Raw genomic sequence first — 57,671 nt, 5'->3', positions numbered from 1 at the left:
AAAAATATCCGGTGATATTACCTATAACGGACTGTGCCTGAATAGCATGCCCGCTAAACAGTTGCGTCAGATGCGCCAGGAAATCCAGGTGGTATTCCAGGACCCGAACTCTTCTCTGAACCCGCGTATGTCTGTGAAGCAGTTATTGGAAGAAGGACTGATAGTGAATGGGCTATACACAGATCCGGCAGAGCGACGTATCAAACTTGAGAAGACTCTATTGGATGCAGGATTGCCGGCCAATATCCTTAATCGTTATCCTCATGAGTTCTCTGGTGGCCAACGTCAGCGAATTGCGATAGCCCGTGCGCTGGTGCTGGATCCAAAAGTGATTTTACTGGATGAGCCAACTTCTGCACTGGATCTGACGATACAAAAACAGATCGTGCTGTTACTTAAGCAGTTGCAGAAAAAGCGCGGCATTTCCTATCTGTTTATCAGTCACGATTTACGGGTGGTCAAATCACTTTGTCAGCGCGTAATGGTGATGAGACATGGTGAATTAGTCGAAGAGGGGACTACTGTCGATATTCTTGAAAATTCAAGCGCCACATATACGCAGAAATTAATTAAAGCGGCATTTGAGATTGCGGCTTGATGATCGTTAAAGAAATAAGCTCAATAAATGGGTTATTTACAAACAAGTGAGAAAAAGATGAACGATTGGATACAACTTAATGGAACAAACAGCAGTCTAGTGATTGGCTGTCCTGATGGCGGCGTGCCACAAATTGGCTACTGGGGAGCGCGACTTGCAGATGATTGTAATTTGCCGCAACTGGCATTATTAGTGAGTAAACCCGGGCCTTGTGGCTTTCTTGATAAAATTCCTCCGTTGAGTTTAGTGCCTGAACTGGGGCGCGGTTTTCATGGCGAAGCCGGCTTACTGGGACATAGCGAAGGGCTGCGCTGGGGAGGGCAATTTCAATGTGTGGAAGTTGAGCATATCAGTAAACAACAAATCCGTTTTGATTGCAGTGATGCTCTCGGCGGTTTGACTTTGCAACTGTTTGTCTCTTTAGATGCGAATACGGATGTCATCGGGCTGCAGGCAAAAATAGTCAACCAGTCCAGTGAGACCTTTAACCTCGATCATTTGGGGCTTTCCATACCGCTACCGGCACAGGCAGATGAGTTGCTCAGTTTTCATGGCCGCTGGATCCAGGAGTTTTTAACGAAACGCTTTACCTGGCCGATGCATAAAGTGGTGCGCGAAAACCACAGAGGTAAAACCTCCCACGACAGCTTTCCGGCTTTTATTGCCGGGCAGCCGGGATTTAATGAAAACCAGGGTAATGTTTGGGGGTTGCATTTAGCCTACAGCGGCAACCATAAACTGGTCGCTGAAAAAATGCTGGATGGCGCGCGCCATGTTCAGATGGCGGAGTGGCTGTATCCTGGAGAAATGATATTAGCGAAAGGAGAGTCTTACCAAACGCCGCAAATTTATGGTACCTGGTCTGGCCAAGGGCTTAATGGCTTATCACATAATTTCCACCGTTATTTAAGAAATAATATTCTGGATTTGAATGTCATTGAAAAACCGCGACCTGTACATCTTAATACCTGGGAAGCTTTTTATTTTGACCATCAACCGGAAAAACTACTGGAGTTGGTAAAAAATGCAGCGGAAGTGGGCGTTGAGCGTTTTATTCTAGATGACGGTTGGTTTGGTAAACGCGATGATGACCATGCCGGTCTGGGAGACTGGTTTGTTGATGAGTCTAAACACCCCGGTGGTCTTGGTTATTTAATCGATGCCGTGAAGGCAGAGGGGATGGAATTCGGGTTATGGTTTGAGCCGGAAATGGTAAATCCTGACTCGGATCTGTTCCGCAGTCATCCCGATTGGATCCTGCAGGTTGAAGGTTATCAGCAGCAGCTGGGACGTTTTCAATATGTGTTAAATCTAAGTAACCCAGCTGTGTTTGACTATCTGTTTGAACGTATCGATTGGTTCCTGAGTCATTATGATATTGCTTACATTAAATGGGATATGAATCGTGACTTAACACAACCAGGCAGTATGGGGATTGCCAGTGTGCACCAGCAAACTCAAGCTTTTTATCGTCTGCTGGCTAAACTGCGCAAGGCACATCCGCAGGTAGAAATTGAAACTTGCTCCTCCGGTGGTGGTCGTATCGATTTTGAGGTGCTACGTCATACGCAACGTATCTGGACTTCCGATTGTATTGATGCGCGTGAGCGTCAACGCATTCAAAATGGTTACTCTTTGTTATTACCACCGGAGATCATGGGATCACATATCAGTGATAATCCGAGCCATACGACAGGGCGCAGTCATCAGTTAGGTTATCGTTTGATCACCGCTATGTTTGGGCATATGGGCTTGGAGATGAATGTTTCTAAGTTTACTGATGCTGAAAAACAAGAGGTTGCCAGTGCTGTGAAGCTTTATAAAAAACATCGTCAGTTACTGCATACGGGTGATGGCTATCGACTTGATAGTGATAATGAGGCGCTACATGGCTATGGTGTGGTATCCGCTGATAAGTGCCAGGCGTTATTTAGTGCCACCACTTTAAAATTACAGGAGCAGATGTTCTTACCGCCACTGTGCCTTGCCGGATTGGATCCTGAGAAAAATTATAGCTTAACTTTCTGGATCCCTAAGGGTGCGCTAGGACCTCATGTTAAAGCATCCTCTTTGATTGAGAATAATGGAGGCGTATTTAGCGGGCAAGTATTGCAGCAAGTCGGCGTGCAGTTACCGGTTATGAATCCGGACAGCGCTATTTTATTAATATTGACAGCAGTAGAAGAGTAACTGCTGCTTTGGATCTCACGATTCAAAATAAGATTGTCACGTTGCTTAAGCAAATGCAGCAGGAACGTGGCATTTACTACTTCTTATTAGTCACGATATACAAGTTGTAAAACCTCTGTTTCATGCGTGCTGGTAATGAGACATGGTGAGGCCATCGAAGAGGGGCCAGCCAGTAAATGCTTGAGAATTCAACCTCTCAATATATCCAAAAACTAATTTAAGCGACATTTAAAATTGCTGCTTAAACCTCAAGGAATCTAATTATGAAACAACCTAAAATCTGTATCATCGGTGCTGGCAGCACGGTCTTTGCTAAAAATATCCTCGGTGATGTTTTGCATCTTCCTGCATTCAAATCGTGCTCGATTTCTCTATTTGATATTAACCAAACACGTCTAGATGAATCGAATTTAGTGGTAAATAAACTTGCACAAAGCTTGGGGGCTACGCCTTCGATTACGGCAACAACCGATCGTCGTAGCGCACTTAAGGATTCTGACTTTGTCGTGACTATGTTCCAAGTGGGAGGCTATGAGCCATCAACTGTGATTGATTTCGAAATTCCAAAATCTTACGGGTTACGGCAAACCATTGCTGACACTCTTGGTATTGGCGGTATTATGCGCGGATTGCGTTCTATCCCGGTGTTCTTAGATATTGCCGCGGACATGCGAGAAGTCTGTCCTGATGCAACCATGCTGAACTATGTTAATCCGATGGCAATGATTAGCCGGGCAATGACTCGTTTGTGTCCTGATATCAAATATGTCGGCCTGTGTCACTCAGTGCAGGGCACCGTACATGAGCTAGCCCATGATCTGGACATAGATCCTGAGAGCGTGCGCTATAAAGCAGCCGGTATCAACCACATGACGTTCTACCTATCATTAGAAGTCAAAGATGAAAACGGCGATTACCAATCACTTTATCCAACTTTGATGGCTGGGTATGCTGATGGCCGCTTTCCTAAACCCAACCCGGAAAACCCACGCTGTTTGAATAAGGTTCGTTATGAAATGATGAAACGCTTGGGTTACTTTGTTACGGAGTCTTCCGAGCATTTCGCTGAATACACACCTTGGTTTATTAAAGAGGGACGTGAGGATCTGCTTGAGAAGTTTTCAATTCCACTTGATGAGTACCCGATTCGCTGTGTAGAGCAGATGGCTAACTGGAAGAACGAAGCGCAAGCGTATCGTGATGCTCAGGTCATTGAAGTCAAACAGTCCAAGGAGTATGCCAGCAAGATTATGAACTCAATGTGGACAGGCGAACTTTCGGTGATTTACGGTAACGTGGAGAATTCGGGACTGATTGATAACCTACCGAGTCAATGTGCTGTGGAAGTACCCTGTCTGGTCGACAATACTGGGATTAATCCAGTTAAAATTGGCGAGTTACCGGCTCACCTTGCCGCGCTAATGCGCACCAATGTCAACGTGCAGGAGTTGGTGGTAGAAGCATTTGCCAAGCAAGAACGAGAGCACGTTTACCATGCCGCTATGCTCGACCCCCACACTGCTGCAGAGTTAGATCTTGACCAGATTTGGGCTATGTGTGATGAACTAATTGCCGCGCACGGTAATTTTATGCCTGAATTCTTACAAGCCAAGTAAACCCACCTACTGCTTGTTTTGGGTCGAATTTCGTTTCGACCCTTGAACTGTTATTAAGCAAACAGCTAAAAGGCTTCAATATCAGTTGCTTATTATTAATTGAGAATTTTAATTAAGTAGAAATCAATTTCTATACAGGAAATTTTATGAAAAACCAAGTGCAGTTAATCACTTACGCAGACAGGCTGACAGCTGGAGGGCTTGATGACCTTGCCTTCACGTTGCAACGTCCACTATCGGGGTTGTTTTCAGGCGTACATATTTTACCTTTCTTTTCGCCAATCGACGGTAGCGACGCGGGGTTTGATCCCATTGATCATGCCGAAGTCGATCCCAGACTTGGACAGTGGAAAAATTTAAAGTCCTTGGGTAAACAGGTTGAGATAATGGCGGATCTGATCGTTAATCATGCATCTGCGCAGTCGCCTGAATTTTTGGATGTATTGGAAAAGGGGCAGGACTCAGAATACTGGTCGATGTTTTTAAAAGAGCAGGATATTTTTCCAGACGGCATAACTGCAGAGCAGGCAAAGCAGATTTATCGTCCAAGACCGGGTAGTTGTTTCAGCCCCAAAAAACTGAAATCAGGAGAGCAAGTTAACTTCTGGACAACTTTTACCGACAACCAGATCGATATCAACGTTGAGTCACCGGCAGGGGAAGCCTATCTTGAAAAAGTGTTAACCTTGTTTGCCGAAAACGGTGTCAAAATTATTCGCCTGGATGCGGCCGGTTATGCGATAAAACGTGCGGGAACAAGCTGTTTTATGACTGATGAAGCTTTTGCCTTTATCGACAAGTTATCGAAACGTGCCAATGAGCTCGGAATGGAGACTATCGCAGAGATACACAGCTACTACAAAACACAAGTAGATGTAGCTAAGAAGGTAAACCGTGTCTATGACTTCGCATTACCGCCACTTATTCTGCACAGCTTGTTTAAGCAGAATGTAGATGCCTTGGCAGCATGGCTTGAAATTGCGCCAAGAAACTGTCTGACGGTGCTTGATACCCACGATGGTATCGGCATTATCGATGCCGGACCACAAGGTGATAAACCCGGGCTGCTTAATGCTCAGGAGATAGACGAGCTGGTTGAGAAAATCCATGATAACAGCCAGGGAGAAAGCCGAAAAGCAACCGGCGCAGCAGCAAGTAATGTTGATTTATATCAGGTTAACTGTACATATTATGATGCGTTAGCCGGTGATGATCTTCAATATATCTTTGCCCGGGCCATACAGTTTTTCAGTCCGGGTGTACCGCAGGTATATTACGGCGGTCTACTTGCCATGCATAACGATATGGAGCTGCTCGAGCGCACTTATGTGGGAAGAGATATCAACCGTCCTTATTTGTCGCCTGAAGTTGTTGAGACTCAGCTGCAGAAGCCGGTTGTAAAAGGGCTGTGTAAACTCATTGAGCTGCGTAATAGTTCATCTGCTTTTGATGGTGGTTTTTCGGTTGAGGGAGCTGTTGGCAAGCTTACATTAAGCTGGAAAAACGCCTCATCCGAGGCGCATCTTGAGTTGGACCTAGCTGCACAACTGGGCGCGATTACCCTGATGGAGCGTGATGGAACAGAGCTCTATGATCTGCTCTCTTTGGCACGAGGTGAGATTTAAACAATAGTGGGTACGCGAGTTTATTTAATCAATGCGAAGTTGCTGGCGTCTTTACTTATTTAATGAATCGGCGGTCACAAATCATGGGAAGTTCATTTTCCTACGATTTGTGAATTTAGCCATGGATAACTCAATATAAGGAGAAGCGGGAATATGCTGCGACAGCTCCTCGGCTTGTAAGCTCTGGGTTTCCCGTTCAACATCAGATGAAGATTAATGATTTGGCACCATTCGATTTATATACAGCAAAGTCCAATAGGTACGACACAATGCCTTATCGCAGATGTGGAGATAGTGGTGTTTTACTTCCCGCATTTTCGCTTGGTCTGTGGCATAACTTTGGGCAGTTCGATAGTTTCGGGAATGCTAGGAACATTTTGAGAACGGCATTTGATCTGGGAATAACGCATTTTGATCTGGCTAATAACTATGGACCACCTTACGGTTCTGCTGAAGAGGCTTTGGGACGTATTCTTAGTTTAGATTTACAGTCGTATCGTGATGAAATATTTGTTTCCACAAAAGCAGGCTATGACATGTGGCCGGGACCCTATGGCGTAGGAGGATCGCGCAAGTACCTTGTTTCTAGCCTGGAACAATCTTTGAAGCGTATGAACTTGGAATATGTCGATCTCTATTACCACCATTGTCCAGATCTTGACACCCCCATTGAGGAAACTATTTCAACTCTGGATATGCTGGTGAGACAGGGAAAGGCCTTGTATGTCGGTATTTCTAACTATAACGCAGAGCAAACCCGTGAGGCCCTCTCTATCTTCAAAGAGCTGGGTACTCCCTGCTTAATCAATCAATCCAGATACTCAATGTTTGATCGCACAGTGGAAGGTGGATTACTCGATTTACTTGATCACAATGGGGTGGGGATGATCGCATTTTCACCTTTGGCGCAGGGATTGCTCACTGAAAAATATGTGAACGGCATACCTGATAACTCCAGAGCTGGAAATAAAAAGTCTTACCTTAATAAAGAACAGGTTTTTGATTATTTACCAAAAATAAAAAAATTGGAGAGTATTGCAAAGCAAAGAGGGCAAACATTGGCTCAAATGTCTTTAGCCTGGCTTTTAAATGATCCAAGGGTTACCTCAGTTCTCATTGGGTCCAGTTCACCTAAACAACTTATGGAAAACGTATCATCAATAAAAAATCTACATTTTTCAGGCGAGGAGCTTTCCCTGATTAAAAATATCATCGAATAATGGTTGGGTTTATGAAACAGATGGCGACAGCTAGGCTAGATCGGCGCGTGCTGCACTCTGGCGTTGAGCGTCTGTGGAACGTCATGTTCTCGCTGTTGTAAAGTGGCGTACTGATGAAAGTCCAAGCCAAAACTTTTGACACTCCTGGCCCTGTATGCCGTTAACAGCAATTACATTCAAGTGTTAGCTAACACTTGAATGTAATATTACCAAAAAATATTTATATTTAAATGAAGGAATCTACAATGACAAGACGTACTAAAATCGTAACCACATTAGGTCCGGCTACCGACAGAGACAATAATTTAGAAAAAATCATCGCAGCCGGCGCCGATATGGTGCGTATGAACTTTTCCCATGGCGAACCTGCTGATCATATAAAACGTGCCAACGACGTACGGGAAATTGCCGCCCGCTTAGGTAAAGAAGTGGCTATTATGGGTGATCTGCAGGGCCCTAAAATTCGTGTGTCTACCTTTAAAGATGGCAAAATCCAATTAGCAGTCGGCGACAAATTTATATTAGACAGTGATATTGAAAAGGGTCAGGGCGATCAGCAAGCCGTCGGTCTTGATTACAAAACCCTGCCGCAGGAAGTCAAGTCAGGTGATGTGTTATTACTTGATGATGGCCGTGTGCAGTTGGTCGTTGAAAAAGTTATCGGCAACCAGGTACACACCACGGTATCCATTGGCGGTGCTTTATCTAATAACAAAGGCATTAACAAAAAAGGCGGTGGTTTATCAGCTGCAGCCTTAACCCCGAAAGATAAAAAAGATATTGTCACCGCTGCTGAAATCGGTTGTGATTATCTGGCTGTGTCATTCCCGCGTAATGGTGAAGATATCCACTATGCACGTCGTCTGGCAAAAGAAGCGGGTTGTAATGCTAAAATCGTCGCTAAAGTAGAGCGCGCTGAAGCCGTGCAAACTCAGGAAGCATTGGAAGATATTATTCTTGCTTCTGATGTGGTAATGGTTGCCCGAGGTGACTTGGGTGTGGAAATTGGTGATGCACGTTTGGTTGGTGTACAAAAGAACATGATTCGTACAGCGCGGCGTTTAAACCGTGTGGTTATTACGGCAACACAGATGATGGAATCTATGGTCAGCGCGCCGATGCCGACACGTGCGGAAGTGATGGATGTGGCCAATGCGGTATTAGACGGCACCGATGCGGTGATGCTCTCGGGTGAAACCGCCGCGGGGGCTTATCCTGTGGAAACCGTCAAGGCGATGAGTGAAGTGTGCCTGGGCGCGGAAAAACACCCGAGCATTAATATTTCTAAAAACCGTATGGGTAATATGTTTGCCGATCCTACTGAAGCGCTAGCAATGACCGCAATGTTTGCCGCTAACCATACCATTGGTATTAAAGCGATTATTGCCATGACTGCTTCCGGTACCACGCCGTTATTAATGTCACGTTTAAGCTCAGGTTTACCTATTTTTGCACTTTCCAGCAATAAGCAAACCTTAAACTACTGTGCCTTATACCGCGGTGTAACACCGATTAATTTTAATTCAACTACCACCAATAATGCTGTCTTTACCCGCAATGCCATTGCTGTATTAAAAGATGCTGGTTATCTAAAAGAAGGCGATCTGGTGTTAATCACTCACGGTGAAGATCATTATGCAGGCTCAACCAATACCTGCAAAATCATTAATATTTAATTTTTTAGGAGAGAAAAATGTTATTTGCTTTTGGTCGTGGTGGTACAAATATCCGGCTGGCTGTTTGGGAGTTAGTGGAAAAGCAAACCCAGAAATTTTTGCTGGAGATAAAAGTTATTTATCTGCTCGTTTTTAGGTCAGTTAACAGGACAGTTAACATGAATTAGGTATGGCCAAGAAAAATATTGACTTTATCTGGTCGGTTAAGTCGTAAGATATTAGCCCATTCACTGGATATGTTTGCTATTACCTTATTTAAAAATAAACCATTGAAACTTGAGCATGTTATTAATGTTTAAAAGTTGCGCATGGTATTAACATAATGCCATTTTGAGGAGATAAATATGTTAAATGTTGATTTGTTAGGATATATCGCAGCGCTTTGCACTACATTGTCATTCATCCCGCAAGTTCTCTATATTCTTAAAACAAAAGATACTAGTTCTATATCTTTGGGCATGTATTTCTCTTTTGTTTTTGGTGTATTTTGCTGGCTTGCTTATGGAGTAATGAATAATGATATTCCACTACTACTTGCAAACCTTGTTACTTTTATTCTGTCGGGAATGATTTTAATATTGAAATTGAAATCCTAAGCAGAACAGTAAATATTACCCGGTGCCGGTAGCTGACTTTAGTTTTTTTGTTTATTCGAATCCTCAAGCTCTGCAGGTGCCTGTCGGTGGTGCTGATGTTTTTTTTGCCATTGATGCAAAACTTTATTAGAGCATTCCACCATATACAAAGGAATATAACAGTAGTGGAATGGTAGCAAGAGATCACTGTTAGTTCTTTTAAGCAGTTCCTCATATCTTATAAAATCAGCCCTAGGGCGTGTTGATCTTTGCTGTACAAATAATATTTAAGCATACATTGGTAACCACATAATAATGAAACTCAGGGCAACCATGCTGGAATAATTTTGTGCTAATTTGTCATATCTTGTTGATATTTATTTGTAATCTTTAATTCGACCAAAGGCGTTCTCAACAAGGTGCCCATATTTGTAGAGGCATCAATCCATACCTTTGCTACTTCTTTTACTTGTTTTTCTATAGGGGTGCCCCTTACTCTGGATACTTTCTCTGAGTTTCTGACTATCATAGGCCTTGTCAGCCACGACAAATTCTGTGTTAGTAGAATTATCAACCAGGCTCTCTGCATGGACAATGTCATTGACCTGCCCAGCAGAAATTTCAAAATGAACTGGTAACCCATAATCATTTACTGCAAGATGAATTTTAGTTGAGTTACCGCCTCGGCTTTTACCAATGCATTCATCGGAGTCAGAAACAGTTCCTGCTCCGTGTTGATGAGCTTTAACTATACTGCCATCAATGAATAGCCAATCTGAATTTTAGATTTTAGCTAACTCATTGAAAATAATATGCAATATTCCTTTTCTTGACCATAAAAGGAAACGTTTGAATACCGTGTTCCAGTCACCAAATTCAGACGGAAGATCACGCCAAGGGATACCGGTTCTCATTCGGTACAGTATCCCTTCGACAGTGTTTCGATGCTCAGGTTTATCATAAACTCGACCTGTTTGAAGCATGATTCGTAATAGCGTTTTCCAGCGTTTATCTGTTAACATTGTTCTTAGCATGGTGGTGTTCTTGTATGTTGATTTTTGGCGAAACCATTATACATGGCCACCATGCTGTACAAAAATCATACCTGAAAAATCAACACGCCCTAGCAATAGGTGTCGCCTATCCGACCCTTCTGACCCTACCGTTGGCCAGTGACGCCCTTGCCATTCGGACTATCTTCCCCCTCAGTCGGGGTGATCTCACTTTTTTGCAAGTGAGCGGGTTTGCCAGCTTTGCTGGGCAAACAAAAACGGAGCCCGTAAGGCTCCGAAAATAAAGTGATAATTCTTATATTGAATACTTTAGAAAAAGTACTTCAAGCGCATACGCAGCCCCTTATCGTCTTCACCGTCCACATTGTACTGACCTACTCCCATCGTTACGTTTTTCTCTTTAGCCGTAGACTGATATCCGCCGACATATATTGAAAAGTCTTCCACATCGAACACATTGCTGAACTTATAAGAAGCATAAATACTGCTAACTTCTACATCTCCAACAAAGGTTCCGCCAGTTTCAATAGCAGAAATTTCATTTTCAGCTGCAATATAACCAAGACCGAATCCGGCATAACCAGCACTGATACCATAAGTGACGTTCTCTTCATCAACCGCATCCATTGCTGAATAACTCAAATTAACATAGAAGTCACCATCAGAATAGTTACCTGTCACGCCATAGCCGGTGCGGTCAAGAATATCGACCTGCTTACCATTAACGGTTATCACTGCGGAATCACTCACAAGGTTTTTCTCGAGTCCTGCAGCAACCTTAAAGTTACCAGCCTGGTAGGCAACAACCGGACGCACAATAAAGACATCATTTCCTGATTGCACATTTTTACCATGATATTGTCCGTCGTCGAAAATATCTGTACCATCACCGATTTTTACTGCAACTTCCACATACAAGTTATCAAACGAGTGACTGTACATCAGCTGTCCGTTATCACCGCGGCCCCGAGCCTCCTTCGCTCTATACATGTACGGCTGGGAATCTGAAACCACACCGTCTCCGGAATCTGCATAGTGATCAAGGAAAGTATCCTGACCCGCCGGGAAAAGATCGTAGGCTTCAAAGTGACCGATTTTAAACTCACCACCTTCATTACTTGCAATAGCAAACCAGACATCGTCGACAAACAGGCCACCATCAGCACCATAACCGGGTGATACCTTTGACTTAAAGGTGTAACCATTAATCGTCCGTTCCCCCTTAAAGTCAAACAGGATTCGGCCTGTTTGATCAAGTTGGAAATCATTCTCGGCATCAGCAATGTCATCTGATTTATGATTTTGATAGTTAATGTCGAATTCCACATCACCATCAATCGAAAATTTACCACGTTCACCGTCAATAGAAACGATACCTGCGTTTGCAGATATTGCTGACGAAACAAGTAGTGCTGTTAGGCTTAATTTACCAATACCATTAAATTTCATATATACTCCATTGTATTTTTTTAGATGCAAATTCCCTTTGCTGCCATATTATGAACAGGCAATATTTTTACCTTTTACTTAAAGATATGACAAGGACAGGTTCAAGTTAACCAACTCTGAAATAGTAATCAAACCGAGTTCAAACCACAGATCACCAAACCTTACCTTTTAACTGTAAATTGTTTGTGTTTTTTCATTCCCAGCCACCATTTTTCATTAATAAAACACGTAAAATTCTTGTAAGAAGCTAAGATTAAAAATATTATTGATTTAAAAGCACCGTTTCGGCAGTAGCTGATTACAAAACCAAGATCACGAAATCTTACTTTTCAGTACATAAATAAGAGGTGATAGATGAATGACGAACCAACTCTCAAGTCGGAAAACAACAACCTGACGACTAATGATCACAATGGACCCCCGCTAGATGGTGAAACTGAATTAAGCTTTGAATCGCGTAAGCCCTTTTACATGAACAAATATCATTGGCACCAGCAAATAGAAGTTAATGTGATCTATAAAGGGACTGTCGAATACATATTTAATAATGGCAACATTCAAATAAAAGCTGGAGAGATGGTGTTGTTTTGGGCGGTGGCCCCCCACCGGGTCAACAAAGTAAGTGAAGATGCGCTTATGGAAATCATTAATATACCTTTAAACATGTTCTTAAGCAGGGTCTTACCAGAGAGGTTTGTACAACAGGTCATGCATGGAGGCGTCATTCAGTCCGGCACCGAAGGTATTGTCAGTATTGACGAAAGTAATCGCTGGTTAAAGTGTTACCAAGAAAATGATGAAACCCGAATCGGCATCGTGCAGGATGAAATATTTTTAATGTTGCGACGTCTATGTTTCTATGATTATCAAGTTGAAATGTTTAGCTTTTTACGTGATGTTACTTTACATAAGGCCAATTATACTGGTTATAAAAATGTCCAGTTAATGCTTGATTATATTGCTAATAATCACAACACGGATATTAAAGTTGACGATATTGCTGCTTATGTAAAACTTCACCCTAAATACGCTATGAGTTTATTCAAAAATATGCTTAGTGTTTCGATAAAACAGTATTTGATTATTATGCGTATCAACCACGCTAAAGTGTTGCTGGGCAATACCCGAAACCCTATCAAGAATATAGCCACAAATAGCGGTTTTAAACATCCAAGCTCATTTTTTGCAGCTTTTAAAAAACATACAGATATTACTCCACAGGAGTTTAGAGAGCAAAGCCAGAACAATCATATATGACGGTATCATATCAATAACTATCGTTTTTCTTATTGATATTCTTTCAATATGTTACAGCTGACTAAATTTAGGATGGTAAACCGGAGGATGTAGATTCATCGGTTTCATTGGTTACATGATGGTGCGGTATTAACATGATGCCGAACGGTACTGTCAACTTAACAACACCTATATCAATTGTGCGATAATCTGCTGATGAAAAATTCAAATCTCTATGCAGGTTATCGTTATCCTGCCCAAATCATCAGCCATGCCGTTTGGCTTTATCATCGTTTCACATTGAGTTTTCGTGACATTGAAGAATTACTCGCAGCTAGAGGTATCATTGTCAGTTATGAAACGATCCGCCAGTGGTGCAAGAAATACGGAAATATCTATTGTAACCAGATCAAAAAGAAGCGTGGCCAACTTGGTGATACTTGGTATATAGATGAGGTTTTTATTAAAATAAATGGGGTATTACATTATCTGTGGCGAGCGGTAGATCAAGACGGTGATGAAATAGATGTTTTAGTACAAAAGCGCAAAGATAAAGGCGCTGCCATGCGTTTCTTTAAGCGGTTATTAAAAGGGCAGGGAGTGATGCCGTTGAAGATTGTGACGGATAAATTAGCAAGTTACTCCGCTGCAAAAAAAGAATTAATACCAAGTACTGAGCACTCAACAGTGCAGTATGAAAACAATGGATGTGAGTTATCACATCAGCCTACTCGGCAACAGGAAAGGCAAATGCGGAGGTTTAAATCCCATGGACAAGCACAACGTTTTTTGAGTTGCCATGGAGTAGTAAACAACTTGTTTCGACTTGTAAAACAGAAGTATTGGTATTTTATTTTCATCTCGTTATTTAAGTTATATTTTTTAGGCTTTGGAAAGTGGATTTAACATCATTATTCCCATCATATGAATTAACAAACTGAGGCTGTTTGATGAGTATTTTTTTATTGGTTTTGGAATATTTACTTTCTTTATCGCTAAGGTATCTAATGCTATTTCTTGTTCATACTCTTTTAGTTTTTTAACTCGGTTTTCTTTATGAATTGTTTTAATTGATGCCTCATCAGGATGAATAAGCTCTAAACGTACGTGACCTCTGCCCGTTGCTCCCGTCTTCGTTGCTCGCTTCCCTTTCTTAGTTTTAATATTTCTATAAACCACTTCCCATTCATCAAGAATTGCACTTTGCTCGATGGTATAAGTGATCGCTCGCCAGTAACTCTTAGGGATGATATTTTCAAACGCGTTTAAAAAGTACTCTAAGTCTTCAGGCCAATTGAAACTAATGCCAGACTGATTTCTACATTGGTTTCGTAATGCGTACTCTAGCATATTGATAATGCGCTCTTTATTTTTGTTTTCTTTATTATTTTCTTTAAATTTAGTACGCATGTTGATGATTATCTTATCTAGAAAAGCGAGTTCTTTACTGCTCGGTGGTTTTCCTTGAAGCAATGATGAAGGACTGGAGTGCCGGGGTGCGGGGTTATTTCTTTTCGTTTTTATAGTTTGAATATGCTTAGCGTTGGCTATCCAGCGATTAATCATCTTAATGTTGATATTAAATTCAATTGCTAAGAGTTCAGGTGCATAACCTTGTTCTATTTTTTTGAGAATATCGTAACAGAGCATAATGCTTATTTGCTTGTTTTGAGCCTCATCTTGTTGTTTCGCCTTAAATTTTGTTGCTTCAAGTAACTTAGGCTCCAACTTATCTATCTTTAGTTTTACATTCAATTCATCATAGCAATGATCTATTCGTACTGAATTTGAGTGAGTATCTTGTAGACTGGAGAAGTGCCTACGGCTTGTTAAACTAAAAGCTCGATTCTCTTGTGGTGTGATGCTATACGTTGTTTTAGATAGCTTGTAGGCAACTATCCAATCACAAAAGTGAAAGTAATTACTAAAGCAGGTAACAGGAGTTGCATGACCATCAAAGCTTGCAATGCCGTAGTACTTATTACGTAATGATTGACCGCAGATAAGTTGTGTAATTGCTTGGCTTTGCTCTTTTGAGTAAGGCACGGCATTTGGGAGTAGGGCATATGCATCATCAACTTCAACCATTAGCTGTATACGGCTGATGCAGCTATGTCTTAGATGATGGAATACCAAGAAATCTAGTTGTGATAGGTGGCGCAAGATCCCGGAGATGGTGCTTGAAACATAGAGTTCATCAAAAGGCGTGTAAATATCAGAGCCTAATGTAAAAGCAAGATTATTATCCGCCATTGATAATATGCGCTTGCGTGCAATACAGTCACGAACAAGTTTATTTTCACTCTCTGTCAGCAATGGGTACAGTGGCACCTTTCTTAAGGAGGCTGGTTTCTTATTGTTACCAATTTTATTACTGCGAATTTGCATCCAGCCAATCTCTGACTTTTCAATGAAATTGAGAGTTAATTTTCTTATTTCACCAATGCGTAGGTTGCAACGGAAGCTGAGAATGGCAATGCATTTTAATGTGTCTTTATTGTCATTACTTAAGTTGTTCAAGTTATCTATTTCTTGCAAGGTAGCCTTGAAAAGCACCTCGTCAACAAATCCTGCGCGGGTATGGTTAGATTGGTCTGAATTATTGTTAATAGGTTCAAGTAAAGCTGGAAATCCAAATTGTGATACGCAAAATCCATGCAAGTCGCTAATACGCTTTGTGAGGCTTTGCTTAATTTTTTCTCTAGGCGTCTTTTCAATTATTTCAGTATATATCTGAGCTATTTGGCAGTGGGTCATGACCTCGACATTTTCGCCTTCAAATGCAAACAGCCAGCGACGCGTTAATAGTGAGTGATAGTTTGCAATTGTTTTAGGCCCACATGTTGTACTTAGCTTATGTATATACCAATTTAATATTGCTTTTTGTGCTATTGGAAGGGATAACTCTGTAATACTTAATAGTGCTTTTTTGAGTGTTTTCTTGGAACGTTTTTGTTTTGATGATGCTTTTTTTAAGGCAACTTTTAGTCGATGAAATAGGTCGCTATTTGTGCTTTGATTATGATGAATAGTAGTAGATACCTCGACTGGTGTGTCACTTGTATTGGCGCTTGGCTCAAATATTCCTTGAGCAACTAAATTGGTGTCAATTCTTGCTAGGTTTTCTAATGGTAAAGAATAGGACTTAGTACGCCCTGATATATACTCTGATAGTGCCTGATTAATGTTAACACCCTCAGTTCGCTCAACAATATAGCTTGCCACTTTACTTAGTTTTTTCAGTGTGTCAGGGAAATATTCTAAATCCTTATCCATACCTAATATGAGTTGATTATAAAGGGCCCAGTGAAATGTAGGAGGCTTCCAGCTTTGTATGTCTAATGATTGCCATTGTTTGATTAGTCCTAACGTGAAAGGCGACAGATAACACTGGCTTTGTGTTGTGCTATTCCCGGCCTCATCGTAAACATTTGTATTAAAACCAGGTGCTTTATAGCTTAATGTAACTAATGGCAGACCACCTGCATTAACGATGGTTAAAGGTAATATGAGTTGTTTTGAAAATGCAATAATCAGTGGATAACTACAATGACCAGAGTGGCACATGAAAGAAAGTACTAATGCTTGAAAATGCTGTTCAACGGTTTTTTCTGCTTCTGGCTGCGTGATAAAATTCTCATACCAACCACGGTATTCTTGTTCAAATACCCAGGCTGTGCGTACCCAGTTTATATTTTTTGTTTGCTTCTCAGGTTTAGCGGTAAATAAATAAGCGGGGGCGCTTACTTGCCAATTATGTTTTTTCCGATATTTCTCAACAGTATTAACAGCGCGATTAAATGCGAGTTTAAAGTCACGCGCCTCACCAAATGTTTTACGAAGCATGTCTTCCATTTTTTCCCATTGAGGCAGGAATTCAACTTGTCGAAGTGGGCGCTCGACAGGCAGGAAGTCATCAACGATTTTACTGGCTTTTGCTAATACACGACGTATCTCATCATTTCTGTTTTTCTTTCTCGCTTTAACGCCAATCTCTTTAGACATATGCTACCTCCTGAACTCCAATTCGAAGCAGTAGGTCTTCAATAAAGAGGGATATTTCTCTTAAGTCTTCAATGCCAATGCTGCTAAATTGTGAGAAAGCAGTTTGGCTAATACTTGTGTGACCCATCCATGCATCCATTAAATCAGGTGCAACTTTGCTCTTATGTAAAAGCGTTCTTAATTGATGACGATGCCAGTTAGGCGGTAGTGGGAAGTAATCAAATTGTAGAATAATCGTTTCTGGCGTTGATTCTTCGAATAATTTTTCACTGGCTTGGGTATTGCGGTAGAAAAATAGATGCTCTCGGCTGTTTAAGATTTTTTGGTAGCGTTTACTTAATTGAGGGTTTGTATTCTTAAAATAGCGTGCGGCCTGTGATACGAATGTTAAATATTGTTCAACTATTTTTACTGTCAGTGGCGGAATAATAACAATACGGCCTGATCCTATCGCTAACGAATCCTTATCTGCAATGTAATATTCACCAGAAAAAAGGTTTAAATCAGATTTCTTACCTAGCCATCCTGTTACTGGCCGATAACCAGAAGATAACCCCATAACCATCTGTGTATATGATGTGATCAAATCATGGTGGTCAGCTGTAAACCAGTAGCTCTTGTTTGATGTACTTTTATTGATACGTGTAATTAACTTATTCATTAAGCTAGAAAGGATATCTTCAGACACATCTAGAGCAGAGCCGAGTTGCCTATTATCTCTCACTCCTTTTATCTTTGGCAACTTTTTCATTGAGATAGTGGGACGAGAAATAGAAAGTGTAGGTGATATTTTATAAAGATATTCAACAAAATTATTAAAGGCGTTACTCAGGGCTTCAATATCGATATGGGTATATGAAAGGGCTGGTAATTTTTGTACATCAGGATCTGATATTAGTTGTGTTAATACGGGATCAACGCCTACCTGTTTTTGGTGATGGCTTAAAAATCCGCTAATTTTATTTAATGTTAAGTGCGTGTGGTGTTGCTTATTAATAAGAGACAAGACAGCTGAAAGGTCTTCCTTGCTGACTTGCTTTAAAAGCTTTGTATCTTTTAGATAGCGTGGAAATGTAATGTCGAAATACTTACTGACATCAGGTAAATAAAGCGCAACTTCAGGGCGTTGCTTTTGAGATGGAATGGCATGCTTTCGGGTAAGCGTACTATTTCCGTTTTTGAGGGTAAATTTTGTGTCAATAATTTGCTGGTGGCTATTGCCTAAACACAGCATCAGTATGAGGCATTTCACAACTGGTTTTTGCTCTTCAGCTGAAGAGTAATAGTGATTTTCACAATAAGTTAATAGTTGGTGTATCTCAAACTCTGTTGCTTGATTGATATTGCAGGAGGAGGATATTTTGTTCTGGATGATATGATCTGAAATTGCCTTTGCTTGTACAGCCTGAGCACCATAATGAGAGGGTGAGTGATGAGTCGCTGGCTCTTTTACAGTGACGACAACCAGCTTTTTATCGATACCTAGGTTTTCTTCTTTTTCCCATTTTTCAGTCACCTTTTTCTGACTTGAAAATACTTTAACCTCGATGTTGTTTTCGCCCTCTAATTCAGCATCTTCATACGTCATTTCAAGCATTGCATGTCGGCTGGTGAATTCTCGAGGTTTTCCGTTTTTTTCTATACCCTGCTTATCTTCAGAACAATTGCTTAAAGGGGTATGGTAATGAGCCAATTGTGCATCGATTGCTTTAGTGAGTTTTTCCGATAAGTCACTGTTAGGTAAACTTCCTCGTGCCGCTTCAAAATCAATAATCAGATCTGGTAGATAACGATTACCCACTTTGTTAAGTCTAGGCAAGTGTGGGGCAAGGTTTTCTCTGCTCCCGCGAGCATATAGCCTTATTTCATCGCAAGCTCGCTTAATTAGCCCCTGGGTACTTCCCATAAAAATTAGCTTAATCGCGACAGAAAGCATTAGGGCTTTGTATTGATCAAATTGTTCTATGTTATAAGACGCTCTGACAGGCTCAGAAGCTAACATTGCCGGTAAATAATGAGTCTCCAGCCATCCTTTACATCGACTTAATAATTCTTTTTTTGTGCAAGGTGTACATGACGAATATTCCCTTAGCTTTTCTTGCAGTAGAATATCTTCATCAAAACTAATTTTTAAAGCAGGAGATAGAAGCTGAGTTAGTCGTATAACTTCATATGAAATACAAGATAAGGCATCTTTTTCGAATGAAGCAGGAAATAGCGTCATAAAGAATATTTCAATATTCTCTTTTTCAAACCGTGCTTTAACATCATCTTCTGTCATTGATAATCCTCATTCTTATGGTATCTTTTTAGTTAGAAGTGTTAATATTGTTGAAAACGTAATTTGGATAAAAAATGATTAAGCGTAAAAAAGAAAATATCGAGTTAAAAAATCAAATATATCGTACCGTTGCTAGTTCTACAGCAATTGAAACGGGCGAGTCTATTCGAGTACTCGAGAAAAAATTGAAAAATAAAGAAAGTAAGTTTAACTGGGTGACTTTGGCTTAAGCACATCACCTATTAATCTTTCCATATGTTGGTAATCTCCTGCAACACCCGCTTGGATAGCTTTAAAATAAAACATTTTATTTTCATCCCAAAGGTCGTAATTTAAAAGTGAAAAGCCAGCCTTGTCTGCAATCACATCCAGTAACAATCGTGCAATTCGACCATTACCTTCTCGAAACGGATGGATCAAAATAAACTCCACATGTGTTTTTGCTAAAAATTGAATAATGGATTCTTCACTCATATTCGGCAAATCATTGAACTTCTTGAGTAGTGATTTTTCAAAGTTATCTAATAGGCTAGGAATTTGCCTAGCGCCCGCAAAATCAAAGTTTCCTTTTCTCATATTTACCGTTCTTACTGTACCTGCCCACTCATAGATATTACCCAACCATTTTCGATGCCATTCAGTAATATCTGCAATCATTAAAGAGTTTAATTGAGACTTTGAGTCATCAAACAAATACTGGTATAGCTGAACAAGTAGAAGGCTCTCAACTTCGTTTATTTCAGTTTCAGTATTGATACCGAGTAAATTTTTAAGAACCCTAGAGTTAGATCCGACTTGGAACTCACCTTCTGATGAATTCACTTCATATTTTCTAGTCATCTATGGTACCTAGTGAAGGGGTCGTTAATCTAAGCCGAGTAAATTCGGTCAAACATACCTGAACCTAAATTTTGAATACAACTAACCTATCCAATTATGCGAAGAAACGATCGCGAAAAGTTCTGTCATCTTGAAATACCTATTCTCTACTTAATTGTGTAAGTCAATTATGAACAGGCTTTGTAATTCGTTATTTTTTTCATTCCTTACTGGTCCAAATTACAATTATTCAGTGGGATGTAATAATGAGTTAATTGAGTACCAATTGTTTTAGCGATCTTTGCGGATAAATTACTATCATGTAAATTATCTCGTGTAGCTTCAAAGTCGTTAATCAGGCATGTTAAATTGCGATTATCCATTTTGTTAAGTCTAGGCAAGTGTGGGGCAAGGTTTTCTCTTCGTCCTTCTGCATACAGTCTTATTTCATCGCAAGCTCGCTTAATTAATCCCTGAGAACTCCCCATAAAAATTAATTTAATCGCGACAGACAACATTAATGCTTTGTATTGATCAAACTGCTCTAGGTTATATGAAGCCCTGACTGGGGTAGCAGCTAGCATCGCAGGTAAATAGTTAATCTCTAAGCTACCTTTGCATCGCGCGAATAAAGTTTCTTTTGTACAGGGCTTAAACTGTGAATATTCTATTAACTTTTCTTGGAGTAAAAGATCTTCATCAAAACTTACTTTTAAAGCAGGAGATAGAAGATGAGTTAACCGCATTACTTCTTGTGAAATACAAGATAAAGCGTCCTTTTCAAATGAATTAGGAAACAGAGTCATAATAAGTATTTCAATGTTCTCTTTTTCAAGCCTTGGTTTAATGTCATGTTCTGTCATTGTTAATCCTCATTTTTTCGAGAGACACTTTAAGTTAGAAGTGCGAATATAGTTGAAAGTTTAATTTGGTAAAACAAATCCATTTTCGAATGAATTTTCCTGATTTTTTGGACCATATACGATCCCTTTTCGAACTATTTATGGGGCTGATTATTCATAAGTTAAAATCTTAAGTTTTACTTATAAAGTAGCTCTCTCCTCATTTCTTTTAAAATATCATCTTTGTTGATGCTTTCACTGCATTCATTTTCTTCTCTAATTGTACTTCTCTGGTTAGCAATAGTGCCACGACATATCGATGTTAATTCTGCTAATTTAGGCTCGGATAAATGACCTGAGCCATAAAGTGTTTTCATAAGATCGGTTGGAATTTTTGTATTGCTTTGATTCATAAAATGGCCAAGTGATTTCATATCAATTGACGAGTAAATTTTTTCAATGACACCAGACCAAGCCATTTCTGTAATCTCACTTTTTGGTAGTGCAGGTGAATAAATCAGAACATTAATAGAAGAATAATCAATTTTTGTTAGATCAAAAGCGGAGTGTTCGAAGCCTGACATTATTTGAATAGAAGTGTTATTTTCGATTGCATGTAGCGTCATTGACTTAGAAAAAAACTTAGTCGATAAGGTGGGAAGCTTTTCAATGTTGAATAATTTTTCCAGTGAGATGAAAAATTCAAATGCAATAGTTGCACCTTCATGAATCTCAAAAGTTAGATTTTTCTTCTTGTTCGCACCTAGAATTTTGACCATATAGCACCACTTAAATTGCCATTTTAGTATAAATACTATACGATCTATTGTGACCAAAAACAAAGAAAATACCGTAATAATAGGTGTTTTGTGATGTTAAATGGTGTTAATTATTTTCTCAAAAGTTATCTTCAATTATATGTTTTAAATGAAGTTATTGTTTTATTAGGATATTTTATCTTAAAAACAAAAACTAGGGGGTAAGCCTTCCAAGCTGATAATTTTTAATAAACAGTTACCTATTTTTCTTGCTTCTAGGTGGTGCTTGGTGGCAACTCAATGGTTTATGTTTTGCATTTTCCATTATATTTTCATCGACAAATTTGTAATAGCCTTCTTTCAAGAGCTCCCACCAACCATCAGAAACATCTGCACCATGCTTAATAACTATCTGTTCAATAGCATCTAAATTTATATGAGTTGCGTCATAAGCAATGTCTAGTAGGGCATCTTTAATATCAATTGTGACTGAATCAATGCCAAATGCTGCATCTATTTCAGTTATAATTTTCGTTCGATTTAGTTCTGTTAATCCTATTAATTGAATTTTTCTGTGCACTAAATTAACTTCTGTTACGCCGGCTCGATGATCTAAATTACTCATGTTAACCCCCTCTTTTTTGATTTTTATTTGGAAAATAATGTAAATATGCCTACTTAGGATCCTTATCATTATGGTGATGCTTTCCATGCATAAAGAAATGCATTAAAGGGCATAATAAAAGAATCGAAAAAGGTAAATACTCGAAAAAATACTGGTTATGTTTAGTCAGTAAATAGTAAGTTACGCCTGCTATTGCCATTATAACCACCCAAGATTTAGGCGTTAATAAGAGTGCTTTAATATTATTTATCATAATTTTTACCTCAATATTTATTTGGCCAGCATTTTTTCAAAGTTCACATTTGCAATATCATTTAATTGCCCAGCATTTTTTCAAAGTTCACATTTGCAATATCATTTAATTGCCCAGCACTTTTTAAAAGTTAAGATTTGCAATATCAATTACTCAACGACTAGATAACCCTTGTACATTTGCATTGAGCAGTGAAATACATACTTGCCCTTTTCCATAGGGGGGAGTGAAATTTCAGTGGTTTTGTTTAACGGTAATTCATCACTAATTTCAAAATCAGGGAAAATTAACGTAGCCGCACATGGGCTTGGATCTTTACGAATAAATTTAATAACACTCGGTGTGTTAGCTTTTAGAATAATATTCGATGGTTGATAAACACCGTCCTGCACCATTATATTTACTTCATCACCGATATTATTTGCTAATTTTTTTTGCTTATTATTTGGGGAGTAAAGCCAAAACCACCAAACAATGAAAGCAATTAAAACGATGCCTACAAAGTTAATAATTAACATAATTTTCTCCTAATGATCTTGTGCTTTAAATAAACGTAAACGATTTGCATTACTCACTACCGTTAACGATGAAAGAGCCATTGCAGCACCCGCAATAACAGGGCTAAGTAATAATCCAAAGAATGGGAATAAAATTCCCGCTGCAAAAGGAACACCCGCGACGTTATAAATAAAAGCACCAAATAGATTTTGTTTAATATTGCTTAAGGTAGCTTTGCTCACTGCGATTGCATCAGCAAGGCCATGTAACGAGCCTCGCATTAATGTTATATCTGAGCTTTCTATCGCTACATCAGTTCCTGTACCAATTGCAAAACCAACATTTGCAAGGGCAAGTGCTGGAGCATCATTAATGCCATCTCCAGTCATTCCTACTATTTCACCTTGAGCTTGTAATTCCGCTACTTTCTGTGATTTTTCTTCCGGTAGTACTTCAGCAAAAAATTCTGTAATACCTACTTTTTGTGCCACCGCTTTTGCCGTTGCTTGATTATCACCAGTGAGCATGATCACTCGAATACCATTTTTTTGTAAACGCTTGATAGCAGAAATTGAATCTTCTTTGATCGGATCGGAAACGGCGATAATCGCGGCTAGCTCACCATCAATAGCAAAAAACATCGGCGTTTTAGCTTCGCTTGCCATTTTTTGGCTAATATCAAGGCTTTCTTTATTGACATTAATACCTTGCTCACTCATTAGTTTGTAATTACCAAAAAATAAGCGTTTATCGAGCACAACACCTTCTACACCTTGGCCAGTAATGGCATTAAAATGTTCGACTTTATCTGTGCTTAACCCTTTTTCATTTGCCGACTCCACAATGGCTTGTGCTAATGGATGTTCAGAAGCAATTTCTAAACTTGCCACTAATTGTAATATCTGATCATCTACCATCGAATTAACACTGTGAACATCTGTAACTTTAGGTTTACCTAAGGTTATAGTGCCTGTTTTGTCCAAGACCATAGCTGTGATTTTTGAAGCACTCTGCAATGCTTCACCATTACGAATAAGCACACCTACTTCGGCTGCTTTTCCCACACCTACCATTACCGACATAGGCGTAGCAAGCCCTAACGCACATGGGCAGGCTATAATTAGTACTGTAGTTGCTGATACTACTGCAAAGGCAACACTTGGATCTGGGCCAAAGTTTAACCAGATTAAAGCACTGGTAATGGAAATAATCATAATGGTTGGCACAAAATAAGCGGAAATAATATCAGCTAAGCGTCCTATCGGGGGTTTAGAGTTTTGCGCCCGTTTGACCATATTAATTATTTGTGCGAGCGCTGTATCTTTACCAACACGTGTCGCCCGAAAAATAATAGATCCACTTTTATTAATGGTTCCGGCAACGATTTCATCACCTATTGATTTTTTTACCGGCATAGGCTCGCCCGTTAACATCGACTCGTCAATGGTTGTTTTGCCTTCGTCAACTTTGCCATCAACAGGAATGCGCTCACCTGGGCGCACGCGTACGAGATCATTTAATAACACTTGATCAATGTTAATATCAATATCTTTGCCATCACGAATAACGCGTGCCGTTTTCGGCTGTAAACCAATCAATCGTTGTATCGCTTCGCTAGTTCTGCCTCTCGCTTTAACTTCAAGCGCTAATCCTAAATTAATTAAACCGATGATCATTGCAGTCGCTTCAAAGTAGACATGTCGAGCCATCTCAGGTAACGCCAATGGGTAGATAACAACAACCATTGAATATAACCATGCAGTACCAGTTCCTAAGGCAATTAACGTATCCATATTCGCGTTATGATTAACAAAAGATCTCCATGCGCCGATATAAAAATGTTTACCTGCAAAATACATAACAGCGGCACAAACAAGGCCTATCAATAACCAAACTGCACGATCCATGGTTGAGTTGACTGTCATAGGCCCACCCATTAGGCCATATACCATTAATGGCACACCTAAACCTAAACCAAATTTCATTTGTGTCATGAGTTTCTGGTAATACTTTTGTTCTGCTTCCTCTTTTTCATCAAGTAGCTGTTCATCGCTAGCATTATCTGTACTTTTAGCGTTATAACCTGCGGATTGAACCGTTTTTATAATTATATCTTCTGAAACATCGCCAGTGACAGTTAGGGTTCGTAGCGCAAAATTCATTTGTGCTTGTTGAACATCAGGAAGGTCATTTAATGCTTTTTCTATCTTATTGACGCAACTTGCACAACTTGCCCCTTCTACAAGCAACTCTTGTGTTTGTACTTGGGAGGAGGCAGGACTCTTATCTTTTGATGATTTTTCCTGTGCAGGAAGGTTATTGTTCACTGTATCCTGTTGCGAGGGGGGAGTCGTTTTATAGCCTTTTTGTTCAATTAAAATCACAACGGATTTTAATGTTGCATCATAATCTGAACTGTCTTCAATGACAATTTCTGCACTTTCCGATGCAAAATCTACCTTTGCATTCACCTTTGTTATTGCATTTAGTTCTGTTTGTAATTTACTTGCACAACCTTTGCAGGCCATACCATAAATAGGCAGTTTGAGACTTGTAGGTAAAGACATGCTTGCTCCTTATTTCAGTTTGGACAGTGACTTTATTAAGAAGCTTAATCCTTACCCTTGAGGCAAGGTCAAGCTGATCCTGTAATAATTAGTGAACTCCATTTTTCAAAAATAATTTACATCTTTAATTAAGGCTTATTTATTATTTTAGGCTGAAACCCGTTATATCTTCACCTTTATGCCTAGAACCTGTTCACCTCACTACTTGCTGATTTTTGCATCTTGAATGATAACGGGTATATCAGGTGTATAGCATTGTTCTCTATCTTAAAAACCAAGTCAAAAATTGTAAATCAGACCTTATAATATGCTATTAATCTGAAAAACTAACAATATGACAAAATTGTAATGTTGTTGTCATGTTTTAGAAAGATGCTGTGGGGTAAGTTAGCATTCAGATAGGCTTGATGAAGATGTTATTTATTTTAATTACGTTGATTAAACACTGTCTAGGTTTTTGATAGCGCTATGCTGAAGAGGTTTTTGGGCGCGTAATGTTTATTATCCTGTATTATTAAATGGTCTTAAAATGTAACTAGAAATTGATAAATAAACCACTGGAAAATATTTATAAACAAAAGAGTACCAAAAAAGTACTATATAAAGCTTGACGTTACCACTAGGGAATAGGCTAGTATATATTTGTCCACTTAACGATAGACGGAACTATGAAACGATTTTTTACTTTAATTTTAATGCTGGTAACAATGTTCACTTTCACTCAGAAAGCAGCGGCGTTTGTGCATCTATTCGAGAGTAAAACGGATTCGATGGTTGACTGCAAAATGTCTATGGACTTAAGTGAATCAAGCATGGAAATGAGTAAAATCGATTGCGGTGGCAATGAAAGATCTCATACTATGAAATGCCAAAGTGATTGTGACTTTATGACGATGGTGACTGTGCTTTATTTTATATCGCATGAAAATACTGTTAATCAGCCTCTGTCACAACTTTCTTACAAAACTAGTATTACCGGTTCCCCTTATTACTTTTCTGAATCTTTATATAGACCACCTCTTTTAAATTAATTTTCTATTTAGTTTTAGCTTAAATAATATTTGATTTATAGGCTTTTTATATGGCTATCTATCAATAAAATTAATTTATTTTATCCCGCTCTTGTATTAAAAACTAAATGCTGTTTTTTAAAAAACTGCATTGGTTATTTATAGGAGTACGAATAAAGGAAAGTGATTATGAAAATCACCCGGTCTGTTTTATCTGCTATAAATATTACTGTCAAGTTGGTGTTTAACAGCCTGTTTAGCATGATGTTTTTGCTTAGTTTTAATCTTTTTGCAGAGGGGATCACGCTCAATGACGCAGAGCAGTTAGCGATTAAATCTGACCCTGCGCAAGCAATATATCAAGCACAACAAGCCAGTTTGATTGCACAAGGTATTGCAGGTTCAACACTCGCAGATCCCATGATAAAACTAGGTGTAGCTAACATGCCTACCAATAGTTTTAAATTAGACCAAGAGGCAATGACGCAACTGACCTTTGGGCTTTCACAACAATTTAGCCGTGGTTCACAACTTGAATTAACTCAGAAAGGTTTTAATCAACAATCAGAAATTTCGGTTTATCAAGGTTTAGATCGTCAGTTAAACGTTAAAAAAACCGTGCGGGAGCTTTGGTTTGACATTCTTTTTATTGATAAATCGTTACAGATAGTAAAAGAAAATAAAAGATTATTTTCAGGGTTTTATCGAGATTTAGAATCTAAATATTCTTTAGGGTTAGCAGAGAATGAAGACTTGGTGCTGGCAGAGATCGAGATCAATAAATTTGATGAAAAGCTTGCTGCATTAAGTCAAAGATCGCTTAATTATCGTAGTTTGTTAAGCGAGTATATCGGTGAATACGCCTATCAACCACTGCCAACAGAACTTCCAAAATGGTCTGAAACAATATTTTATGTCAATACACTTAATGCAACCAATAATGAACATTACAGGTTACTTTCTCAGCACCCAATAGCAAAAATGTTAGCGCAAAGTGTTTTAGTGGCAGATAACAGTATCGAGTTTGCTGAGCAGGCCTACAAGCCTAGTTTTAAGGTCGAAGTGGGCTATGGGCATAGGTTAAGTGAAACCGACATGGGAGCTCGAAGAGCTGATCTTTTAAGTGGTTTTGTGTCGATGGATATTCCTCTGTTTACCGATAAACGCCAAGATCAAACGCTTATTTCAGCACAACATAATAAAGGGCAAAAACAAGCTGAATACCGCTTATTATTACGCCGACTTAATGCGTTATTAAATGCTGAAATTAGTAATTACCAGCAACTTGAAGAGCGTATAAGCCGTTATCAAGACAGTTTGTTGAAACAGGCAAAATTGCATACCAAGCTGCTAGAGCAAAGTTACCAATCTAATACTCGTCCTTTCCAAGAGGTTATTGATGCCTACATCCATGAACAGAACCTCTCTTTAGAATATCAACAGTTGTATTTCGACGGACTCAAAAGTCTCTCTAACATTCGTTATTTTCAGGCTCTTTAATAGGAAATTATTATGCGTTATTTATTAGTTTTAATCGTGGGTTTAGTGGTGGGATTTTTTGCCACTTATAATGAACAACTCAACAGTTTATTTGCACAAAAAAATATGTCATCAGAGCCTGAAATCTTATATTGGGTTGCGCCAATGGATGCAAATTATCGTCGTGATAAAGCCGGGAAATCACCAATGGGTATGGATTTAGTACCTGTTTATGCTGAAGCAAAAAAGGCAGAGCCAAAAATTTTGTACTGGGTCGCGCCAATGGATGCTAATTATCAGCGAGACAAACCAGGTAAATCACCAATGGGCATGGAGTTAGTGCCAGTTTATGAAGAGGTCGGTGGACAGTCAGAAGTGGGGCTAGTTACTATCTCTGCCGCAGTAGAAAATAACTTAGGTGTACGTACTGGTCTGGTTGTGAAAGATGAATTTAACATGCCCATTAATACGTTAGGCATAGTGCAAGCCAATGATGATGCGATTTGGCAAATCAATAGTCGTGTATCGGGTTGGATTGAAAAGCTCTATGTGAGATCTGTCGGTATTGAAGTTAAAAAAGGGCAACCCTTATTTGAGCTTTATTCGCCAGAGTTAGTGAAAGCACAGGAATCATTATTTAATGCCATTAACCTAAATCGTAGGGCGTTAATTAATTCATCAAAATCCCGTTTAGCCGTATTAGGGGTAAGTAATGAACAAATTAAAAAGATAATGAGCAGTAGAAAAGTATTACAAAATATCACTATTTTTGCACCGCAAAAAGGGACCATTTCAGAGCTTAAATTAAATGAAGGTGGATTTATTTCTCCTGCGACTCAAGTTATTACCGCAGTTAATTTAGATACGGTTTGGGTGGATGTTGAAGTATTTGCAGGACAAGTTTCATTGGTTAAAGTGGGTGATGCGGCCTCGATGAGCTTAGATTATTTTCCGGGACAACAATGGGATGGAAAGATCAACTTTATCTACCCTGAAATGAACGCAAGCAACCGTACTTTGCGTGTTCGAGTGCAATTCGATAACCCAACGGCACAATTAAAACCTAATATGTTTGCCAGTATTATTTTAACCCCAGAAATGAATAAAAGCAGACTACAAATTCCTCGCGAAGCGGTGATTTATGCGGGTAACATGAATCGAGTTGTATTAGCGAAGGGCAATGGTCAGTTTAAGTCTGTGATTGTGAAACTAGGTCTGGAAAATAAGACATCAGTGGAAGTTTTATCAGGTTTAAGTGAAGGCCAAAAAATTGTGACTTCAGCTCAATTTTTATTAGACTCTGAGTCCAGTATCAGTGCTGATTTTGAGCGTATGTTAGAAATAGACAAAGAAAACGAATCTGACTCAAATGTTAAAGGTGATGACTTGGACTGGTTAGATTTGGGTGCTGATTTTAATCAAGGTTTGTCACCAAAACCGTATTTAGAGATAGTGGCTAAAGAGGTGACGCTATGATTGCTCATATAATTAATTGGTCAATCAAAAACCGTATCATGGTTTTGTTGATCACCTTCGCTATTGTTGCCTATGGGGTATTTTCTATTCAGAAAACACCTATCGACGCTATTCCGGATCTTTCTGATGTACAAGTTATTGTTAAAACTAGTTATCCAGGACAAGCGCCACAAGTAGTTGAAGATCAGGTCACTTACCCGTTAACTACTGCAATGTTATCGGTGCCAGGGGCAAAAACAGTACGCGGTTACTCATTTTTTGGTGACTCTTACGTGTATATCATTTTTGATGATAATACTGATATGTACTGGGCCCGTTCACGGGTGCTGGAATACCTTTCACAAGTTGCCCCTGATTTACCAAAAGAGGCTCGCTCAGCTCTTGGTCCTGATGCAACGGGGGTAGGTTGGATATTTAGTTATGCACTGGTTGATAGAAGTGGGCAGCATGATTTAAGCGAACTGCGTAGTTTACAAGATTGGTTTTTAAAATTTGAGCTACAGACAGTTGCAGGTGTATCCGAAGTAGCAACCGTTGGTGGTATGGTCAAACAGTACCAAGTACGTGTTGATCCTAATAAACTACGTGCTTATAACATACCTTTAAACAGCATCAGCAAGGCAATCCAAAACGCTAACCAAGAAAGTGGCGCAAGTGTTATCGAGATGGGCGAAGCTGAGTATATGGTCCGTACTTCGGGTTATATCTCATCGATTGAGGATCTCAAATCTATACCGCTACAAGTGAATAGCCAGGGGACGCCTCTATTATTAGGTGATATTGCAGAAATAAATCTTGGTCCACAAATGCGCCGTGGTATTACTGAACTTAATGGTGAAGGAGAAGTGGTCAGTGGCGTGGTTGTGATGCGGTTTGGTGACAATGCTCAGGGGGTGATCACTGCGGTTAAGGATAAACTCAATGAGTTGCAAAAAAGCTTGCCGGATGGTGTGGAAATTGTTCCCACTTATGACCGTTCTGAGTTGATTAACAGCGCTGTAGATAACCTTTACCTTAAATTACTCGAAGAGTTTATTGTAGTGGTATTAGTTTGCGCCGCTTTCTTATTTCATTTCCGTTCATCTTTAGTGGTGTTATTGAGTCTACCCGTTGGGATCTTTGTCGCCTTTATTATCATGTCATGGCAAGGTATTAACGCCAATATCATGTCACTCGGTGGTATTGCTATCGCTATTGGTGCGATGGTAGATGGTGCCATTGTGATGATCGAAAATGTCCATAAGCATATGGAAAAAACGGAGCTGACGGATGAGAATCGCTGGCAGGTGATCAGCAAAGCCACACTTGAAGTTGGCCCTGCTCTATTTTTCTCATTATTGATTATCACTTTTAGTTTCTTACCTGTTTTTGCCTTAGAAGGGCAGTCGGGCAAGATGTTCTCACCCTTAGCATTCACTAAAACCTATGCGATGGCGGCATCGGCAGGTTTAGCAATTACCTTAATCCCTGTATTAATGGGATATTTTATCCGCGGTAAAATAATACCTGAGCATAAAAACCCATTAAACCGTTTTTTGGTGGCCTTATACAGACCTGTATTAGCCCTTAGTTTACGCTTTCCAATATTGACGATCTGTTTTGCATTAGTGGTGTTAGTCGTTGGATTCTATCCTGTGAGTAAAATCGGTAGTGAGTTTATCCCACCTTTAGATGAAGGTGATCTTATGTATATGCCAACTACTTACCCAGGTATTTCAATCGGTAAAGCCCGTGAGTTATTGCAGCAAACTAATAAGCTAATTAAAACACAACCGGAAGTTAAAACGGTATGGGGAAAAATTGGCCGCGCTGAAACAGCAACGGATCCGGCGCCACTGACCATGATTGAAACGACTATTCAATTTAAACCTAAAGCGGAATGGCGAGCTGGCATGACTAAAAAAATGCTGACGGACGAGCTTGATAGTTTAATTCAGTTCCCAGGGGTAACAAATGCTTGGGTTATGCCGATTAAAACGCGTATTGATATGTTAGCAACCGGCATTAAAACACCGATTGGTATCAAAATAGCGGGTGCAGATTTAAATGAAATTGAAAAAATTGGTAAGCAAATTGAAGTTATATTAAAAGATGTTAAAGGTACGGCTTCTGTTTATGCAGAACGAGTCACTGGTGGTCGTTATGTCAAAGTGGATATTAACCGTGAAAAAGCTGGACGTTATGGACTCAATATTGCCGAAATACAAGAGCTCGTTGCGGTTGCTATTGGCGGTAAAAATATTACTGAAACCATCGAAGGTTTAGAACGATACCCGGTGAACTTGCGTTATCCGAATGATTATCGCGATTCAGTGACGGCGCTGAAAAGTTTGCCAATTGTCACACCAAGTAAAATGAATATCAGTTTAAGCGATGTTGCCAATGTTTATATCGAAGCAGGGGCTCCGCTGATAAAAACAGAAAATGCGCGTCTTAATGGTTGGATATATGTTGATATTGAAGGCGTTGATCTAGGCTCGTATGTCAAAGATGCACAGCAGATTGTTAATGAGCAACTAAATTTACCTGGTGGGTATTCACTAGTGTGGTCTGGGCAATATGAATATATGGAAAAAGCCAATGCACGTTTGGCAAAAGTGATCCCCGTGACCCTTGCCATTATCGTTATTCTGCTCTATTTAGCCTTCCGCCGAGTCGGTGAAGTTTTGTTGATTTTATCGACACTACCGTTTGCGTTAATGGGCGGAATTTGGTTGATGTTTATGCTTGATTTCCACTTCTCTGTCGCCGTTGGTGTTGGTTTTATTGCGCTTGCTGGTGTGTCGATAGAAATTGGAGTCATTATGCTCTTGTATTTAAACCAATCATTAGAAGCAAAAAAACAGCTACGTCTTACGGATTTTAATCTCAATGATTTAAAAGAAGCGGTAACGGAAGGCGCAGGTTTACGAGTACGTCCCGTGATGATGACAGTTGCTGTTGTTGTGATGGGGTTAGTGCCTATTATGTACGGAGACGGCACAGGCTCAGAAGTTATGCAGCGTATTGCTGCTCCTATGATTGGGGGCATGGTTAGTGCTGTTATTTTGACTTTGATTATCTTGCCTGCGGCTTATTTTGAATGGAAAAAAATAAGCCTACGCAAACAGTTAAATAAAGACTAAGTGATCAACTCAAAATCGCCCTTAACAGATTTTAAGGGCATTTAATTTTAATTAAAAACGATTTAATTAAACAAGTAAGGAAATAAAAATGAATATTAAAAAAAGTAAAATCGCATTAGCACTCGGTACATTGATTTTTTTAGCCGCGCCACTTTCAAGTGCGTTTGCCAATCAAAATAACTGTCAAATGGGCGGGACGATGGCATCCATAAAAAGTGAATTACGTGGTTATGTACAAGGTGTTAAAGGTGATGATGTAAAGAAGATGCAGCAACATATGAATGCGTTATTACAACTAAGTGAAAAAGCGACTCAAGTAACACCTGCCATGGATCATTCTAAAATGGACATGAAAGAGATGGCCGATATGGATCATTCTAAAATGGATATGAAAGAGATGGCCGATATGGATCATTCTAAAATGGATATGAAAGAGATGGCCGGTATGGATCATTCTAAAATGGATATGAATGAGATGGCTACAATGCAAAACATGGAAGGAATGAGCAATGAGCAACACCAACATATGATGTATATGCACAACATGACCGAACTTAATGACATGTTTAAGCAGCTATCTAAAACACAAGAAAAAAATGAAATTAAGGTGATTTTGGGCAAAATTAAAGATCACAGTGAAAAGAACCAAATGTTTAAAAAAGAATGTAATTAAGCAGTTAAGGTTTGTTCAACATTGGCTATCAAGCCAGTGTTGATAAAGGATGTCAGTATTCGCCATAACATGGGGGATGACAGGCCTCTACCCACTATTTTTAACAATAAGTATTTTATTATTGATGTTTATTAATACTATTTAAGGAGTTTTATGATGAAGCTAACGACTAAAATATTAGCAATTACTTTAACCATGGCTAGTTTTTCTGTTTTGGCAAAAACAAGAATTGAATTATATAAATCACCAACTTGTGGGTGCTGTAAAGAGTGGGCCGCGATAATGGAAGACAAAGGTTATACAGTAAATGTACATCATCAAGATAACTGGTCAAATATTAAACAAAATTTTGGAATGCCCCCTCAATTACAGTCTTGTCACAGTGCAGTGATTGACGGTTATTTAATTGAAGGGCACGTTCCAGAGTCTGATATAGCACGCTTGCTTAAAGAGAGCCCTGTTAATATATCAGGACTTGCAGTCCCAGGTATGCCACAGCTCTCTCCTGGCATGGCAAGAGCAGGGGTTAAATATGAAAACTTTAAAGTTGTGTCTTTTTCTAAAGATGGCTTGGCTTTATATAACCAATATTAAGGGCTTCCAAGCTAACATTTTGAATGGCTTTTCATTTAAATTCGTTATTTAGGAAGTCAGTACAGGGAAATGATGCCGCTATGCACGATAACAATATCAAAAACAACAAGTTCTTAGATTAAGAGCTGACTTAAACCTAAAGATAAGAGAGATAAAAAATGAAAATATTTAAAAATGTAGCAATATTAAGCTTGGTTCTATTAAGTAATTTAGTAAGTGCTCATTCAGGGTTAAAAAACTCAACACCTGCAAATGGTGCTACGTTAAATCAACTTCCTGAAAGTGTGGAACTTGAATTTACTATGCCAGTAAAATTGGTCAAATTGAAAGTTATAGAGCAACCTGGAAAACTAGTTAAAGTCACGAGTGCACCAAGTAAAGAATTTAAAAGTAACTTTAGTATTGAATTACCGGCGCTTGAGACGGGTAAATATAAAGTGATATGGGTAACGATGGGTAAAGATGCTCATAAAATGAAAGGTGAGTTCACCTTCTTAATTGAAACCTCGAATATGGGCAACATGACACATACCTCTGATATGGAAAAGATGCCAGTTAATGCTGATGGGCATAACCATCAACATAATTAATTGAGGTCTTTATGATTGAATTAACTATCTGGGACTATAGTAATATAGTCTCTAAGCTATTCATTTATATTGGAGTCGCTACTGCAATCGGTGGTCCTTTTATGGCTTTTTTAATAAATTCCTCCGTTAATAACAAGTCAATTATTCATTATATTGTCATAAGCTGCGTTGTAGGTTTTATGGCGGTCATTGTGAACTTTTTCATTCAGGTTGGGACTTTTTCTGAGGCTGGTGTCTCAGGTATGTTTGATACTGATATGGTTAGTTTTCTTTGGCAAAGCGCTGTTGGTGAATCGGTTGTATGGCGTTTGATCGCATTTACTACTTTAGGTGTAGCATTATTTTTTGGTCACTTTAATGTAAAGTATGAAACGTTTAGTGTAAAACATGCAATATTCACATTATTCTATGTTGTTACGATCCTGTTCTTTGCATATTCATTTACTTTTGTTGGTCATAGTGCTGATATCGGTAGTGTCGCAAAATGGTTGATAGGGTTTCATATTATGACCATGGCTTGGTGGGTCGGTGCGCTATATCCTTTATGGCTTAGTTGTAAATTATTGCCCCCCCCTGCACTGTATAAGTTAATGTGCTTGTTTGGCCAAATAGCAATGGTTATGGTGGGGTTATTAATCGTTTGTGGTATTAGTTTGTTGTATTTAGTTTTTGATAGTCCAGTTGAGTTGTTGACGACGCAATATGGTCAGGCAATACTACTAAAACTTGTATTTGTGGTTTGTATTTTATTGATTGCTGCTTACCATAAATATCATCTTGTAGAAGAAGTGCAAGAAGAGAAAGTTTGTCACAAGTTACAAAGCTCAATCAAAAATGAAATTATAATTGCATTGATAATTTTAACGCTTACCGCTGTACTGTCATCTGCTTTAGGACCCATTAGCTTAGCTTAAATGACAACAAAAAATGTCGTTTGCTAAGTAGTCGAATAGTAGACTGAAAGTTATTGTTGAGGCTTATTATATTAATAAGCCTCTCCTCAGTCTGATTGCTAGGCGATAGTTTTTCTTAGTTTCTTGTGTAAACTTTATTATATATACCCGTTACCAATCAAGATGCATTATTTAGTCGCTAACTCGGGCATCAAGGCAAGGCGTAACATGATGACTTTTCGAGCGATTAACTACGTTAATCCTCTATCGGTGGGTGTAAAACAAGTATTGCCCTTAAATGGCTAGCACTTATCGAATGTTACAACGCCACCTTAATGACAGATAAGTATTTTCGAGTTGACGACCCCCAAGCAAGTCTTGAGGCAAACACCTTCGTTCCTTGTTATTAATGGGCATAAAGTCTCAATTTAACCCGCTAGATCTTCAACGTTATGCCTAGAATCTGCTCACCTCCTGGATTGCTGATTTTTGCATCTTGAATGATGATGGGTATGTATGACAACTATGTATAACAACAATGGACAAAGGGGATTGAACTGGGCTTAATTGTAAGGAAGGAGTTATTTGATGTTAAACACTTCAATAATATAGTTGAGCAAAATCATAGTACTGATAATCTAAAATAAATACTTATCTTTTACTCAACGTTATTATCTAAACTAATTTATGAAGCTCATTTTAATTATCTGATTCGTATATACGGTAGTGATATTTTACATCAACTAATGCTTGATATTTAATAACATTTGGCTGTTTCGAGAACTCTTTCACTGTCACTTCTTTATCTACGACCATAACAGATTTAACATCTAGATTAATTAAAGATGTTTTGAGAATTTTTACCAGTTCTTGTGATGACTTACCATGTAAATTACCCATGACTTCATAACCTTGCTGATAAGCTGCGTTACGACTCGTTGTTGGCTCAGAAACTAACGTTGTTGTCTTGGTAATTAAGCTATAATTTGCGCCCGTATTCATACGAGCTTTATCCATAGTCTCAATTGAATCAGCCATGGTGTGGGTACTTACTAATAATAAAGTTGCTACTGCTAATAATGATTTTTTCATGTGTATTTCCTTTGCTGTGATTGATTTACACTAATAATAACCAAATCATCATGACACCATGCTGTCGCACAGATTACGACTTTGTCATGTTTTAATCTGCAGTAAGAATACAGTATTCTGTTATTTTATAATTTAAGTTCATCATTACTTACTTGTTGCTTTGTATGTATTGAAAATAGCGTATCGATATCACTAATGACTACTAGCCCTTCATCTTCACTATTACTATGGGCCGCATCGATAATAATTTTTGCTACTTGTAATGCACAGTCCTGGTTTGTATAAATATCCATCTGTATGTGTGTGGAAAGTGTATTGATATTATACAAATCAACATAAGTACCTTTGCCTTCAACAGAGTGGATTGTAAATCCAATGTTAGAATGTTGCTTTAAAGCGTTTTCAACTTCAGTTAATTTTATTTGATCAAAAATCGCAGTGACTTTTTTATATGACATATAACCTCCTAAAATAATTAATAAAAGTATTTACACCAACACACCAATCTATCTAAGTATCAATTTACCTAAGCACCTATTAACTTATGCTTGTTAAAATGAACGTAAGCTTGTTATTGATTTTGTAATGAGAATTCTAGTTACTGCAATCAATACTTTGCTTTCATCCATTTTTCCTAGCACCTAAAAAGATCTCTTAATTAGATTGCTATTTAGAGTATAAATTAACTTGATTCTATGACTGGTTATCTTCCCCACAAAATAAGGAACATGACAATATTGTCATTCTTCTGTCATGTCGGAGGGGGGGAGTTAAGCTTATGATTGTCAGCAGTTAATTAATAATTAAGTATAGGGTCTATGTAGATGAATAAAGCAAATAAGATGTTCAATTTATCACGGCGCGAATTATCAAAAAACATTCTGGTTGCCGGAACATTACTGGGGTTAACACCATTAATGCCAATCGCGATGGCAAAATCAAAAAAAGATAGCAGGTTTGATCAATCTCATCAGAAATCGACATTATCGGGTGATGAGTTTTTTTTAACGGTTGGTGAAACGCTGCTCAATATCACAGAGAAAAAGCGTATTGCGACCACTATAAATGGATTAATTCCTGGGCCAACCTTACGCATGAAAGAGGGGCAAACTATAACCATTCACGTTACTAATACACTTGATGTGGATACCTCCATTCATTGGCACGGTATTATTTTACCGTATCAAATGGATGGTGTACCCGGTATTAGTTTTGTTGGCATTAAAGCTGGGCAAACCTTTACTTACCAATTTACACTCGCACAAAGTGGGACTTACTGGTATCACTCTCATTCAGCTTTTCAAGAAATGACGGGTATGTATGGGGGTATTGTTATTGAGGCTGCGGAACAAAAAATAAATATTGAGCAAGATAAAGTGATTGTTTTATCTGACTGGACTGATGAAAATCCGATGGCAGTATTTGGAAAGCTTAAAACCCAAGGGGATTATTATAATTATAATCAACCAACCCTATTTGATTTTTTCAATGATGTTGAAAAAAGCGGCCTTTCAGGTGCGATTGGAAAGCGTAAGATGTGGAATGAGATGCGTATGAGTCCAACTGATTTAGCAGATCTTTCTGCTAATACGCTGACTTATTTAATGAATGGGCAGAGCAGCAAAAATAATTGGACAACGTTTTTTAAACAGGGTGAGCAGATCCGGTTACGCTTTATTAACGGAGCAGGTAATAGTTTTTTTGATGTGCGTATTCCAGGACTTAAAATGACCGTTGTTGGTGCAGATGGTGGTGAATTAGAGCCGGTTGAAGTTGATGAGTTTAGGTTTGGTCCTGGTGAAACTTATGATGTATTAGTTAAGCCAGAGGAAGCTGCTTATACCATTTTTGCACAGGCAATGGATAGAAGCGGGTATGCACGGGGAACATTGGTGAGTAGCCCGGGTTTATCAGCAGAAGTGCCGGCATTAGATCCGGTTCAAGAATTAACCATGGTCGATATGATGGGGGATATGTCGAGCATGGATATGGGTAACATGGCAGATATGGATATGTCTAAAATGGACCATTTACAAATGGAGATGCCTGCCAGCCGTAATAAAGCAAGTCAGACAGTATCCCATGCTATACAAGAGCAAGGCCCTTCTGTTGATATGCGAGTAGATACACCACGTATTAATTTGGATGACCCTGGTGTTGGGTTACGTAATAATGGGCGCCGAGTGTTAACGCTTGCAGATTTAAAAACTGTTGGTGGAGTCATTGACGATCGCCCAGTTGATAGAGAGTTAGAGTTGCATTTAACGGGCAATATGGAACGTTATACTTGGTCCTTTGACGGGGTAGAGTTTGGTAGTTCAACCCCAATCCATCTTAACTACGGAGAGCGCATTCGTATTATTTTACATAACGATACAATGATGACACACCCTATGCACTTACATGGCATGTGGAGCGATTTAGAAGACGCTGACGGTAACTTTCTAGCTCGTCGGCATACCATCCCTGTACAACCTGCGCAGCGTTTAAGCTTTTTAGTCAGTGTTGATGCAAAAGGGCAATGGGCTTGGCATTGTCATCTTCTTTTTCATATGGAAGCGGGTATGTTTCGCAAAGTGGTGGTGTCATGAACAAAACAACCTATATGCCGTTGGTTAAGAACATCAGTTTATTGAGTTTATTGAGCATTTTATCTTTTAGTAGCTTTGCGCAGCAAATGACTTCTCATGCTGAGATGCAAAAGATGGATCATTCACAGATGGATATGTCTGGAGACAATGAGAAAGACTCCCTGTTATTAACAACACGTTCAGCACACCAGTATTCTGATGGTTATACCCTTAAGGACGCTCCATTTTCAATAGCTGGGCCTAAGCAGCTAAAACTTGCTGATGAAATGCTATTTTTGGGGGGGAATGTAGACCGCTTTGAATACAGCAATAACCGTGGTGATTATGAATGGGTTTATGACAGTCAATTTTGGGTGGGAAGCGATTATGATAAATTATTAGTTAATTTTGAGGGAGAGCTTAGCGATAGCGGGAAACTTGATGAGTCCAGCAGTGAGTTGTTATGGAGTTCTGCTTTGACTACATTTTGGAATACTGAGTTTGGTCTTCGTTATGATACGAGTAAATATGAAAACCAAACATGGCTGGCCGCTGGTGGCTCTGGACTAGCGCCTTACTGGTTTGAAATCGACGCTATGTTTTATTTAACTAAAGGTGGACAAAGTGAATTTCAGATTTCAGCTGAATACGAACTATTACTTACACAACGCTTAATTCTACAGCCTAGTATTGAGCTTAGTGCGTTTGCTAAAGATGATTTAGAACAGGGTCAAGGTAAAGGTGTTTCCGATGTTGTGCTTGGTGCACGGTTAAGGTATGAAATATCACGCCAATTTGCTCCTTATATCGGCGTAGAGTGGGTCAAATTATTTGGAAATAGTGCTAACCTTAGCATAAGCGAAGGTTATGAGAGTCAGCAAATCAATTGGGTCGCTGGCCTAAAATTTTGGTTTTAAGCAATAAATATAGATAGGAAAAAAATGAAAAAACTTACTTCTGTTTTATTACTAACATTATTCTCTGCGGTGGTATCTGCAAGTGCAGGCCATGAAGAAAATAAAAATTTAGATGCGATAGCAAGTACATTGCATAATACAGCGCGAACTATTGAAGTGACAATGGATGATACAATGCGTTTTGCGCCTGATGTTTTGAATGTTACAAAAGGAGAAACTGTACGTTTAATGATAAATAACATCGGCCAATTAAAACATGAGCTGGTGATCGGTGAGATCGCTGAGTTTAAGCAGCATGCTAAAATGATGCAAAATATGCCCAATATGGCACACGATGAACCTAATGCAGTTAGCTTAGAAACTAATGAAATGGGTGAGATTATGTGGACATTCAATCGTTCTGGTAAAATTAGTTTTGCCTGTTTAATTCCTGGCCATTATGAAGCAGGAATGAGTGGAACATTTAACGTTAAATAATTAGTAGGCAGCAATGAAAATTTTGATTATTGAAGATGAACCCAAAACAGGGCAATACTTGCGTCAGGGATTAACTGAATCGGGGTTTATTGTAAACCTGTCATCTAATGGTATTGATGGTTTGTATCATGCAACTAGCCAGCATCATGATTTAATCATTTTAGATGTGATGCTGCCCGATTTAAATGGGTGGCAGATTCTCGCACAGTTGCGCAAACAAGATAATGAAACACCTGTTATATTTTTGACTGCTCGCGATAAAGTTGAAGATCGTATAAAAGGACTTGAGCTAGGTGCTGATGATTATCTTATTAAACCTTTTTCTTTTTCCGAACTATTAGCTCGTGTACGTGCAATTTTAAAAAGAGGCAATAAAAGCAATACTGAAAACAATACTCTGTGTATTGCTGATTTAGAGTTAGATTTGTTGCGTCGCAAAGTACAACGTGCAGGCCAAAAGATAACATTAACCGCGAAAGAATTTAATCTACTAGAGTTCTTTATGCGCCATCAAGGAGAAGTACTTTCACGCGCTTTAATTGCATCTGAAGTGTGGGATATGAATTTTGATAGTGATACTAATGTCATTGATGTTTCTATTCGCCGATTACGTAACAAAATAGATACTCCTTTTGATACAAAGTTGTTACAAACTATGCGCGGAATGGGGTATGTGTTGGAGGCGAAAGAGATATAATATGTTTAAGCATTCTTTAACTCAACGTTTAACATTATATTTTTTAGGCTCAATCCTGCTGGTGATTAGTAGTGTATTGTGGTTAGTAAACGATGCCGTTGGTAAGCATTTTATTGAACAAGACAAACAGCAGCTTGAAGATAAAATAAGCGTTTTACAATCGCTTTATTCCAATAACAAAAGCAGTAACTTAATGAACATTACTAGTGAAGTTGCTCGCCATGCAGGGTTAACGATTCAAATAAAAGATCAAAACAAAATTATATACGGCGAAGCATTGCTTGATTCTACTGAACAAGTTAGACAGTTGATGAAGGTGTTCTATTGGTCAGATAATAGCGCGAAGTTTCTTGCGATGCGTTTTGAAATGAAGGGTAAAAAACCTGAACTGCCACTACTTCAAGCCACTCTCTCCGTTAATATTAACCATCACTTGGAATTTTTAACTGTTTTTAAAGAGATGTTAATTAAGTTCACATTAGTTGTGGGTGCGTTGAGCGTTCTATTATGTTGGTTTATGACACGACAAGCTTTATTACCGCTGGTTAAGTTGACTAAAAAAGCATCGTTAATTTCAAAAAAAGATTTAAGTAAACGTATGCCAACTCATAATCTGCCTATCGAAATATACTCATTATCATGTACATTAAATCAAATGTTAGATCGACTTGAAGTCGCCATGACTGCGCTTACTCACTTTTCATCAGATATTGCACATGAATTACGTACTCCTGTAAATAATTTGATGACTGAAACTCAAGTTTGCTTGAGTTATCCAAGAGAGAAGGAAGAGTATATTAATACGCTGGCCTCTAATATTGAGGAATATGAGCGTTTATCACGCATGATTACAGATATGTTGTTCCTTGCAAAGTCTGATAATCAACACTTGAATATTAATAGAGAGCAGCTTTCATTAGAGCAAGAGGTGAGTGATATTTTTGATTTTTATGAAGCACTTGCAGAGGAAAGTTCGGTCTCACTATTATTAATCGGAACGGCTACACTGAGTGGTGACAAGTTGATGTTACGACGTGCTTTTAGTAATTTACTATCCAATGCCATTCGCTACGGTGACAGTGATAGTGAAATTATAGTCAAGCTCAACGAGCAAAATGGACAAGTAATTGCAACTATTGAAAATAAAGGAAAAACAATCTCAGCTGATGATATTCCACACCTATTTAAGCGTTTCTATCGGGCCGATAAATCAAGAACACATAGTAAACATGAAGGTGTTGGGCTTGGGTTGGCAATTACCAGATCGATTGTTGAATTACACAATGGGAAAATATCCGTCGTGTCAGAAAACAATGTTACAAAATTTACACTTTGCTTTAACGCTGGGAGTAAACGTATTTTATAAATGACTTCGCTTGTTTGCTTAAGCAAAATACCTTTGCATTGTGAGTTTTATCAATGGAATAATTATTTGTTGTAATTCTCGACTTGAACTAATGACTTTAGCTTCAATTGCTTCACTATACCGGCTAATTGAGCATTGGCATTTGGATACTGTCATCTCAACAACCTCTGCATCAGCTATGCGATAATATCTCGATGAAAAATTCTAATATCTACGCAGGTTATCGCTTCCTGCACGAATAATTAGCCATGCAGTTTGGCTAGAAATGAAAGAACAAGAGGGCTGCTATACGCTTTTTAAGAATAAGGATGCATACAGTTAAAGGTTGTGACGGATAAGCTTGCTAGTTATTCTGCTGCCAAAAAAGAATTAATACCAAGTGTGGAGCACTCAACTATTCAGTATGAAAATAATAGATGTGAACTCTCACATCAGCCAACTCGGCAGCAAGAACGACAGATGCGTAAGTTTAAATCACAAGATCAAGCCCAACGGTTTTTAAGTTGCCATGGTGTGGTGAATAACTTATTTCGTTTTGGCCGTCATTTAATGCAAGCGATACATTATTGAGTATTTCGAGATCGATCATTTTCTCAATGGATGCAGGTGAGTTGCATTCAAGATTTAGATTAGGGCTAACTTTATAGCTTTTAGTCATCTTGGTTACATAAGTTGACAATACCTTTCTTTGAGCTATAAACGCTGTGATTAATTATATAATCATCAGACTAAATCTATATTCATTTTTATTTAAATTTAGGAGTCTTCATATGATACCTCCAATAAAGCTTACGGCAGTAAAGTTTATCGAGCATGCTTGGGACACTACCTTTCTTTGAAATTATACCAAAAGAATTTAATTTATGATCAGATTCGCCCAGTCTCTTTTACAAAGAGATTTTACATGATCAACTTGATGCCTAAAGTTATTCCAGGCCCGACTCACTTGATCAACAATATCTTCATAACTTTTAAATGCGAAGTTTCCTAAGTCATTTGCTCTTAGCCAAGCCCAAACTTGTTCAATAGGATTAAGCTCGGGAGAATAAGGAGGGAGATGCATGATTGATAAATTCTTAAATTGACTATTTAGTTTGATTGAATGCCAACTAGCACAATCCATAATAACAAGTGCGTGCCTTCCAGCAGGTGTTGCATCTGATATTTGTTGAAGATGTTTTTCCATCATCTCCATACTCAATATTGGACTAATTAATGCTTCTGTTTGGCCTGTCGATGGACAAACAGCGCCGTAAATATGTGCGGAAATAAACTGTTGTTGCCTAACAACTATACTGTCAAGTTAATAACTACCTCACTAATTATGCGATAATCTGCAGATGAATAATTCTAATATCTACGCCGGTTATCGTTACCCTGCACAAATCATCAGCCATGCCGTTTGGCTTTATCATCGGTTTACACTTAGCTTTCGTGATATTGAAGAACTGCTCGCTGCTAGAGGCATTGTTGTCAGCTATGAAACGATTAGACAGTGGTGTAAAAAATACGGTGCTATCTATTGCAACAAGATCAAAAAGAATCGCGGTCAACTTGGTGATACCTGGTATTTGGATGAGGTCTTTATCAAAATAAATGGCGTATTACATTATCTTTGGCGAGCGGTTGATCAAGATGGTGATGAAATAGATATTTTAGTTCAGAAACGAAAGAATAAGACGGCAGCGATGCGCTTCTTTAAACGATTATTAAAAGGGCAGGGAGGTACGCCATTAAAGTTTGTGACTGATAAACTAGCAAGCTACTCTGCAGCAAAAAAAGAATTAATGCCAAGTGTGGAACACTCAACGGTTGAGTATGAAAATAATGGATGTGAGCTCTCACATCAGCCTACTCGGCAACAAGAACGACAGATGCGTAAATTCAAATCACAGGGGCAAGCCCAGCGGTTTTTAAGTTGCAACGGAGTAGTAAATAATCTGTTTCGTTTTGGCCGTCATTTAATGCAAGCGAAACATTATAGAGCATTCCGCGATCACTCATTCTCTGAATGGGTGCAGGTTAGTTGTATCCAAAATTTAGATTAAGGCTATTTTTATAGCCTTTAGTCATCCTAGTCAGATAAGTTGACAATACCTTCTGATGGAATGAGACTGTAATGAAATTGAAGTGGTAGCCTCCATTTTTCTTTATTCTAAAATGCTAAGAAAACTGCTGTTACTCATTCTCCTATCTCACTTCGGTGTTCTTGCTCCTTCGTTTTCTATGGCGTATATGGACTCCACCTATTTTACAAGTATAAATTGACATAAACATTTAAGATGCGTGCGTATATACGGCTTTTTATTGAGGGGGCTACCCTCTAGCCTTAGATGTTTGCGCACCTATTATCCTCTTCGCTTTGACAGTCTGTTATGACTTCCGCCCTAGACAGGTTTTAATAGGTTGGTCTTACCGTTTATGCTGCATCATTGTTGTAAAATTGGGTAAAGCTATTCATTTTATTTTTGGTTTTCTGATTAAATTTTTTTATATTTACCTATTCGATTACTAATAATTGTTGCTGATATTTTGTTTCATATCTCAACATTGCCCAAGCCGTTCTGACCGTTTTATTTGCTAACGCGATGCAGGTTCTCTTGATACCTAATCGCTCTCTCAGCTGAATCAGCCAGGCTTGTTTCACTGTTTTCGGTTCATCCGGCAACCTGGAAATATAGGCAAGTGCACCTTGGTATAACGCGCACCTTAACTCTTTAACACCACCATGTTTAATAATGCCTGTCATCACCGTTTTACCACCGGAGCTATGTTGCTTCGGCGTAACACCAACAAAGGCAGCTGCTTGTCGACCATTTTTAAATTGCTTTCCATCACCTATAGTCGAATAAAGCATACTTGAACAAACTTCTGCTACTCCTTCTAATGCCATAAGGTTTTTAGAGGGTGTTAATTGTCGAACTAATGCATTTTTTACTTTTTCTAACTTGGCAAATTCGATTTTTAGATTGAGATATTGTTCCCACAGCTGATGCAAAGTAGTGATTAAGCATGCTGGAATTAGGGCTGGTTCATCTAGTGTTTTTTGTACTGCGGTTTTTAGCCCTAACAAACCTTGAGTACTTGCAACCCCATACTCATATAACATTGCACGAATGTGGTTCCCTAATGAAGTAATATTACTTGAAAAATAAAGACGACTCGTTTCTAACGTTTGCAGAGATTGTTGTTCTTCATTTTTAGGCTGACTGAAGTTTATCCCTATTTGTAATGATGCGTTCGCAATGGCCAATGCATCATTAGCATCAGTTTTATGACCTTCGAGGAACCCTTTCACTTTTTTAGGGCTGATAATATGAACATCATGACCAAATTGCTCTGCATATCTTCCCCAGTAATGGCTACTACCACAGCCTTCGATAGCAACAACGGCTGGTTTTACTCTAGCCAATAGCTCTTTTAACTTTTGTCGATTCACCGCTTTATTACTAATTAATTCACCATGTTTACTGATTTGGCAAATTTGAAGAATATTTTTAGCTAGATCGATTCCGATAATATTAGATTTCAACATAGTATGGTCTCCTTATTAGTTACCGTAACTCTAGGCTAATTGCTAGAGTTGGTGGAGTCCATACATCGCTTCGGGGCACAAAGTGCCCTAGAAAATTTACCGATAGATACGAAAAAGGCCACTATTTCAGGTAGCCTCGAAGTTGTGCGCAACACGGGTGTTATGGTAAATACTTTTGTCGCACTTCTAACTTGAAACTAAGTGTTGTTGCTACATTTTGAATACAAATTTTTCATTACACCACCTTTAAAAACCAAAAGTATACTGATAAATATAACAAATATAGAACCGTAATTTATTTGATCTATTGATAAATATTGGTTTATTAAAATACCAATATGTTTAATAAGTAATGATATGCCAACTAAAAATAGCCCCGCACTTACGATTGCTGTATCAGTACATTTGTTTACTTCAGATTCATTTTTATGAATTTCACCTGCAATACTCGTTGCATACTTCCATAAGAAAATTCCACCAATGATGGGTAAAAGGATAGTCGCCGATATAACAACAAATAACTCGGGCGTTAGTAAACTATTCATATTCCCAGAAAGTACAACGGGTAGAAATGCATATAGTGTTGTCAGCACTAAATATAACGCGAGCATTTTTATTAACAGAGTTGAGAATGCTTTCATAAAACCTCTAAACACATAACGGCGCATAGGTTGACACTGTTTTACGAGTTTTTTGTTTTTAGCAAAAATCGAGACAACCGTTATGCGTCCGATTTAATTGCACTTGTTATGTTTAGATTAATCCAAGCCGTATGACATAAACATACGTAATAACAGCACCAATATAAAACCTAAAACAAGAAAATATAGGAGTTTACTTTATAGCTTTTATAATATCGATCAAGGATAAAAACACGTATATTCAAAAACAAAGCACTAGAAAATAAAAGTATTAACCAGAAGAAAGGTAACACTAAAGGAATACAAAGATCACTCCAGTAAATACTACGTTTTCTTTTTGCTTCAAGCCAAGCTAACGAAGTCAAAATTACATAAATTAATATTGTTATAGAGAAAATTAAAATTATCGAATTCCCAAAGAGACATAACAGATTTATTAAGCAGAAAAATTCTGTATTTATTATTTTATAATATGAAGTAATAATATTTTATGATCATAAACAGATAACAGTAACTGTTAGCCCAAATATTGTGCATAAAATGACGATTATGTTAAATGGTCATTTTCCCTTATAAAAATAGCTGTTTCACCATAAAATTAATGCGAACCACTTAAATTTGTTAGTTGATTGTTTGATATTAGCTATAAAATCACAGAGCAAAAAAATAATATTAGGGGGCTGTTTTTTAACCGTAAAGGTATGGTTTGTTTGACTTTGTTTCTAAGCCCAAATCGTTATATTAACTAGTTTCATTTTTTATTATAAGTTGAGTTCACACAATTAAACTTTCTACACATATATAGTGGAGAATTACATTAACTTGAACACTCAATTACATTCAATTGAACCATAAATAACATCGAGTTTGACCAACTTATGATATACGACTTGACCAATTAAAATCATTAGCTTGACCACTTATTATTTATATTGAATTTTTAGCTAAGATTTAAACTTTACTTTAAAATTGGCTCTGTTCCTGTTAATTGTTGTCTATACTTATAAGTGATCATAACGTATTAAAGGTAAAGACTATGAATACTAAATCGTTCGTTCAAAACCTTAACCAAATAACTGCAGTACTTATATCCATGACACCAGCGCAAAGAGAGGTAGTTCATCAATCAATTCGAGCATCTCAAGTCGAAATGCCCACCAATGAACTATTTCAACCTATTTTTGATAACTCCTCTTCTTGCCCTCATTGCACTTCAACACATTTTAGAAAGTGGGGGAAGTCAGGAGGAACACAAAGATATCGATGTAATCATTGCGCTAAGACCTTTAATATTAAGACAAAAACACCGTTAGCTAGATTAAGAAAATGTCATCTATGGGAAGAGTATGCACGCTGTATGGAGCTAAAGTTAACACTTCGTCAAGCAGCTTCTATTTGCCACATTAATCTAAAAACTGCTTTCTTATGGCGACATCGCTTTTTAATCGCTAATACAGCTAAAACACAAGATAAATTATCAGGAATAATTGAAGTTGATGAATTCTTTATGGCGTATTCTGAAAAAGGCTCTAAAAAGCGAACCAGAGGGCGAAAAGCGAGGAAACGCGGAGGTGATGCAGATAAAAGAACAAAGGATGATCAAGTTGCGATATTGCTTTCAATTGATCGCAGTAAACATATAGTTAATAAGGTGTTAGCAGCGGACACAGCTTCAGCAATAGAAGCGAATTTAGAACCACATATCATAAGTAACTCCGTACTTTGTAGTGATGGAGCATGGCCTTATGTGAATATTGCAGAGCACAAGAATTGTGATCATAAACGATTAATCAATGGAAAAGATAGAGTAATAGACAATATTTACCACATCCAAACCGTTAATGGTGCAATCACTCACTTTAAGAGTTGGGTGGTAGGCAAAATGAAAGGGGTAGCGACTAAGTATTTACCGCATTATCTAGCTTGGTTTAGAGAAAGTAGGGCCAAGTATGATTTTCAACAAATTTTACTCGCCGCTTATAGATGACAACAGTGTAATGGAACAGAGCCTTAAAATTACAATGTAATTATTCTTAGATTCAAATAGTAAGTGCATAACTTGAATAGGTAGGAAAAGTGGTCAGCTGAAGATATGCTAATCGCTTTTTCTCCGGCAAGAGATGCAACAATGAAAACATATAACCAACTGACCTATGAACAACGATGCCAGATTTATGCCTTAAAGAAAATAGGCATGAGTCAAAATAAAATAGCCAAGCAGTTAAACGTGAGTCAATCGACCATCAGCAGAGAGTTTTCCCGCAATACAGGTAAGCGTGGCTATCGCATTAAACAAGCACAGTCATTTACTGATAAACGTCGATTACTTTCCAGTAAACCCACTAAAATGACAACTAATCTAGTGGCATTAATTGAATCGAAACTAGGTGTACTATGGAGTCCCGAGCAGATTTCGGGTTGGTTGAGAGTGGAATGTAACCTATTCATTAGCCATGAAAGTATTTACCTTCATATCTGGTCAAATAAAAGGCGCGGAGGCCAATTATTTAAGTATCTGCGTAGAAAGGGCAAAGCTTATCAACCACGTAGCAAAGATAATTTTGTATGAACAGTTTACTTTGCACATTATTTCGAATGCAAGCCAATAGACCGTAATAAGCATTCAGATTATTGAGCTAGAACATGGCAGCCAATAACACACCAAAAAGTGGTAATCGTTATGACAGATGAGGAAGATAAACAAACCAACAATAAAGCTCTCATGCAAGATGAATTTCGACTTGAGGTTATCAAACAACGGTATAGCCTATATAAAGTCATTGCTGGCACGGGGTTGGCTGGTCTTGTTGCAGTAGTTTTACCTTTCGTTATTGAATACTCAAAACTTTCGTTGGATGAAAAAAAATCCGACCGAGATTTCGTTAAAGAATATATTGAGGTACTGGGAAAAGACATTGGTGTACAAATCGCACTTGTCACCTATTTCTCTGAAATCTTGCCTAACGAAAGCGAAAGAGCTTTATGGAAAAGTTACGGAGCACATTTAAGTGAGTTAAGAAAAAAAAGGGATATTGTCGTAAAAGAAATCCAATCTCTTAAGCCAAATGAAATCCAATCTCTTAAGCCAAATGAAACAAAGAACCTAGATCGTTTAAGAGAACTTGAACTCAAGTTAAGCACATTAGAACAACAGTTAAGACCACCAGTCCCAATTAAAGCGGCCCCAATGAGTTTTGTTCGTGTTCCTGCAGACGAGTATAGAGATGGATATGATCATTTCTTTCTAAGGGAAGACGTAGCGGAAGCCTATAAAGAAATTTTAAGCGAAGTTCATAAGGCAGGTGCAATATTAACAAGTTCCGGTTCTAGACGGTCACTGAATGCAAGCGTTTCCGGCAGTTCAAGCACTTCTTTACATTATATTGGTCGTTCACTGAATCTTTTTTTCGGAACTGGCATGGAGGATTCACGAGTTGACCCGTACGTGATTGTTAATGATGGCAATCAATACTGGCGTGTTTATGCTAGGGCCGAAAATGGAACCGAGATGGTGCTGCTATCAAGTACTTATGGTAATCGATCTCCTAGATCTCCTCGAGAAGTTAAAGGAAAGTTTATTGATTTAACTGCTCTTTTCGAGGAATATGGCTTTGAGCGCGAACGAGCGAGTACGACTTTTTTTACTGGTGGAAGATGGAGCGGAGCTAATTGGTGGTCGTTCAACTGGACAGAAGGATTAGAGAAAGGCAAAACCACGTTTGGTGAAGAACTGTTGAAAGTATATACAGAAAACGAGTTGTCATCGACTCCACCATGGGAATATAAGGATCGTGTGTGGAAGGGGGAACGCTTCTAATTATCTTCGCAAAGCTAATAATGTTTTCCCAAATAGCGGTGATAACAATTATCGGACAGGATAAAGCTCTAAACAGCGCCATGCACCGGATACTTCAGTCGCTACGGTTCCTTCCGCATCGGTCGCATCGGTGATGGCAATCGTTAATGTCCGCTTTGTCGGAGAAGCTGCCATTAAGTTCTATAACGGGAAAAGCGATCGTGAGAAAATAGAAATTTACGTTCATAATGGCTGGTATGTGTACAAGCGGACATTAACAGTCTGCGTTTTTATAGAACTCTTTATTCTAATTATTGGCTTTCAGAGCCAAATTTTTGCCATATATTTAGTAGCGAATCCTCAAACGAGCCACAATCAAGATAAAGCTTCTAGCTCGCTCTCGGGAATAAAGCGAGCGTCAATATTAATAAAATAATCAATCTGTTCGCGGAACTCATGTCTTGCCACATGCCTTTCGCATCTTGGCAGATTTATAAGCAAGAAAGCAACTGTTAGGCTGGCATTTGAGCTAATCTTTGAATTTACATCCCTAAATTTTGAGCGTGTAACCATTGCGTAAAAGCTTTGAATTTAGGGCGCTGTTCCATGCCTTTTGGACAAATGAGTAAATAATTCATTTCAGCAGGAATACTTGCAAAGGGTGCAATAAGTTCCCCACTATCAAGATAGTGCTGTATTAATGCGATACGCCCCATCCCTATCCCGATGTGATTGCGAATAGCTGATACCGCCATTTCGGCATGATTAAAAACATAATAATGTGGATGTGTGGTAATGGCGTGCGCTTGATGGTTTAACCAAAACTTCCATTCATAATCAAAACTGGCAGAGTCAAGAGATTCTGTACAGTGGATCAAATTAAGGCCATTTAAACTATCAATATTGGCATTGATCTTATGCCTTTTAGCATATTCCGGTGTGCATACTGGGGTGAGAAACTCCTCCTGTATTATTTCATTGTACATGTCTGGAAGTTGCTGACGATGATAATAAATGGCTAAATCGACGGGCTCATGTTTAAAGTCAAGCGGACTGGCTTTCACTCTAATTTTAAGATTTAAGTTAGGATAAAGCACTTGAAAACTAGCCAATTTCGGCATCAACCAGGACTGAGCAAAAGTGGGTGCAATACCAATATAGAGCTCGCCACTCAGTTCATTAAATTTAATATCATCGATATCAGAAAAGATGGCAGAAAAGGCGCTATTAACAGTTTCCCGCATTTGTCGTCCTTCCTCTGTGAGTTCGAGCTTTCTCGTTAAGCGGACAAATAGTTTAAAACCAAGTTGCAGCTCAAGTTGTTTTATGCGTTGACTCACCGCTCCCTGAGTTAAACAAAGCTCTTCAGCTGCTTTAGTAAAACTTAAGCATTTAGCTGCTACATTAAACGTATATAGATTGGCGATAATCAGTTGCTTTCGATCCATTTAAACTCCTCATGAATTAGCTTGGTTAATTCATGCCCGATTTTTATTGAGTTGTAAAGCACGTTTTATTGCTTTTAAATTAGCACTCCTTATTTTAAACACAATTTACACGTTATTTTAAAGGAGTTTTTATGTCTTTTCGTTTTCCTGATGAATTTTTATGGGGTGGTGCGACGGCAGCAAACCAAATTGAGGGCGCACATACTACAGATGGTAAAGGGTTATCAACCTCGGATGTACAACCCTTTGGCTCTTTTGGTGAGTTGGTTGTCCGCAAGGATGGCGACTTTAATATCAAAGATACGGCAATCGATTTTTATCATCGCTATCCGCAAGATATAGCCTTGTTTAAGGAGCTTGGCTTTACCTGTTTTCGCCTATCAATTGCGTGGAGCCGAATTTTTCCCAAGGGGGATGAGTTAGCGCCGAATGAGTTGGGGTTGGCATATTACGACAAAATATTTGATGAGCTGGAAAAGCACGGTATTACTCCGCTAGTGACGTTATCACACTATGAGATGCCACTATATTTAGCTGAGCAATATAAAGGCTGGACAAGCCGAAAGTTAATCGGATTTTTTGAGCGTTATGCCAAAGTGGTTTTCGCGCGTTACGGCCGTCGTGTAAAGCACTGGTTAACTTTTAATGAGATCAATGCCACTTTACACGAACCCTTTACCGGCTCAGGCGTGCCACGTGGCAGTGATCAGCAAGGTATTTATCAGGCTATCCATCATCAACTGGTAGCCAGCGCAAAAGCGGTGAAAGCCTGTCATGATTTATTACCGGCTGCAAAAATTGGCAATATGATGTTAGGGGCAATCCAGTATCCATTAACCAGCCATCCGGATGATATCTTTGAAACCATGCAGCAAAACCGTGAATGGTTATTTTTCGGTGACGTACAGAGCCGCGGTTATTACCCGGGTTATATGATGCGTAAGTTTAAGGATTTGGGTGTTCAGTTGAATATCACCGACGAAGATCTACAGGCATTGACAAATACGGTTGATTTTATCTCTTTCAGTTATTACATGACAGGTTGCGTGAGCACCTTGGATAAGGTGAAAATGACTGACGAAAAGATTTTTGCGATGGGAAGCAACCCTTATCTTGAATCTACCGACTGGGGATGGCAAATTGATCCGAAAGGGTTACGTATTGTGCTTAATTTGCTTTATGATCGATACCAAAAACCACTATTTATTGTTGAAAATGGCTTGGGTGCCGTGGACAAGATGAATGAAAAAGGTGAGATTGAGGATGATTACCGTATTCAGTATCTTAATGATCATATCTATCAAGTAGGTGAAGCGATTCAAGATGGTGTTGAGGTCATGGGTTATACCTGTTGGGGGCCGATTGACTTAGTTAGTGCTTCGACCGCACAAATGTCTAAACGTTATGGTTTTATATATGTTGATCGCGATGATAAAGGGCAAGGCTCGCTTGAGCGGAAATGTAAAAAAAGCTTTTACTGGTATCAGGGAGTTATTCAGTCACAAGGTGAGAAGCTCACCCCACCATCCGCTTGATGTTTTAGCAGTAACATTCAGGGTTTAATGTCCAGAAGTTGTTGGCCTGTAATGGTTAGTAAAAAACGGATATTTCTTAGTCTTCTGAAAGGTTAAAACCATCGGCTTTAGCCGATTAACTTTAGTTATAATATCTTAATTGATATTCAGTAAGGTGATGAGGATAGGGTATCGAGAGGTAGGCATACGGTTTTTAAGATTCTGTATCATTTCTTGGTACTGTCAAGTTAATAACTGCCTCACTAATTATGCGATAATCTGCAGATGAATAATTCTAATATCTACGCCGGTTATCGTTACCCTGCACAAATCATCAGCCATGCCGTTTGGCTTTATCATCGGTTTACACTTAGCTTTCGTGATATTGAAGAACTGCTCGCTGCTAGAGGTATTGTTGTCAGCTATGAAACGATTAGACAGTGGTGTAAAAAATACGGTGCTATCTATTGCAACAAGATCAAAAAGAATCGCGGTCAACTTGGTGATACCTGGTATTTGGATGAGGTCTTCATCAAAATAAATGGCGTATTACATTACCTTTGGCGAGCGGTTGATCAAGATGGTGATGAAATAGATATTTTAGTTCAGAAACGAAAGAATAAGACGGCAGCGATGCGCTTCTTTAAACGATTATTAAAAGGGCAGGGAGGTACGCCATTAAAGGTTGTGACTGATAAACTAGCAAGCTACTCTGCAGCAAAAAAAGAATTAATGCCAAGTGTAGAACACTCAACGGTTCAGTATGAAAATAATGGATGTGAGCTCTCACATCAACCTACTCGGCAACAAGAACGACAGATGCGTAAATTCAAATCACAAGGGCAAGCCCAGCGGTTTTTAAGTTGCCACGGAGTGGTAAATAATCTGTTTCGTTTTGGCCGTCATTTAATGCAAGCGAAACATTATAGAGCATTCCGCGATCACTCATTCTCTGAATGGGTGCAGGTTAGTTGTATCCAAAATTTAGATTAAGGCTAATTTTATAGCCTTTAGCCATCCTAGTCAGATAAGTTGACAATACCGCATCAGCCTACCCGGCAACAAGAAAGACAGACGCGGAAATTCAAATCACAGGGCCAAGCCCTGCGTTTTTAAGTTGACATGGCGTGGTCAATAATCTGTTTCGTTTTGGACGTCATTTAATGCAGGAAAAACACCATAGAGCATTTCGAAATCGCTCTTTTTCTGAATGGAAGCGAGTTAGTTGTGTCCAAAATTTAGATTAAGTCTGATTTAATCGCTTTTAACCGATCCAAGCAGATAAGTTGACGATACCCACTAGGCAACTAATGTTATGAAGTAGCGTTGCTGGAACGTTTCAGTTATTATTGCAACTTACTTATAGTCATTTTGTTATCTGTTTATAATTATATCGAAACTGCTTGATATGAAGATCCGATCCGTTTGCATATAGAAATTTAAAATAGTGTTGTGAGTTTATTAATGAAAATGAAATTAGAAGAAATCGCTAAGCTAGCGGGTGTTTCTCGTACCACTGCCAGTTATGTTATAAATGGTAAATCTGCTCAATACCGGATTAGTGAAAAAACCCAGAAAAAAGTAATGGCTACTGTCGAAAAGTATAACTACAAACCTAATTATGCAGCCAGTTCTTTAAGAGCGGGCAATAGTCGTACCTTCGGTTTAGTGATTCCTGATTTGGAAAATTACAGTTACGCTAAGCTTGCTAAATTATTAGAGCGAGATGCCAGAAAGGCAGAGTTTCAATTAATTATTTCATGTTCAGATGATGAACCTGATACTGAAATGAGTGTAGTTGAGAGCCTTATCAGTCGCAGTATCGATGTGCTTATAGTCGCGAGTGCATTACCTGTAGATAATGATTTTTATCGTAACATTCAAGCTAAAGGTGTTCCTGTAGTAGCGATAGATCGTTATTTGGATGATGAATTTTTTGTTAGTGTGGTAAGTGAAGATTTAGATGGTGCTTTTGAATTAAGCGAGGCATTACTAGATAAAAAGATAAAGAGTATAGGTTTAATAGGTGCTGTACCGGGTTTGAGTATCTCTAAAGAGCGCGAGGAAGGCTTTAAAGCCGCACTTTCAAAACAAGCTGATTCACTTGAAGTTAAATATGCTTACGGTGAACATTTTAGTGTTGAAGAAGGTCGAAAATTGACACAGCGGTGGATTGATGAAGATTGCTTCCCTGATGCGGTTTTAGTAACCTCTTATGTATTATTTGAAGGGGTTTTAGATTGCTTAATAGCGTATCCGAAATTACTCGAGAAAGTTGCTTTAGCAACCTTTGGTGATAATCGTTTGCTAGATTTTTTACCTGTAAAAATACAATCACTTGCTCAACAGTTTGATATGATCGCTGAAAAATCGTTGCAGCTTGCTCTGTTAGCTTCTAAAGGAACTTACAATCCTTGTATTGAAGTGATTCCACGTAAGTTAGTTAAAAGGTAATATCTAGCCAGAAGCTGTTTTGCACCTTGAGGACATCCTTTGCCGCTAACTGGGGCTTTAATGTCCAAAGGTTGGCTGATATTACGTTTTTAATATTTAGCTCATATCCATTTTTCTATGAAATAGAGGCTTAAGATGAGCTTCAGATATCTCAATCACTCTATCAACACGTTTTTTATATTTTTCTTCATTGCAGAGAAATTCAGTTCTCATCCATGCATTTACCGTTTCTATCGCAATCGCCGATCCTATTATTTTAGCGCCGATACATAATACATTAGTATCAGAATGAGAGCGGGCGAGTTGAGCGCAGAAAGGGTCTTGGCATACCGCAGCATATAGTCCAAAAATTTTATTGGCGATTAATGCACTGCCATAACCGACACCATCAATGAAAATACCGCGATCGGCTTCCCCTTTAGCAACAGCAAGTGCTGCTGGGTAGATGTAATCAGGTAGATCACATGAGACTTCGTTGTTTGTACCAAAGTCTAAAACGTCATGACCTTGACTTTTTAATAAAATTTTTACTTCTTCTTTTAAATTAAAACCTGCATGATCACAAGCGATTGCGATTTTCATAATATATACCTTTTAAAATAATTGAATACTTTTGAAAAAACGTGCCATTTGAGTTTTTCCTGTTTAATTTAAAACGTATCAATTAAAACTTGAGTAATTCAATGAGTGATGAATATCGGAGTGTGTATCTTTTTTTAGTTTCAGAAGAAGAGCTAATACTTTATTACCTCCAACGATAATGTCAGTTATTGAGTTAAAATGACTATTTTCGTTTCTCTTTCGCTTTGGTTTTCATAAAAAGTCGGCTTCGTTTACTTCATCCGAGTATTCATATTGTTTTTAGCTCTATAATCATTGAGTGTTATGATTTTCTATCTAGATTGCTTCTAGGCACCCCTCTCACCTAGTGGTAAGAGGGATGGATTTCATATGTTGATCAGTGATTAAGGTTTGGCTACGTGTTAAGAAGTTGCTAATAGCTGTTTATCACTTTTTTTGAGGAATGCGTAACTAAAACCTGTGACTGCTGTTCCAGCTGCAATTGCACCTAAATACAAGAATACTGGACTAATCGCACCCGGAATAAACAGTACAAATAAACCACCATGTGGTGCGAGTAGTTCAGCACCGAAAAGCATAGATAGTGCACCAGTTAATGCTCCACCCGCCATACAAGCTGGAATTACACGTATTGGATCTTTAGCCGCAAAAGGAATTGCACCTTCTGATATGAAGCAAAGCCCTAATACAAATGATGCCTTACCTGCTTCCGCTTCACTGTCAATAAATTTAGATTTAGCTAAGAATGTAGCCAGACCCATACCTAATGCAGGCACCATACCTGCTGCCATGATTGCAGCCATTGGTGCATAAGTTTGAGATGCTAGTAAACCAACACCAAACGTATAAGCCGTTTTGTTAACTGGACCACCTAAGTCGAAACACATCATGGCTCC

The 57,671-nt window shown here is 38.6% G+C and carries 50 protein-coding genes and 2 pseudogenes (2 of these 52 only partly in view); 32 read left to right on the top strand and 20 right to left on the bottom strand.

Features of this window, described 5'->3' with window-relative positions; translation table 11 throughout:
* The 8 genes from MT390_RS02215 to MT390_RS02180 all read left to right on the top strand — a co-directional run.
* Positions 1 to 598, top strand: the final stretch of a protein-coding gene (locus MT390_RS02215) for an ABC transporter ATP-binding protein (RefSeq protein WP_499439351.1). It extends 1,064 nt beyond the left edge of the window; only the last 598 of its 1,662 coding nucleotides appear in the window; its start codon lies off the left edge, out of view; its stop codon occupies positions 596 to 598.
* Positions 599 to 625: 27 nt separating this feature from the next.
* Complete coding sequence (locus tag MT390_RS02210; protein ID WP_499439350.1) at positions 626 to 2,788, top strand: alpha-galactosidase; 2,163 nt, start codon at positions 626 to 628, stop codon at positions 2,786 to 2,788.
* Positions 2,789 to 3,051: 263 nt separating this feature from the next.
* Positions 3,052 to 4,404, top strand: coding sequence for an alpha-glucosidase/alpha-galactosidase (locus MT390_RS02205; RefSeq protein ID WP_499439348.1), 1,353 nt, complete (start codon positions 3,052 to 3,054; stop codon positions 4,402 to 4,404).
* Positions 4,405 to 4,550: 146 nt separating this feature from the next.
* A complete protein-coding gene (gene gtfA, locus MT390_RS02200) occupies positions 4,551 to 6,029 on the top strand; it encodes a sucrose phosphorylase (protein ID WP_499439347.1) in 1,479 nt (492 codons plus the stop codon).
* A 269-nt stretch (positions 6,030 to 6,298) separates the two neighbouring features.
* Positions 6,299 to 7,249, top strand: a complete 951-nt coding sequence (locus MT390_RS02195) for an aldo/keto reductase (RefSeq protein WP_499439345.1) — start codon at positions 6,299 to 6,301, stop codon at positions 7,247 to 7,249.
* A 245-nt stretch (positions 7,250 to 7,494) separates the two neighbouring features.
* Positions 7,495 to 8,925 (top strand): pyruvate kinase, encoded by a 1,431-nt coding sequence (gene pyk / locus MT390_RS02190; RefSeq protein ID WP_499439344.1) that lies wholly within the window; start codon positions 7,495 to 7,497, stop codon positions 8,923 to 8,925.
* A gap of 17 nt (positions 8,926 to 8,942) precedes the next feature.
* Positions 8,943 to 9,092: a hypothetical protein gene (locus tag MT390_RS02185; protein WP_499439342.1), complete on the top strand. Its 150-nt coding sequence runs from the start codon at positions 8,943 to 8,945 to the stop codon at positions 9,090 to 9,092.
* A gap of 177 nt (positions 9,093 to 9,269) precedes the next feature.
* Positions 9,270 to 9,521 (top strand): SemiSWEET transporter, encoded by a 252-nt coding sequence (locus MT390_RS02180; RefSeq protein WP_499439341.1) that lies wholly within the window; start codon positions 9,270 to 9,272, stop codon positions 9,519 to 9,521.
* A gap of 266 nt (positions 9,522 to 9,787) precedes the next feature.
* Here the strand turns inward: MT390_RS02180 and MT390_RS02175 are convergent.
* Positions 9,788 to 10,534 (bottom strand): annotated as a pseudogene (locus MT390_RS02175) (IS5 family transposase).
* Between the two features lie 288 nt (positions 10,535 to 10,822).
* Entirely contained in the window at positions 10,823 to 11,962 is a 1,140-nt protein-coding gene (locus tag MT390_RS02170; protein ID WP_499439340.1) for a carbohydrate porin, read from the bottom strand.
* A 354-nt stretch (positions 11,963 to 12,316) separates the two neighbouring features.
* On the opposite strand from MT390_RS02170, the gene MT390_RS02165 reads away from it, so the two are divergent.
* Both MT390_RS02165 and MT390_RS02160 read left to right on the top strand, forming a co-directional pair.
* The gene (locus tag MT390_RS02165) at positions 12,317 to 13,219 is read left to right on the top strand and encodes a helix-turn-helix domain-containing protein (RefSeq protein ID WP_499439338.1); all 903 of its coding nucleotides are present in this window, start codon (positions 12,317 to 12,319) and stop codon (positions 13,217 to 13,219) included.
* Positions 13,220 to 13,414: 195 nt separating this feature from the next.
* On the top strand, positions 13,415 to 14,104 hold the full coding sequence (locus MT390_RS02160) for an IS6 family transposase (RefSeq protein WP_499439336.1): 690 nt from the start codon (positions 13,415 to 13,417) through the stop codon (positions 14,102 to 14,104).
* Here MT390_RS02160 and MT390_RS02155 read toward each other — a convergent pair.
* Together MT390_RS02155 and MT390_RS02150 are read right to left on the bottom strand one after the other, a co-directional pair.
* Entirely contained in the window at positions 14,081 to 17,203 is a 3,123-nt protein-coding gene (locus MT390_RS02155; protein WP_499439334.1) for a site-specific integrase, read from the bottom strand. The genes MT390_RS02160 and MT390_RS02155 overlap by 24 nt on opposite strands.
* A complete protein-coding gene (locus MT390_RS02150; RefSeq protein ID WP_499439332.1) occupies positions 17,196 to 19,484 on the bottom strand; it encodes a hypothetical protein in 2,289 nt (762 codons plus the stop codon). Before MT390_RS02150 ends, MT390_RS02155 begins: the two co-directional genes overlap by 8 nt.
* Positions 19,485 to 19,558: 74 nt before the next feature.
* Here MT390_RS02150 and MT390_RS02145 point away from each other — a divergent pair, with 74 nt between their 5' ends.
* Positions 19,559 to 19,714 (top strand): hypothetical protein, encoded by a 156-nt coding sequence (locus MT390_RS02145; RefSeq protein WP_499439331.1) that lies wholly within the window; start codon positions 19,559 to 19,561, stop codon positions 19,712 to 19,714.
* Here MT390_RS02145 and MT390_RS02140 read toward each other — a convergent pair.
* The 7 genes from MT390_RS02140 to MT390_RS02110 all read right to left on the bottom strand — a co-directional run bounded on the left by MT390_RS02140 (position 19,692) and on the right by MT390_RS02110 (position 25,846).
* Positions 19,692 to 20,324: a Fic/DOC family protein gene (locus MT390_RS02140; protein ID WP_499439330.1), complete on the bottom strand. Its 633-nt coding sequence runs from the start codon at positions 20,322 to 20,324 to the stop codon at positions 19,692 to 19,694. The two genes, MT390_RS02145 and MT390_RS02140, sit on opposite strands and share 23 nt — an antisense overlap.
* 206 nt (positions 20,325 to 20,530) lie before the next feature.
* Complete coding sequence (locus tag MT390_RS02135) at positions 20,531 to 21,166, bottom strand: hypothetical protein (RefSeq protein WP_499439328.1); 636 nt, start codon at positions 21,164 to 21,166, stop codon at positions 20,531 to 20,533.
* Positions 21,167 to 21,342: 176 nt separating this feature from the next.
* Complete coding sequence (locus tag MT390_RS02130) at positions 21,343 to 21,924, bottom strand: hypothetical protein (RefSeq protein ID WP_499439326.1); 582 nt, start codon at positions 21,922 to 21,924, stop codon at positions 21,343 to 21,345.
* Positions 21,925 to 22,159: 235 nt separating this feature from the next.
* Positions 22,160 to 22,528 (bottom strand): hypothetical protein, encoded by a 369-nt coding sequence (locus MT390_RS02125; RefSeq protein WP_028868914.1) that lies wholly within the window; start codon positions 22,526 to 22,528, stop codon positions 22,160 to 22,162.
* Positions 22,529 to 22,577: 49 nt separating this feature from the next.
* The gene (locus MT390_RS02120; RefSeq protein ID WP_245600425.1) at positions 22,578 to 22,727 is read right to left on the bottom strand and encodes a DUF2933 domain-containing protein; all 150 of its coding nucleotides are present in this window, start codon (positions 22,725 to 22,727) and stop codon (positions 22,578 to 22,580) included.
* Positions 22,728 to 22,930: 203 nt separating this feature from the next.
* Entirely contained in the window at positions 22,931 to 23,299 is a 369-nt protein-coding gene (locus MT390_RS02115) for a cupredoxin domain-containing protein (protein WP_028868912.1), read from the bottom strand.
* A gap of 9 nt (positions 23,300 to 23,308) precedes the next feature.
* Positions 23,309 to 25,846 (bottom strand): heavy metal translocating P-type ATPase, encoded by a 2,538-nt coding sequence (locus MT390_RS02110; RefSeq protein WP_028868911.1) that lies wholly within the window; start codon positions 25,844 to 25,846, stop codon positions 23,309 to 23,311.
* Positions 25,847 to 26,553: 707 nt separating this feature from the next.
* Between MT390_RS02110 and MT390_RS02105 the strand changes: the two genes are divergently transcribed.
* The 8 genes from MT390_RS02105 to MT390_RS02070 all read left to right on the top strand — a co-directional run bounded on the left by MT390_RS02105 (position 26,554) and on the right by MT390_RS02070 (position 35,707).
* Positions 26,554 to 26,877: a hypothetical protein gene (locus MT390_RS02105; RefSeq protein ID WP_156916114.1), complete on the top strand. Its 324-nt coding sequence runs from the start codon at positions 26,554 to 26,556 to the stop codon at positions 26,875 to 26,877.
* A 168-nt stretch (positions 26,878 to 27,045) separates the two neighbouring features.
* Positions 27,046 to 28,356, top strand: coding sequence for a TolC family protein (locus MT390_RS02100; RefSeq protein ID WP_169727657.1), 1,311 nt, complete (start codon positions 27,046 to 27,048; stop codon positions 28,354 to 28,356).
* A 12-nt stretch (positions 28,357 to 28,368) separates the two neighbouring features.
* Complete coding sequence (locus tag MT390_RS02095; RefSeq protein WP_028868908.1) at positions 28,369 to 29,811, top strand: efflux RND transporter periplasmic adaptor subunit; 1,443 nt, start codon at positions 28,369 to 28,371, stop codon at positions 29,809 to 29,811.
* Entirely contained in the window at positions 29,808 to 32,936 is a 3,129-nt protein-coding gene (locus MT390_RS02090; RefSeq protein WP_028868907.1) for an efflux RND transporter permease subunit, read from the top strand. Before MT390_RS02095 ends, MT390_RS02090 begins: the two co-directional genes overlap by 4 nt.
* An 88-nt stretch (positions 32,937 to 33,024) precedes the next feature.
* Positions 33,025 to 33,609, top strand: coding sequence for a hypothetical protein (locus tag MT390_RS02085; protein ID WP_499439323.1), 585 nt, complete (start codon positions 33,025 to 33,027; stop codon positions 33,607 to 33,609).
* 153 nt (positions 33,610 to 33,762) lie between these two features.
* A complete protein-coding gene (locus tag MT390_RS02080; protein WP_245600412.1) occupies positions 33,763 to 34,203 on the top strand; it encodes a DUF411 domain-containing protein in 441 nt (146 codons plus the stop codon).
* 158 nt (positions 34,204 to 34,361) lie between these two features.
* Positions 34,362 to 34,793, top strand: a complete 432-nt coding sequence (locus MT390_RS02075) for a copper resistance CopC family protein (protein ID WP_499439322.1) — start codon at positions 34,362 to 34,364, stop codon at positions 34,791 to 34,793.
* An 11-nt stretch (positions 34,794 to 34,804) separates the two neighbouring features.
* Positions 34,805 to 35,707 carry a CopD family protein gene (locus tag MT390_RS02070; protein ID WP_499439320.1) on the top strand — a complete coding sequence of 301 codons (903 nt, stop codon included), beginning with the start codon at positions 34,805 to 34,807 and terminating at the stop codon, positions 35,705 to 35,707.
* Between the two features lie 678 nt (positions 35,708 to 36,385).
* On the opposite strand, the gene MT390_RS02065 is transcribed toward MT390_RS02070, so the two are convergent.
* Both MT390_RS02065 and MT390_RS02060 read right to left on the bottom strand, forming a co-directional pair.
* Positions 36,386 to 36,778 (bottom strand): DUF3316 domain-containing protein, encoded by a 393-nt coding sequence (locus tag MT390_RS02065; protein ID WP_499439319.1) that lies wholly within the window; start codon positions 36,776 to 36,778, stop codon positions 36,386 to 36,388.
* A gap of 125 nt (positions 36,779 to 36,903) precedes the next feature.
* Complete coding sequence (locus MT390_RS02060) at positions 36,904 to 37,236, bottom strand: P-II family nitrogen regulator (protein ID WP_028868425.1); 333 nt, start codon at positions 37,234 to 37,236, stop codon at positions 36,904 to 36,906.
* 366 nt (positions 37,237 to 37,602) lie between these two features.
* Here MT390_RS02060 and MT390_RS02055 point away from each other — a divergent pair, with 366 nt between their 5' ends.
* The 6 genes from MT390_RS02055 to MT390_RS02030 all read left to right on the top strand — a co-directional run bounded on the left by MT390_RS02055 (position 37,603) and on the right by MT390_RS02030 (position 43,375).
* The gene (locus tag MT390_RS02055; RefSeq protein ID WP_499439317.1) at positions 37,603 to 39,369 is read left to right on the top strand and encodes a copper resistance system multicopper oxidase; all 1,767 of its coding nucleotides are present in this window, start codon (positions 37,603 to 37,605) and stop codon (positions 39,367 to 39,369) included.
* Positions 39,366 to 40,265: a copper resistance protein B gene (locus MT390_RS02050; protein ID WP_499439316.1), complete on the top strand. Its 900-nt coding sequence runs from the start codon at positions 39,366 to 39,368 to the stop codon at positions 40,263 to 40,265. The genes MT390_RS02055 and MT390_RS02050 overlap by 4 nt, the downstream gene beginning before the upstream one ends.
* Positions 40,266 to 40,289: 24 nt before the next feature.
* Positions 40,290 to 40,742 (top strand): cupredoxin domain-containing protein, encoded by a 453-nt coding sequence (locus MT390_RS02045; RefSeq protein ID WP_499439315.1) that lies wholly within the window; start codon positions 40,290 to 40,292, stop codon positions 40,740 to 40,742.
* A gap of 13 nt (positions 40,743 to 40,755) precedes the next feature.
* Complete coding sequence (locus MT390_RS02040) at positions 40,756 to 41,439, top strand: heavy metal response regulator transcription factor (RefSeq protein WP_499439313.1); 684 nt, start codon at positions 40,756 to 40,758, stop codon at positions 41,437 to 41,439.
* Position 41,440: 1 nt separating this feature from the next.
* Positions 41,441 to 42,805 carry a heavy metal sensor histidine kinase gene (locus MT390_RS02035; RefSeq protein WP_028868420.1) on the top strand — a complete coding sequence of 455 codons (1,365 nt, stop codon included), beginning with the start codon at positions 41,441 to 41,443 and terminating at the stop codon, positions 42,803 to 42,805.
* A 327-nt stretch (positions 42,806 to 43,132) separates the two neighbouring features.
* Positions 43,133 to 43,375 (top strand): DDE-type integrase/transposase/recombinase, encoded by a 243-nt coding sequence (locus tag MT390_RS02030; RefSeq protein ID WP_245600391.1) that lies wholly within the window; start codon positions 43,133 to 43,135, stop codon positions 43,373 to 43,375.
* A gap of 286 nt (positions 43,376 to 43,661) precedes the next feature.
* Here the strand turns inward: MT390_RS02030 and MT390_RS02025 are convergent.
* Positions 43,662 to 44,093, bottom strand: a pseudogene (locus MT390_RS02025) (transposase); the annotation flags it as partial.
* 52 nt (positions 44,094 to 44,145) lie between these two features.
* Here MT390_RS02025 and MT390_RS02020 point away from each other — a divergent pair.
* Complete coding sequence (locus tag MT390_RS02020; RefSeq protein WP_499439312.1) at positions 44,146 to 44,853, top strand: IS6 family transposase; 708 nt, start codon at positions 44,146 to 44,148, stop codon at positions 44,851 to 44,853.
* Between the two features lie 452 nt (positions 44,854 to 45,305).
* Here MT390_RS02020 and MT390_RS02015 read toward each other — a convergent pair whose 3' ends face one another.
* Together MT390_RS02015 and MT390_RS02010 are read right to left on the bottom strand one after the other, a co-directional pair.
* On the bottom strand, positions 45,306 to 46,340 hold the full coding sequence (locus MT390_RS02015; protein ID WP_499439310.1) for an IS110 family RNA-guided transposase: 1,035 nt from the start codon (positions 46,338 to 46,340) through the stop codon (positions 45,306 to 45,308).
* Positions 46,341 to 46,537: 197 nt separating this feature from the next.
* A complete protein-coding gene (locus MT390_RS02010; RefSeq protein ID WP_499439308.1) occupies positions 46,538 to 46,981 on the bottom strand; it encodes a hypothetical protein in 444 nt (147 codons plus the stop codon).
* Between the two features lie 1,036 nt (positions 46,982 to 48,017).
* On the opposite strand from MT390_RS02010, the gene MT390_RS02005 reads away from it, so the two are divergent.
* From MT390_RS02005 to MT390_RS01995, 3 genes are all read left to right on the top strand, one after another.
* Entirely contained in the window at positions 48,018 to 48,968 is a 951-nt protein-coding gene (locus tag MT390_RS02005) for an IS1595 family transposase (RefSeq protein ID WP_499439307.1), read from the top strand.
* 141 nt (positions 48,969 to 49,109) lie between these two features.
* Positions 49,110 to 49,550: a transposase gene (locus tag MT390_RS02000; protein WP_499439305.1), complete on the top strand. Its 441-nt coding sequence runs from the start codon at positions 49,110 to 49,112 to the stop codon at positions 49,548 to 49,550.
* A gap of 111 nt (positions 49,551 to 49,661) precedes the next feature.
* The gene (locus tag MT390_RS01995; protein ID WP_499439303.1) at positions 49,662 to 50,798 is read left to right on the top strand and encodes a hypothetical protein; all 1,137 of its coding nucleotides are present in this window, start codon (positions 49,662 to 49,664) and stop codon (positions 50,796 to 50,798) included.
* A 48-nt stretch (positions 50,799 to 50,846) separates the two neighbouring features.
* Here the strand turns inward: MT390_RS01995 and MT390_RS01990 are convergent, their stop codons facing one another.
* Positions 50,847 to 50,972, bottom strand: coding sequence for a hypothetical protein (locus MT390_RS01990; RefSeq protein WP_499439302.1), 126 nt, complete (start codon positions 50,970 to 50,972; stop codon positions 50,847 to 50,849).
* A gap of 347 nt (positions 50,973 to 51,319) precedes the next feature.
* On the bottom strand, positions 51,320 to 52,225 hold the full coding sequence (locus tag MT390_RS01985; protein ID WP_499439301.1) for a LysR substrate-binding domain-containing protein: 906 nt from the start codon (positions 52,223 to 52,225) through the stop codon (positions 51,320 to 51,322).
* A 131-nt stretch (positions 52,226 to 52,356) separates the two neighbouring features.
* Here MT390_RS01985 and MT390_RS01980 point away from each other — a divergent pair, with 131 nt between their 5' ends.
* The 3 genes from MT390_RS01980 to cra all read left to right on the top strand — a co-directional run bounded on the left by MT390_RS01980 (position 52,357) and on the right by cra (position 56,193).
* Positions 52,357 to 53,760, top strand: a complete 1,404-nt coding sequence (locus MT390_RS01980; RefSeq protein ID WP_499439299.1) for a glycoside hydrolase family 1 protein — start codon at positions 52,357 to 52,359, stop codon at positions 53,758 to 53,760.
* 264 nt (positions 53,761 to 54,024) lie between these two features.
* Positions 54,025 to 54,732 carry an IS6 family transposase gene (locus tag MT390_RS01975; protein WP_499439298.1) on the top strand — a complete coding sequence of 236 codons (708 nt, stop codon included), beginning with the start codon at positions 54,025 to 54,027 and terminating at the stop codon, positions 54,730 to 54,732.
* A 477-nt stretch (positions 54,733 to 55,209) separates the two neighbouring features.
* Positions 55,210 to 56,193 (top strand): catabolite repressor/activator, encoded by a 984-nt coding sequence (cra, locus tag MT390_RS01970; protein ID WP_499439499.1) that lies wholly within the window; start codon positions 55,210 to 55,212, stop codon positions 56,191 to 56,193.
* A gap of 96 nt (positions 56,194 to 56,289) precedes the next feature.
* On the opposite strand, the gene MT390_RS01965 is transcribed toward cra, so the two are convergent.
* Together MT390_RS01965 and fruA are read right to left on the bottom strand one after the other, a co-directional pair.
* Positions 56,290 to 56,775 carry an RpiB/LacA/LacB family sugar-phosphate isomerase gene (locus MT390_RS01965; RefSeq protein WP_499439297.1) on the bottom strand — a complete coding sequence of 162 codons (486 nt, stop codon included), beginning with the start codon at positions 56,773 to 56,775 and terminating at the stop codon, positions 56,290 to 56,292.
* Between the two features lie 401 nt (positions 56,776 to 57,176).
* Positions 57,177 to 57,671, bottom strand: partial view of a PTS fructose transporter subunit IIBC gene (gene fruA, locus MT390_RS01960; protein ID WP_499439295.1) — the 3' portion only. It continues 1,224 nt past the right edge of the window; 495 of the gene's 1,719 nt are visible here — the last part of the coding sequence; its start codon lies off the right edge, out of view — the gene reads right to left on this strand; its stop codon occupies positions 57,177 to 57,179.

The sequence above is a fragment of the Vibrio sp. 2-Bac 85 genome (genome assembly GCF_037546705.1).
In the GTDB taxonomy this organism is placed as follows: domain Bacteria; phylum Pseudomonadota; class Gammaproteobacteria; order Enterobacterales; family Psychromonadaceae; genus Psychromonas.
This window is presented reverse-complemented; position numbering and strand designations above follow the sequence as displayed.

Coding starts and splice junctions, on each gene's coding strand:
- MT390_RS02210 (WP_499439350.1), top strand. CDS start 626: ATGGGTTATTTACAAACAAGTGAGAAAAAGATGAACGATTGGATACAA.
- MT390_RS02205 (WP_499439348.1), top strand. CDS start 3,052: ATGAAACAACCTAAAATCTGTATCATCGGTGCTGGCAGCACGGTCTTT.
- gtfA (WP_499439347.1), top strand. CDS start 4,551: ATGAAAAACCAAGTGCAGTTAATCACTTACGCAGACAGGCTGACAGCT.
- MT390_RS02195 (WP_499439345.1), top strand. CDS start 6,299: ATGCCTTATCGCAGATGTGGAGATAGTGGTGTTTTACTTCCCGCATTT.
- pyk (WP_499439344.1), top strand. CDS start 7,495: ATGACAAGACGTACTAAAATCGTAACCACATTAGGTCCGGCTACCGAC.
- MT390_RS02185 (WP_499439342.1), top strand. CDS start 8,943: ATGTTATTTGCTTTTGGTCGTGGTGGTACAAATATCCGGCTGGCTGTT.
- MT390_RS02180 (WP_499439341.1), top strand. CDS start 9,270: ATGTTAAATGTTGATTTGTTAGGATATATCGCAGCGCTTTGCACTACA.
- MT390_RS02170 (WP_499439340.1), bottom strand. CDS start 11,962: ATGAAATTTAATGGTATTGGTAAATTAAGCCTAACAGCACTACTTGTT.
- MT390_RS02165 (WP_499439338.1), top strand. CDS start 12,317: ATGAATGACGAACCAACTCTCAAGTCGGAAAACAACAACCTGACGACT.
- MT390_RS02160 (WP_499439336.1), top strand. CDS start 13,415: ATGAAAAATTCAAATCTCTATGCAGGTTATCGTTATCCTGCCCAAATC.
- MT390_RS02155 (WP_499439334.1), bottom strand. CDS start 17,203: ATGTCTAAAGAGATTGGCGTTAAAGCGAGAAAGAAAAACAGAAATGAT.
- MT390_RS02150 (WP_499439332.1), bottom strand. CDS start 19,484: ATGACAGAAGATGATGTTAAAGCACGGTTTGAAAAAGAGAATATTGAA.
- MT390_RS02145 (WP_499439331.1), top strand. CDS start 19,559: ATGATTAAGCGTAAAAAAGAAAATATCGAGTTAAAAAATCAAATATAT.
- MT390_RS02140 (WP_499439330.1), bottom strand. CDS start 20,324: ATGACTAGAAAATATGAAGTGAATTCATCAGAAGGTGAGTTCCAAGTC.
- MT390_RS02135 (WP_499439328.1), bottom strand. CDS start 21,166: ATGACAGAACATGACATTAAACCAAGGCTTGAAAAAGAGAACATTGAA.
- MT390_RS02130 (WP_499439326.1), bottom strand. CDS start 21,924: ATGGTCAAAATTCTAGGTGCGAACAAGAAGAAAAATCTAACTTTTGAG.
- MT390_RS02125 (WP_028868914.1), bottom strand. CDS start 22,528: ATGAGTAATTTAGATCATCGAGCCGGCGTAACAGAAGTTAATTTAGTG.
- MT390_RS02120 (WP_245600425.1), bottom strand. CDS start 22,727: ATGGCAATAGCAGGCGTAACTTACTATTTACTGACTAAACATAACCAG.
- MT390_RS02115 (WP_028868912.1), bottom strand. CDS start 23,299: ATGTTAATTATTAACTTTGTAGGCATCGTTTTAATTGCTTTCATTGTT.
- MT390_RS02110 (WP_028868911.1), bottom strand. CDS start 25,846: ATGTCTTTACCTACAAGTCTCAAACTGCCTATTTATGGTATGGCCTGC.
- MT390_RS02105 (WP_156916114.1), top strand. CDS start 26,554: ATGTTCACTTTCACTCAGAAAGCAGCGGCGTTTGTGCATCTATTCGAG.
- MT390_RS02100 (WP_169727657.1), top strand. CDS start 27,046: ATGAAAATCACCCGGTCTGTTTTATCTGCTATAAATATTACTGTCAAG.
- MT390_RS02095 (WP_028868908.1), top strand. CDS start 28,369: ATGCGTTATTTATTAGTTTTAATCGTGGGTTTAGTGGTGGGATTTTTT.
- MT390_RS02090 (WP_028868907.1), top strand. CDS start 29,808: ATGATTGCTCATATAATTAATTGGTCAATCAAAAACCGTATCATGGTT.
- MT390_RS02085 (WP_499439323.1), top strand. CDS start 33,025: ATGAATATTAAAAAAAGTAAAATCGCATTAGCACTCGGTACATTGATT.
- MT390_RS02080 (WP_245600412.1), top strand. CDS start 33,763: ATGATGAAGCTAACGACTAAAATATTAGCAATTACTTTAACCATGGCT.
- MT390_RS02075 (WP_499439322.1), top strand. CDS start 34,362: ATGAAAATATTTAAAAATGTAGCAATATTAAGCTTGGTTCTATTAAGT.
- MT390_RS02070 (WP_499439320.1), top strand. CDS start 34,805: ATGATTGAATTAACTATCTGGGACTATAGTAATATAGTCTCTAAGCTA.
- MT390_RS02065 (WP_499439319.1), bottom strand. CDS start 36,778: ATGAAAAAATCATTATTAGCAGTAGCAACTTTATTATTAGTAAGTACC.
- MT390_RS02060 (WP_028868425.1), bottom strand. CDS start 37,236: ATGTCATATAAAAAAGTCACTGCGATTTTTGATCAAATAAAATTAACT.
- MT390_RS02055 (WP_499439317.1), top strand. CDS start 37,603: ATGAATAAAGCAAATAAGATGTTCAATTTATCACGGCGCGAATTATCA.
- MT390_RS02050 (WP_499439316.1), top strand. CDS start 39,366: ATGAACAAAACAACCTATATGCCGTTGGTTAAGAACATCAGTTTATTG.
- MT390_RS02045 (WP_499439315.1), top strand. CDS start 40,290: ATGAAAAAACTTACTTCTGTTTTATTACTAACATTATTCTCTGCGGTG.
- MT390_RS02040 (WP_499439313.1), top strand. CDS start 40,756: ATGAAAATTTTGATTATTGAAGATGAACCCAAAACAGGGCAATACTTG.
- MT390_RS02035 (WP_028868420.1), top strand. CDS start 41,441: ATGTTTAAGCATTCTTTAACTCAACGTTTAACATTATATTTTTTAGGC.
- MT390_RS02020 (WP_499439312.1), top strand. CDS start 44,146: ATGAATAATTCTAATATCTACGCCGGTTATCGTTACCCTGCACAAATC.
- MT390_RS02015 (WP_499439310.1), bottom strand. CDS start 46,340: ATGTTGAAATCTAATATTATCGGAATCGATCTAGCTAAAAATATTCTT.
- MT390_RS02010 (WP_499439308.1), bottom strand. CDS start 46,981: ATGAAAGCATTCTCAACTCTGTTAATAAAAATGCTCGCGTTATATTTA.
- MT390_RS02005 (WP_499439307.1), top strand. CDS start 48,018: ATGAATACTAAATCGTTCGTTCAAAACCTTAACCAAATAACTGCAGTA.
- MT390_RS02000 (WP_499439305.1), top strand. CDS start 49,110: ATGAAAACATATAACCAACTGACCTATGAACAACGATGCCAGATTTAT.
- MT390_RS01995 (WP_499439303.1), top strand. CDS start 49,662: ATGACAGATGAGGAAGATAAACAAACCAACAATAAAGCTCTCATGCAA.
- MT390_RS01990 (WP_499439302.1), bottom strand. CDS start 50,972: ATGGCAGCTTCTCCGACAAAGCGGACATTAACGATTGCCATCACCGAT.
- MT390_RS01985 (WP_499439301.1), bottom strand. CDS start 52,225: ATGGATCGAAAGCAACTGATTATCGCCAATCTATATACGTTTAATGTA.
- MT390_RS01980 (WP_499439299.1), top strand. CDS start 52,357: ATGTCTTTTCGTTTTCCTGATGAATTTTTATGGGGTGGTGCGACGGCA.
- MT390_RS01975 (WP_499439298.1), top strand. CDS start 54,025: ATGAATAATTCTAATATCTACGCCGGTTATCGTTACCCTGCACAAATC.
- cra (WP_499439499.1), top strand. CDS start 55,210: ATGAAATTAGAAGAAATCGCTAAGCTAGCGGGTGTTTCTCGTACCACT.
- MT390_RS01965 (WP_499439297.1), bottom strand. CDS start 56,775: ATGAAAATCGCAATCGCTTGTGATCATGCAGGTTTTAATTTAAAAGAA.